This window comes from Methylobacterium haplocladii (assembly GCF_007992175.1).
In the GTDB taxonomy this organism is placed as follows: domain Bacteria; phylum Pseudomonadota; class Alphaproteobacteria; order Rhizobiales; family Beijerinckiaceae; genus Methylobacterium; species Methylobacterium haplocladii.
Genome location: NZ_BJZT01000025.1, coordinates 1 through 55,724, shown reverse-complemented (window position 1 = coordinate 55,724; position 55,724 = coordinate 1). Strand labels below are relative to the sequence as shown.

The 55,724-nt window shown below is 67.9% G+C and carries 55 protein-coding genes, 1 tRNA gene, 2 pseudogenes, 1 riboswitch and 1 other annotated feature; of the genes and pseudogenes, 34 read left to right on the top strand and 24 right to left on the bottom strand.

The genetic code is table 11. The annotated features are described in order from the left end of the window. The first annotated feature begins 110 nt into the window (after positions 1–110). Both MHA02_RS11825 and MHA02_RS11820 read left to right on the top strand, forming a co-directional pair. Positions 111–581 (top strand): OsmC family protein, encoded by a 471-nt coding sequence (locus MHA02_RS11825; RefSeq protein ID WP_238180353.1) that lies wholly within the window; start codon positions 111–113, stop codon positions 579–581. Between the two features lie 17 nt (positions 582–598). Further along, entirely contained in the window at positions 599–967 is a 369-nt protein-coding gene (locus MHA02_RS11820) for a YybH family protein (protein WP_147078840.1), read from the top strand. Between the two features lie 5 nt (positions 968–972). On the opposite strand, the gene MHA02_RS11815 is transcribed toward MHA02_RS11820, so the two are convergent. The 7 genes from MHA02_RS11815 to msuE form a co-directional block, all read right to left on the bottom strand. Continuing rightward, positions 973–1,932 carry an aliphatic sulfonate ABC transporter substrate-binding protein gene (locus MHA02_RS11815; protein ID WP_147078943.1) on the bottom strand — a complete coding sequence of 320 codons (960 nt, stop codon included), beginning with the start codon at positions 1,930–1,932 and terminating at the stop codon, positions 973–975. Positions 1,933–2,168: 236 nt separating this feature from the next. Then, on the bottom strand, positions 2,169–3,146 hold the full coding sequence (locus MHA02_RS11810; RefSeq protein ID WP_147078839.1) for a sulfonate ABC transporter substrate-binding protein: 978 nt from the start codon (positions 3,144–3,146) through the stop codon (positions 2,169–2,171). Between the two features lie 146 nt (positions 3,147–3,292). Further along, a complete protein-coding gene (gene ssuD, locus MHA02_RS11805) occupies positions 3,293–4,468 on the bottom strand; it encodes an FMNH2-dependent alkanesulfonate monooxygenase (RefSeq protein WP_147078838.1) in 1,176 nt (391 codons plus the stop codon). 26 nt (positions 4,469–4,494) lie between these two features. Then, positions 4,495–5,304 (bottom strand): ATP-binding cassette domain-containing protein, encoded by an 810-nt coding sequence (locus MHA02_RS11800; protein WP_147078837.1) that lies wholly within the window; start codon positions 5,302–5,304, stop codon positions 4,495–4,497. Between the two features lie 236 nt (positions 5,305–5,540). Next, a complete protein-coding gene (gene ssuC / locus MHA02_RS11795; RefSeq protein ID WP_147078836.1) occupies positions 5,541–6,383 on the bottom strand; it encodes an aliphatic sulfonate ABC transporter permease SsuC in 843 nt (280 codons plus the stop codon). Between the two features lie 4 nt (positions 6,384–6,387). After that, positions 6,388–7,344, bottom strand: coding sequence for an aliphatic sulfonate ABC transporter substrate-binding protein (locus MHA02_RS11790; protein ID WP_147078835.1), 957 nt, complete (start codon positions 7,342–7,344; stop codon positions 6,388–6,390). Between the two features lie 12 nt (positions 7,345–7,356). Further along, positions 7,357–7,923: an FMN reductase gene (gene msuE / locus MHA02_RS11785; protein ID WP_147078834.1), complete on the bottom strand. Its 567-nt coding sequence runs from the start codon at positions 7,921–7,923 to the stop codon at positions 7,357–7,359. 522 nt (positions 7,924–8,445) lie between these two features. Here msuE and MHA02_RS11780 point away from each other — a divergent pair. From MHA02_RS11780 to MHA02_RS11740, 10 genes are all read left to right on the top strand, one after another. Beyond that, entirely contained in the window at positions 8,446–10,728 is a 2,283-nt protein-coding gene (locus MHA02_RS11780; RefSeq protein WP_147078941.1) for a TonB-dependent siderophore receptor, read from the top strand. Positions 10,729–10,950: 222 nt separating this feature from the next. Continuing rightward, positions 10,951–11,146: riboswitch (cobalamin riboswitch) on the top strand. Between the two features lie 226 nt (positions 11,147–11,372). Beyond that, positions 11,373–13,409, top strand: coding sequence for a TonB-dependent receptor (locus MHA02_RS11775; protein WP_238180522.1), 2,037 nt, complete (start codon positions 11,373–11,375; stop codon positions 13,407–13,409). Between the two features lie 244 nt (positions 13,410–13,653). After that, positions 13,654–13,709, top strand: a sequence feature (sul1 is cis-regulatory element that is thought to sense ions involved in sulfur or methionine metabolism; They are found in Alphaproteobacteria). A gap of 65 nt (positions 13,710–13,774) precedes the next feature. Next, positions 13,775–15,253 carry a SulP family inorganic anion transporter gene (locus MHA02_RS11770; RefSeq protein WP_147078833.1) on the top strand — a complete coding sequence of 493 codons (1,479 nt, stop codon included), beginning with the start codon at positions 13,775–13,777 and terminating at the stop codon, positions 15,251–15,253. Positions 15,254–15,491: 238 nt separating this feature from the next. Further along, positions 15,492–16,754 (top strand): MFS transporter, encoded by a 1,263-nt coding sequence (locus MHA02_RS11765; protein WP_147078832.1) that lies wholly within the window; start codon positions 15,492–15,494, stop codon positions 16,752–16,754. Between the two features lie 54 nt (positions 16,755–16,808). Then, entirely contained in the window at positions 16,809–17,075 is a 267-nt protein-coding gene (locus tag MHA02_RS11760) for a hypothetical protein (protein WP_147078831.1), read from the top strand. Between the two features lie 100 nt (positions 17,076–17,175). Then, complete coding sequence (locus MHA02_RS11755; RefSeq protein WP_147078830.1) at positions 17,176–18,543, top strand: glycosyltransferase; 1,368 nt, start codon at positions 17,176–17,178, stop codon at positions 18,541–18,543. Continuing rightward, positions 18,540–18,704: a hypothetical protein gene (locus tag MHA02_RS22150; protein WP_170249193.1), complete on the top strand. Its 165-nt coding sequence runs from the start codon at positions 18,540–18,542 to the stop codon at positions 18,702–18,704. The genes MHA02_RS11755 and MHA02_RS22150 overlap by 4 nt, the downstream gene beginning before the upstream one ends. A 134-nt stretch (positions 18,705–18,838) precedes the next feature. Then, positions 18,839–19,075 carry a ferredoxin gene (locus MHA02_RS11750; protein ID WP_147078829.1) on the top strand — a complete coding sequence of 79 codons (237 nt, stop codon included), beginning with the start codon at positions 18,839–18,841 and terminating at the stop codon, positions 19,073–19,075. Continuing rightward, complete coding sequence (locus tag MHA02_RS11745) at positions 19,072–20,367, top strand: NAD(P)/FAD-dependent oxidoreductase (protein WP_147078828.1); 1,296 nt, start codon at positions 19,072–19,074, stop codon at positions 20,365–20,367. Before MHA02_RS11750 ends, MHA02_RS11745 begins: the two co-directional genes overlap by 4 nt. Positions 20,368–20,378: 11 nt before the next feature. Further along, positions 20,379–21,617 (top strand): cytochrome P450, encoded by a 1,239-nt coding sequence (locus MHA02_RS11740; protein WP_147078827.1) that lies wholly within the window; start codon positions 20,379–20,381, stop codon positions 21,615–21,617. 236 nt (positions 21,618–21,853) lie between these two features. Here MHA02_RS11740 and MHA02_RS22860 read toward each other — a convergent pair whose 3' ends face one another. The 7 genes from MHA02_RS22860 to MHA02_RS11705 all read right to left on the bottom strand — a co-directional run bounded on the left by MHA02_RS22860 (position 21,854) and on the right by MHA02_RS11705 (position 27,811). Continuing rightward, positions 21,854–22,597 carry a CatB-related O-acetyltransferase gene (locus MHA02_RS22860; RefSeq protein ID WP_147078826.1) on the bottom strand — a complete coding sequence of 248 codons (744 nt, stop codon included), beginning with the start codon at positions 22,595–22,597 and terminating at the stop codon, positions 21,854–21,856. 55 nt (positions 22,598–22,652) lie between these two features. Then, a complete protein-coding gene (locus tag MHA02_RS11730; protein WP_147078825.1) occupies positions 22,653–23,252 on the bottom strand; it encodes an acyltransferase in 600 nt (199 codons plus the stop codon). A gap of 55 nt (positions 23,253–23,307) precedes the next feature. Further along, entirely contained in the window at positions 23,308–25,692 is a 2,385-nt protein-coding gene (locus MHA02_RS11725) for a glycosyltransferase (protein WP_147078824.1), read from the bottom strand. Positions 25,693–25,742: 50 nt separating this feature from the next. After that, on the bottom strand, positions 25,743–26,228 hold the full coding sequence (locus MHA02_RS11720) for a hypothetical protein (RefSeq protein WP_147078823.1): 486 nt from the start codon (positions 26,226–26,228) through the stop codon (positions 25,743–25,745). A 323-nt stretch (positions 26,229–26,551) separates the two neighbouring features. Further along, the gene (locus MHA02_RS22695) at positions 26,552–26,857 is read right to left on the bottom strand and encodes a hypothetical protein (protein ID WP_238180520.1); all 306 of its coding nucleotides are present in this window, start codon (positions 26,855–26,857) and stop codon (positions 26,552–26,554) included. A 38-nt stretch (positions 26,858–26,895) separates the two neighbouring features. Continuing rightward, entirely contained in the window at positions 26,896–27,153 is a 258-nt protein-coding gene (locus tag MHA02_RS11710) for a DUF6894 family protein (protein ID WP_147078822.1), read from the bottom strand. Positions 27,154–27,556: 403 nt separating this feature from the next. Beyond that, the gene (locus MHA02_RS11705; RefSeq protein WP_147078821.1) at positions 27,557–27,811 is read right to left on the bottom strand and encodes a hypothetical protein; all 255 of its coding nucleotides are present in this window, start codon (positions 27,809–27,811) and stop codon (positions 27,557–27,559) included. 819 nt (positions 27,812–28,630) lie between these two features. On the opposite strand from MHA02_RS11705, the gene MHA02_RS11700 reads away from it, so the two are divergent. The 6 genes from MHA02_RS11700 to MHA02_RS11675 all read left to right on the top strand — a co-directional run bounded on the left by MHA02_RS11700 (position 28,631) and on the right by MHA02_RS11675 (position 34,144). Next, complete coding sequence (locus MHA02_RS11700; protein WP_147078820.1) at positions 28,631–28,972, top strand: hypothetical protein; 342 nt, start codon at positions 28,631–28,633, stop codon at positions 28,970–28,972. A gap of 45 nt (positions 28,973–29,017) precedes the next feature. Next, entirely contained in the window at positions 29,018–29,263 is a 246-nt protein-coding gene (locus MHA02_RS11695) for a hypothetical protein (protein WP_147078819.1), read from the top strand. A 415-nt stretch (positions 29,264–29,678) separates the two neighbouring features. Next, positions 29,679–29,963, top strand: a complete 285-nt coding sequence (locus tag MHA02_RS11690; protein ID WP_147078818.1) for a very short patch repair endonuclease — start codon at positions 29,679–29,681, stop codon at positions 29,961–29,963. A gap of 93 nt (positions 29,964–30,056) precedes the next feature. Next, positions 30,057–31,556, top strand: coding sequence for an IS21 family transposase (gene istA, locus MHA02_RS11685; RefSeq protein WP_147078817.1), 1,500 nt, complete (start codon positions 30,057–30,059; stop codon positions 31,554–31,556). Continuing rightward, positions 31,553–32,431 carry an IS21-like element helper ATPase IstB gene (istB, locus tag MHA02_RS11680; protein WP_174804668.1) on the top strand — a complete coding sequence of 293 codons (879 nt, stop codon included), beginning with the start codon at positions 31,553–31,555 and terminating at the stop codon, positions 32,429–32,431. Before istA ends, istB begins: the two co-directional genes overlap by 4 nt. A 480-nt stretch (positions 32,432–32,911) precedes the next feature. Beyond that, complete coding sequence (locus MHA02_RS11675) at positions 32,912–34,144, top strand: hypothetical protein (RefSeq protein ID WP_147078816.1); 1,233 nt, start codon at positions 32,912–32,914, stop codon at positions 34,142–34,144. 189 nt (positions 34,145–34,333) lie between these two features. Here the strand turns inward: MHA02_RS11675 and MHA02_RS11670 are convergent, their stop codons facing one another. After that, entirely contained in the window at positions 34,334–34,534 is a 201-nt protein-coding gene (locus tag MHA02_RS11670) for a hypothetical protein (RefSeq protein WP_147078815.1), read from the bottom strand. Positions 34,535–34,571: 37 nt separating this feature from the next. Further along, the gene (arsH, locus tag MHA02_RS11665) at positions 34,572–35,318 is read right to left on the bottom strand and encodes an arsenical resistance protein ArsH (protein WP_147078814.1); all 747 of its coding nucleotides are present in this window, start codon (positions 35,316–35,318) and stop codon (positions 34,572–34,574) included. 50 nt (positions 35,319–35,368) lie between these two features. Here arsH and MHA02_RS11660 point away from each other — a divergent pair, with 50 nt between their 5' ends. The 4 genes and pseudogenes from MHA02_RS11660 to MHA02_RS11645 all read left to right on the top strand — a co-directional run bounded on the left by MHA02_RS11660 (position 35,369) and on the right by MHA02_RS11645 (position 38,027). Then, positions 35,369–35,728: an ArsR/SmtB family transcription factor gene (locus MHA02_RS11660; protein WP_147078813.1), complete on the top strand. Its 360-nt coding sequence runs from the start codon at positions 35,369–35,371 to the stop codon at positions 35,726–35,728. 4 nt (positions 35,729–35,732) lie between these two features. Next, positions 35,733–36,156, top strand: a pseudogene (gene arsC / locus MHA02_RS11655) (arsenate reductase (glutaredoxin)). A gap of 10 nt (positions 36,157–36,166) precedes the next feature. Further along, positions 36,167–37,231, top strand: coding sequence for an ACR3 family arsenite efflux transporter (arsB, locus tag MHA02_RS11650; protein ID WP_147078812.1), 1,065 nt, complete (start codon positions 36,167–36,169; stop codon positions 37,229–37,231). Next, positions 37,221–38,027 carry a sulfite exporter TauE/SafE family protein gene (locus tag MHA02_RS11645; RefSeq protein WP_147078811.1) on the top strand — a complete coding sequence of 269 codons (807 nt, stop codon included), beginning with the start codon at positions 37,221–37,223 and terminating at the stop codon, positions 38,025–38,027. Before arsB ends, MHA02_RS11645 begins: the two co-directional genes overlap by 11 nt. Positions 38,028–38,052: 25 nt before the next feature. On the opposite strand, the gene MHA02_RS11640 is transcribed toward MHA02_RS11645, so the two are convergent. After that, on the bottom strand, positions 38,053–39,603 hold the full coding sequence (locus tag MHA02_RS11640) for a site-specific integrase (protein WP_210245064.1): 1,551 nt from the start codon (positions 39,601–39,603) through the stop codon (positions 38,053–38,055). A gap of 163 nt (positions 39,604–39,766) precedes the next feature. Then, positions 39,767–39,851, bottom strand: a tRNA-Leu gene (locus MHA02_RS11635). Between the two features lie 279 nt (positions 39,852–40,130). Here MHA02_RS11635 and rpsO point away from each other — a divergent pair. Together rpsO and pnp are read left to right on the top strand one after the other, a co-directional pair. Beyond that, entirely contained in the window at positions 40,131–40,400 is a 270-nt protein-coding gene (gene rpsO, locus MHA02_RS11630; protein WP_147078809.1) for a 30S ribosomal protein S15, read from the top strand. Between the two features lie 313 nt (positions 40,401–40,713). Next, complete coding sequence (gene pnp / locus MHA02_RS11625; RefSeq protein ID WP_147078808.1) at positions 40,714–42,942, top strand: polyribonucleotide nucleotidyltransferase; 2,229 nt, start codon at positions 40,714–40,716, stop codon at positions 42,940–42,942. Positions 42,943–43,009: 67 nt separating this feature from the next. Here the strand turns inward: pnp and MHA02_RS11620 are convergent, their stop codons facing one another. Then, positions 43,010–43,513 (bottom strand): hypothetical protein, encoded by a 504-nt coding sequence (locus tag MHA02_RS11620; RefSeq protein WP_147078807.1) that lies wholly within the window; start codon positions 43,511–43,513, stop codon positions 43,010–43,012. A 167-nt stretch (positions 43,514–43,680) separates the two neighbouring features. Here MHA02_RS11620 and MHA02_RS11615 point away from each other — a divergent pair, with 167 nt between their 5' ends. Next, entirely contained in the window at positions 43,681–45,267 is a 1,587-nt protein-coding gene (locus MHA02_RS11615; protein ID WP_147078806.1) for a winged helix-turn-helix domain-containing protein, read from the top strand. Between the two features lie 130 nt (positions 45,268–45,397). Continuing rightward, positions 45,398–46,048: a glutathione S-transferase family protein gene (locus MHA02_RS11610; protein WP_147078805.1), complete on the top strand. Its 651-nt coding sequence runs from the start codon at positions 45,398–45,400 to the stop codon at positions 46,046–46,048. Between the two features lie 181 nt (positions 46,049–46,229). On the opposite strand, the gene MHA02_RS11605 is transcribed toward MHA02_RS11610, so the two are convergent. After that, a complete protein-coding gene (locus MHA02_RS11605) occupies positions 46,230–47,051 on the bottom strand; it encodes an alpha/beta fold hydrolase (protein WP_147078804.1) in 822 nt (273 codons plus the stop codon). Between the two features lie 111 nt (positions 47,052–47,162). Between MHA02_RS11605 and MHA02_RS11600 the strand changes: the two genes are divergently transcribed. Continuing rightward, complete coding sequence (locus tag MHA02_RS11600; protein WP_147078803.1) at positions 47,163–47,390, top strand: YgaP family membrane protein; 228 nt, start codon at positions 47,163–47,165, stop codon at positions 47,388–47,390. Between the two features lie 338 nt (positions 47,391–47,728). On the opposite strand, the gene MHA02_RS11595 is transcribed toward MHA02_RS11600, so the two are convergent. Beyond that, positions 47,729–47,995 carry a GlsB/YeaQ/YmgE family stress response membrane protein gene (locus tag MHA02_RS11595; protein WP_147078802.1) on the bottom strand — a complete coding sequence of 89 codons (267 nt, stop codon included), beginning with the start codon at positions 47,993–47,995 and terminating at the stop codon, positions 47,729–47,731. A gap of 208 nt (positions 47,996–48,203) precedes the next feature. On the opposite strand from MHA02_RS11595, the gene MHA02_RS22440 reads away from it, so the two are divergent. Next, positions 48,204–48,563: a RidA family protein gene (locus tag MHA02_RS22440; protein WP_147078801.1), complete on the top strand. Its 360-nt coding sequence runs from the start codon at positions 48,204–48,206 to the stop codon at positions 48,561–48,563. Further along, a complete protein-coding gene (locus MHA02_RS11585; protein WP_147078800.1) occupies positions 48,560–49,669 on the top strand; it encodes a polyamine ABC transporter substrate-binding protein in 1,110 nt (369 codons plus the stop codon). Before MHA02_RS22440 ends, MHA02_RS11585 begins: the two co-directional genes overlap by 4 nt. Positions 49,670–49,769: 100 nt before the next feature. On the opposite strand, the gene MHA02_RS11580 is transcribed toward MHA02_RS11585, so the two are convergent. Continuing rightward, a complete protein-coding gene (locus tag MHA02_RS11580) occupies positions 49,770–50,189 on the bottom strand; it encodes a DUF3597 domain-containing protein (protein ID WP_147078799.1) in 420 nt (139 codons plus the stop codon). A gap of 196 nt (positions 50,190–50,385) precedes the next feature. Here MHA02_RS11580 and MHA02_RS11575 point away from each other — a divergent pair, with 196 nt between their 5' ends. The 3 genes from MHA02_RS11575 to MHA02_RS11565 all read left to right on the top strand — a co-directional run bounded on the left by MHA02_RS11575 (position 50,386) and on the right by MHA02_RS11565 (position 53,096). After that, complete coding sequence (locus MHA02_RS11575; protein ID WP_147078798.1) at positions 50,386–51,399, top strand: ABC transporter substrate-binding protein; 1,014 nt, start codon at positions 50,386–50,388, stop codon at positions 51,397–51,399. Positions 51,400–51,576: 177 nt separating this feature from the next. After that, positions 51,577–52,329, top strand: coding sequence for an ABC transporter permease (locus tag MHA02_RS11570; RefSeq protein WP_147078797.1), 753 nt, complete (start codon positions 51,577–51,579; stop codon positions 52,327–52,329). Continuing rightward, positions 52,326–53,096 (top strand): ABC transporter ATP-binding protein, encoded by a 771-nt coding sequence (locus MHA02_RS11565; protein WP_147078796.1) that lies wholly within the window; start codon positions 52,326–52,328, stop codon positions 53,094–53,096. The genes MHA02_RS11570 and MHA02_RS11565 overlap by 4 nt, the downstream gene beginning before the upstream one ends. A gap of 127 nt (positions 53,097–53,223) precedes the next feature. On the opposite strand, the gene MHA02_RS22855 is transcribed toward MHA02_RS11565, so the two are convergent. After that, a complete protein-coding gene (locus MHA02_RS22855) occupies positions 53,224–54,258 on the bottom strand; it encodes a methyl-accepting chemotaxis protein (protein WP_170249187.1) in 1,035 nt (344 codons plus the stop codon). Positions 54,259–54,551: 293 nt separating this feature from the next. On the opposite strand from MHA02_RS22855, the gene MHA02_RS11555 reads away from it, so the two are divergent. Both MHA02_RS11555 and MHA02_RS11550 read left to right on the top strand, forming a co-directional pair. Then, the gene (locus tag MHA02_RS11555; protein ID WP_238180428.1) at positions 54,552–54,794 is read left to right on the top strand and encodes a hypothetical protein; all 243 of its coding nucleotides are present in this window, start codon (positions 54,552–54,554) and stop codon (positions 54,792–54,794) included. A 196-nt stretch (positions 54,795–54,990) separates the two neighbouring features. Next, positions 54,991–55,278, top strand: coding sequence for a hypothetical protein (locus tag MHA02_RS11550; protein ID WP_174804667.1), 288 nt, complete (start codon positions 54,991–54,993; stop codon positions 55,276–55,278). Between the two features lie 80 nt (positions 55,279–55,358). Here the strand turns inward: MHA02_RS11550 and MHA02_RS11545 are convergent. After that, positions 55,359–55,724: pseudogene (locus tag MHA02_RS11545) on the bottom strand (PQQ-dependent dehydrogenase, methanol/ethanol family); the annotation flags it as partial.

The window sequence follows — 55,724 nt, the reverse complement described above, 5'->3', positions numbered from 1 at the left end:
ATCTGGTATACCAAATACGAAATCAGCGTCAAGACCGGGGCGGGACCACTTCGATCGCTTCGCTCGGGAAACCGGCGGGCGGCGTTTGGTTGGATCCGAGGCGGGAGCGCATGACGGCGGGATCAGGCGAGGACAAAGCCGCGATGGCACCGAGCATCACCATCACCCAGGTCGAGGGCTTCAAGTTCCTGATCGATTTCGGCGCGGCCTTCCCGGCGCTGGTCTCGGACGAGCCGGAGCCGATCGGCCGCGGCGAGGGCCCGTCGCCGGAGCAGGTGCTGATCGCGGGCGTGAGCAACTGCCTCTGCGCCAGCCTCGCCTTCGCGCTGGGCAAGTACCGGCAGGACGGCGGCGGCGTGACCGCGCGGGCCTCGGCCCGGATCGAACGCAACGCCGGGCAGCGCCTGCGTATCGGCGGCATCGACGTGGAGATCACGCTCGGCGCGTCGGCGGTGGCGATGCCCCGGATCGCGCAGGTGCTCGCTCAGTTCGAGCAGTTCTGCACCGTCTCGGAGAGCGTGAAGGCCGGCATTCCCGTCACCGTCGCGGTTCGGGACGCCACGGGCGAACGCCTGAAATAGGAAGAGGAGACAATCCGATGTCGAACAACGATCGCAAGGGCGCGCACGAACCCGGGGACTTGGCCGGCCTTTTCAACGCCCGCGCCAATGCCGGCGACGTCGAGGGTCTGGTGGCGCTCTACGAGCCGGATGCGGTGCTCGCCGCGGGCAAGGTGGTGGCGACGGGCCACGCCGAGATCCGACGTTTCTACGCCGACCTTCTCGCGAAGAAGTCCGACTTTCCTGTCCCCGAGACCCTACCGGCCCTCGTCAACGGCGATCTCGCCCTGACCTTCGCCCGCCTGCCGAACGGCAGCCTCTCTGTCGAATCCGCGCGGCGGCAAGCGGACGGCACCTGGCGCTGGGCGATCGACCAGCTGAAGATCAAGCCGGCCGAGCGCGGCTGATCCCGTCAGCGCACCGGCGGCTCCCAGACCGGGGCCGTCGTGGTGTCGACGGCGCGGGGCAGCAGGCCCTCGGCGCGAAACGCGTCGGCGATCTTCTGCTGTTCCGAGAGGCCGTCGCGGGTGACCGGCTCGACCTTGTAGCTGCGGCGGTCGTTGGCCTGCCGGATCACGGCCGGCTCGATCTTCCAGAGGGCGGCGAGACGGGTCGCGGCCTCGTCCGGATGCGTTTTCACCCAGTCGCCGGTCTCGCGGAGTTTTGCGAACAGCACGCCGAGGGCGCCGGGCTGCTTCGTCACGGTGGCGTCGGCGGCGAGGTAGTAGCGCTTGTAGAGCGACAGGCCGGTGCCGTCCTTGAGGATGCGCGCGCCGGACTGTTCCTGCGCCGCCGACAGGAACGGGTCCCAGGCGACCCAGGCGTCGACGCTGCCCCCGGCGAGGGCGCTGCGCCCGTCGGCGGGGGTGAGATAGGCCGGGTTGATGCTCTTGAACGACAGACCCTCGGCGGCCAGCGCAGCCAGCAGCAGGTAGTGGCTGCCGGCGCCCTTGGTCACCGCGACCTTGCGGCCCTTGAGGTCGGCGACGCGCGTCACGGGAGAATCCTTCGCCACCAGGATCGCCTGGGCGGTCGGCGAGGCGGCCTCCTGCGCGACGTAGGTGATCTTCGCGCCCGCCGCCTGCGCGAAGACCGGCACGGTGTCGGCGACGTCCGCCGAGACGTCGATCTGGCCGACGTTCAGCGCCTCCATGATCGGCAGGCCGCTGGTGAATTCGTGCCAGGACACCGTGACCTTCAGGGGCGCCAGCGCCTTCTCCAGTCCTTCGTCCTGGCGCAGCAGCGCGACCAGCGTCGAGGAGCGCTGGTAGCCGATGCGCAGCACCCCGCCCTCCTCCGCGCGCAGCGGCGCGGTCGTGGCGAGGAGCGCGAGGGATAGGACCGCAAGGCGGCCGAGGTGACGGCGGTTCATCATGATGTCAGTACTCTGTGACGGCTGATCTGACGGTTGGAAATCTCTCGCCGTCATCCCGGGGCGCCGAAGGCGAACCCGGGATCCAGAGCCGCCGACGGTTGTCCGCAGAACGCGCCGCTGTGAACTCTTCCGAGCCATCAGCGAATCTGGATTCCGGGTTCTCGCCTTCGGCGAGCCCCGGAATGACAGTGGACTGCTTCGAACCCTTCAGGAACGATTCGGCGAGATATCGATCAGCTTCCCGGCTTGCGCACGGCCTCGGAAATGGTGGGCGCCTTCGGCACGAGGCCGAGGCTATGAAACGTGTCGGCGATGCGCTGCTGCTCGGCGATCACCGGCGCGTCGAGGGGGCGGATGCCGTAGCTCTGGCGCTTGAGGGCCACCGCCAGGATCGGAGCCGGAATGCCGACCGAGGGGGCGAGTTCGCGGGCCACGGCGTCGGTGTTGTCACGTGCCCAGGCGTCGACCTCGCCGATGGCGGCGATCACGGCGTCGAGCACAGGCCCGTTCTTTGCGGAGAAGTCGCGCGAGGCGAGGTAGAACTGGTGGTTCGGCACGAGGCCGGTGCCGTCGCTGAGCGTGCGGGCGCTCGTCGAGACTTCGGCGGCGGCGAGATAGGGGTCCCAGATCGCCCAGGCATCCACCGCGCCGCGCTCGAAGGCGGCCCGCGCGTCGGCCGGGGCGAGGTAGGTCGGCGTGATGTCCTTGAGCGACAACCCGGCCTTCTCCAGGGCGCGCACGAGCAGGTAATGCACGTTCGAGCCCTTGTTCAGCGCGACCTTCTTTCCGCGCAGATCGGCGACCGATTGCAGCGGGCTCCCCTTCGGCACCAGGATCGCCTCGCCGCGCGGGGCCGGCGGTTCGTGGGCGACGTAGGTGAGCACGTCGCTCGCGGCCTGCGCGAAGATCGGCGGCGTCTCGCCGGCCGTGCCGAAATCGATCGCGCCGGCATTGAGCGCTTCGAGCAGCGGCGGGCCGGAGGGGAACTCGGACCACGTCACCGTGTAGCCGAGCGCCTTCAGCCGCGGCTCCAGGCTGGCCCGGCCCTTCAGCAGCACCAGGGTGCCGTATTTCTGGTAGCCGATGCGGATCGTCTTCTCGTCGGCCCGCGCCGGGACGAGCAGGAGGGCCGCGAGGACGAGCGCGGAGAGCACGAGCCACAGGCGGTCGCGCAGGTTTGCGAGCGGCTGAGCCTTGGCGATGGCTGGCATGGGCGGTCTCGTCGTGACGTGAGGGAAGTCTGGCTCGGGCGTCTCGCCGTCATTGCGAGCGCAGCGAAGCAATCCAGGGCCGACACACCGTCGTTGCGTATGCGGCCCTGGATTGCTTCGGCTTCGCCTCGCACTGACGGCGGTGGTCAGTGCGCACTGATCCGGCGGGTCGGGACGATGTCGTTGGCGATGACTTCGCCGAACGGCCCGTTGTTCGGCGCGCCCGAGCGCGGCGCGCCGGTGGTCGCCCGCAAAGGGAGCTTGGGAAACACCAGCTCGGCGAAGCGGTAGGCCTCTTCGAGGTGGGGGTAGCCGGAGAGGATGAAGCGGTCGATGCCGAGGTCGATGTACTCCTTCATCCGGTCGGCGACCTGATCCGCCGAGCCGACCAAAGCCGTGCCGGCCCCTCCCCTGACGAGGCCGACGCCGGCCCAGAGGTTCGGCGAGACGACGAGCTTGCTCTTGTCGCCGCCGTGCAGCGCCATCATCCGGCTCTGGCCGACGGAATCCTGGCGCTTCAGGGTTTCCTGCGCCTTGGCGATGGTGGCGTCGTCGAGCCGCGAGATCAGCTTTTCCGCTTCCGCCCAGGCCTCGCTCTCGGTCTCGCGCACGATGACGTGCAGCCGGATGCCGTAGGAGAATTTTTTGCCACGCTTCTCCGCGGCCTCGCGGGCCTTGGCGATCTTTTCGGCGACGCCGGCCGGGGGTTCGCCCCAGGTCAAATACACCTCGCAATGGTCGGCCGCGACCTCGATGCCGGCGGGCGACGAGCCGCCGAAATACAGCGGCGGATACGGGTCCTGCACCGGCCGGAAGATCACGCGGCCGTTCTCGCATCTGAGGTGCTTGCCCGCGAACGTCACGGTCTCCCCGGCCATCAGCCCGCGCCAGATCGTCAGGAACTCGTCCGTGACCTCGTAGCGCTCGTCATGGGCGAGAAACACGCCGTCGCCCTTGAGCTCGACGGGGTCGCCGCCGGTGACGACGTTGATGAGGAGGCGTCCGTCGGAGATCCGGTCCAGCGTCGCGGCCATGCGCGCGGCGACGGACGGCTCCTGCAGGCCGGGGCGCACGGCCACGAGGAAGCGCAGCCGCTTGGTCAGCGGGGCGAGCGCCGAGGCGATCACCCAGGAATCCTCGCAGGACCGGCCGGTCGGCAGCAGCACGCCGTAATAGCCGAGATCGTCCGAGGCCTGGGCGATCTGGCGGAGGTAGTCGAGGGAGACGTCGCGGGCGCCCTCCGACGCGCCGAGATAGCGGCCGTCGCCGTGGGTCGGCAGGAACCAGAGGACGTCGGTCTTTCCGTCGGTGGATGCGCTCATCGGTGTCTCCGAATGGTTGGGGCGCGTCAGGCGCACGCAAGTAGCTGATCGAGGATGCGGCCTTCGAGCGCCGCGAGGTCGGGGTCGCCGCGCCGTCGCGGACGGGGGGCGTCCACGTCGACGTCGAGGGCGACCGCGCCGTCCTCGATCACCAGGATGCGGTCGGCGAGCGCCACGGCCTCGCCGACGTCGTGGGTCACCAGGATCGCGGTGAACCCCTGTTCGATGCGGATGCGCTCGATCATCGCCTGCATCTCGATGCGCGTGAGGGCGTCGAGCGCGCCGAGGGGCTCGTCGAGGGCCAGCAGGGCCGGCCGGCTGACGAGGGCACGCGCGAGGGCCACTCGCTGGCGCTGGCCGCCGGAGAGGGTGGCGGGCCACTCGTCGGCCTTCGGCGTCAGTCCGACCTCGTCGAGCGCCTCCCGGGCGCGCTCGCGCCGCTCGGCCCGGCTGCCCTCGCGGCCGAGCCCGACCGCGACGTTGTCGACGACCCGCGCCCAGGGCAGCAGCCGCGGCTCCTGGAACATGATGCGTCGCAATGCGCCGGTGTCCCGGCTCTCGCGGCCGTCCAGCGAAATCCGGCCCGCACTCGGCTCCTCGAGGCCGAGGATCAGCCGCAGCAGGGTGCTCTTGCCGCAGCCGGAGCGGCCGACGATGGCGACGAACTGCCCGGCCGGCATGTGCAGGTCGAGCCCGCGGATCACCGGCTCGCCGCCGTCGAACGCCTTGGTCAGGCGCCGCAGCGTGACGGAGAGCGCGCGGCCGGTCGCCGGACGGCTCGGCGTGCGTGCGGTCTCGGTCACTGTCTCGAAGCTCAGGGCGCTGCTCGCGGTCATTGGGATTTCAGGTTGGAGGATCGGGCTAATACGCTGTCGGGGTCAGCATCGGAGGCCGTCATTCCGGGGCCGCGCAGTGGAGCCCGGAATCCAGAACCGCCAGCGCTTCTCGCATTTGCGGTGACGTGAAGTGTCTGATGCTCCTGCGGTTCTGGATTCCGGGTTCTCGCCTTCGGCGAGCCCCGGAATGACGGGAGAGGGGCGACCATCGGATCTCGCATGAAGAAGTGCCAAGTTCAGCCGTTGCGGTAGGCCGGGTTCCAGGCGAGGCAGGTGCGCTCGAGGAGGCGGGTCAGGCTATCGGCGACCTTGCCGAGCAGGGCGTAGATCAGGATCGCCAGCACCACGACGTCGACGAGCATGAACTCGCGCGCCTGCATGGCCATGTAGCCGAGACCGGAATTGGCCGAGATCGTCTCGGCGACGATGAGCGTCAGCCACATGATACCGAGGCCGTAGCGCAGGCCGACGAAGATCGAGGGCAGCGCGCCCGGCAGCACCACGCGCCAGAAGAGTTCGCGGCGGTTCATGCCGTAGACCCGGCCCATCTCGATGAGCTGCGGATCGACCGAGCGGATGCCGTGCAGCGTGTTGGCGTAGATCGGGAAGAACACGCCGAGCGCCACGAGAAACAGCTTCGCGCCCTCGTCGATGCCGAACCACAGGATCACCAGCGGGATCAGCGACAGGTGGGGCACGTTGCGCACCATCTGCAGCGTCGTGTCGGTGAGCTTTTCGGAGAGTTTCGAGAGGCCGTTGGCCAGTCCGAAGGCGAGGCCGATGCCGCCGCCGACCACGAAGCCCGCCAAGGCGCGCAAAAAGCTGACCCAGAGGTTGACCCAGAGCTCGCCGGTCTGCGCCGCGCTCCAGCCGGCCCGCACGACGTCGAGGGGGGCGGGCATGAACCGGGTCGAGACGAGGCCGGTGGAGCCTGCGACCTGCCAGCCCAGGATGATCGCCGCCGGGACGAGCCAGGGGATCAGCCGGCTCGGGTCCAGCCAGCGCGGCATACGCGCTGCCGGGCGCGCGGGCCGGGCTGCGGCGCTGCGGGCGAGGGCGGGAAGGGCGGAATCGGCCATGCGGCTACCCGTTGCTGCGCGGGACGCCCGGCGGCGTCCAGACGATGTCGGCGACGCGGATCGCCCGCGGAATGATCTTGAGGCCGTGGAAGCGGTCGGCGATGCGCTGCTGCTCGGCGGTGACCTGCGCGCTCATCGGCGCGATCACGTAGCGGATGCGGCCGACCGTGCGCTCGGTTGCCGGCAGGGGCACGCCGGTGATCCGCGACAGGCTTTTTGCGACTTCGCCGCGGTTCGCCTCGCACCACGCGGCAACGCCGCCGAGGGCTTCGATCGCTGCGGTCACACGCTCCGGGTTGGCCTCGATCGCCGTGCGGTTCGCCAGGAAGAAATTGTTGGTCGGCGTGATCTCGGAGGCCTGCGCCAGGATCCGCACGCCCTCCCCCGTCTCGGCGATGGCGAAGTACGGGTCCCAAACCGTCCAGGCATCGACGGCGCCGCGGGCGAAGGCGGCCGCGCCGTCGGCCGGGGCCAGCGTCACCGGCTCGATGTCCGCGTAGCCGAGGCCCGCCTTCTCCAGGGCGGCGATGGTGAAGTTGTGCGCGCTCGATCCCTTGGCGAAGGCGACGCGCCGGCCCTTGAGGTCGGCGAGGCTCTGGATGGTCGAGCCCTTCGGCAGAAGGATCGCCGAGCCCGAGCCGCCGTTCGGCTGGGCCGCGGCGTAGACGAGGTTCGCCTTCGCTGCCTGCGCGAAGATCGGCGGAGCATCGCCGGTCTGGCCGAAATCGATGCTGCCGAGGCTCAGCGCCTCCAGGAGCGGCGGCCCGTAGGAGAACTCGACCCAGGTCACGCCGACGCCGAGGGTCTTCAGGCGCGCCTCGATGGCGCCCTGCTCCTTGGCGACGGCGAGGATGCCGTTCTTCTGGTAGCCGACGCGCAGCACCGCGCCGTCCCCCGCTCGGGCCGGGATCGGCAGGGCGGCCGCGAGGGCGCCGGCGACAGCGAGGCGTCGGGTGATCATGCGGCGCGGATCTCAGCGGGCGGCGGCGATCCGGGGATCGCTCTGCCGGAGGTCGAGGTCGAGCAGCACGTCGAGCTCGGCGGCGGCCCGGGCGACGCGTTCCAGCACGATGGCGTCGGAGACCCGGCCGTCCACGATCTCGGTGTCGCCGGCATAGACCGAGGTCGGCACGGTCTGGGCCGAGAAGAATCCGAAGAGCGGACGCAGCGCATGCTCGACGACGAGCGCGTGGCGCGGCCCCCCGCCGGTGGCAGCGAGCACCACGGGTTTGCCGACGAGCGCTTCGGGATGGACGAAGTCGATGAGGTGTTTGAACAATCCGCTATAGGCGCCCTTGTAGACCGGTGAGCCGACGATGAGCGCGTCGGCCCCCTCGATCGCTTCGACGATCCGCGCGGCCGGCAACGGCAGGGCGTCGCGGCTCGCCACCGCGATGCCCGTCCCGGCATCGACCAGATCGAAGATCTTGAGGTCGACGTTGCGGAGCCGGGCGACCTCCGTCGCCACAGCCTCCACCAGGGCGCGGGTGCGCGAGGGCCGGTGCGTGTTGCCGGAGAAGGCGACGATGCGGACCGCCATCAGCGGAGGCCCGCAGGAGATTGGGTGGGGGACGTCATCGGGTGTGATCGGCCTCTTGAATGACGGACGCCTTACCAGCGCGCCGGCCGGGGATGTCGTCACGACAAACCCGCGATCGGCGGTACGGCAGGGCGTTCTAGAAAGAGAAGAAGAGCGTCGTTCGTTCGAAGCGATCGCCCAATCTTCGGGATAATATTGCCGCAAGACTTGTGAGGTCAATAAACTGATCTTGCGTAATGGCGGCCATGGCCGCGAAAACTCTTCCACGCAGTTGCCGCCACAGAGAATTTTCTCACCCGGCCCTCCCGGGTCCGACCGCCCGACGATCTGTTGCAGAACCGTCACGTATGCAGAATTCAATCTGTGCGTGCGTTGCCGAAGCGTTGCCGCAAGATTAAAGCTCAGGTCATCAAAAGCTGAAACAAATCAGCATCTTATCATTATTCTAAACAAGCACCGGGCGCGGCGTGTCGCGCGTCCGAACGCGGGCGTTTGCGCGCGCCGATGGAGGCTGTCATGCGTATGGATCCAGGGACATCGTTCGTCGGCTCGCGCCGTCATCGCAGGACGGCAGGGCTCGCCGTGCTGCTCGCCGGGGTCAGCACCCTGGCGGTCACACAGGTCCACGCGCAGAGCGCCGCCCGGCTCGACGAGATCGCGGTCGAGGGTCAGGCCAACGGCGTCCGGCCCGTCGACAGCAGCGGCGTCGGCCGCACTGCCGGGACCGTGACCCGCCCCGGCGCCGACGGCCGGATCCCGCGCGAGGACCCGAAGGGGCCGATCGACGGCTACGTCGCCACCCGCTCCGCCACCGCGACCAAGACCGACACGCCGCTGATCGAGACCCCGCAATCGATCTCGGTGATCGGCCGCGAGCAGATCCAGGCGCAGGGCGCCACCACCCTGACCCAGGCCACGCAATACACGGCGGGTATCTATTCCGGCACCTTCGGCGCCGACCAGCGCGTCGACTATTTCACGCTGCGCGGCTTCGTCGCCAGCGACTACGGCATCTACAAGGATGGCCTGCAGCTGCTGAACTACGGTTTCGGCACCTTCAAGGTCGAGACCTTCGGGCTGGAGCGCATCGAGGTGCTGCGCGGCCCGTCCGCCGTACTGTTCGGCGCCGGCAATCCCGGCGGCCTGATCAACCAGATCACCAAGCGGCCGACGACGGTGCCGTTCGGCTATGTCGAGGTCGGCGGCGGCTCCTTCGGGCAGGTCTACGGCGCCTTCGATTTCGGCGGCCCGGCCGACGATTCGGGACACTGGTTCTATCGCCTCACCGGTATCGGCCGTCAGGGCGGCACGCAGGTCGACGGTGCCGATGCCGATCGCCTCTATATCGCGCCGGCGATCACCTACCGGCCGGATGCGGGCACCGCCTTCACGATCCTGACGAGCTACCAGCGCGATTCCACGGCCGTCACCGCGAACTTCCTGCCCTATTCCGGCACCGTGCGCCCCAATGCCAGCGGCCTGCGCATCGACCGCTCGCTCAATGTCGGAGACCCGCGGATCAACTCGTTCCAGCGCGAGCAGGCTTTTGCCGGCTACGAGTTCGAGCACGCCTTCGACGAGACTTGGACCATCCGCCAGAACCTCCGCTACTCGTTCAGCGACGGTACCCAGAACTCCTACATCGGTCAGTCCGGCTATGCCGACGCGGCGCAGACGCAACTTGCCCGCTACCAGTTCGCCACGCAGTCGAAGGTCGGCCTGTTCCAGGTCGACAACCAAGCCGAGGCCCGTTTCTCGGACGGCCTGTTCCTGCACGACGTGATCTTCGGCGTCGATTACAAGAACTACACCCTGCACGACAACCAGGGCACGAACTTCCCGAACTTCTATGCCGTCCCGGCCCTGAGCATCATCAATCCGGTCTACGGCCAGATCGCGGGACGGACTTCGCCCTATCTCATCAACGTCGATTCCTTCAGCCAGATCGGCCTCTACGCCCAGGACCAGATCAAGCTGACCAACAATCTGAGCCTGGTCGGCGGCCTGCGTCAGGACTTCGCCCAAAGCGACGTCAACGACCGCCTCACCCCGTCCGCCAGCACCAGGCGAAGCGATCAGGCGCTGACCGGCCGTATCGCGGCGATCTACAATTTCGACTTCGGTCTCGCTCCGTATGTCGCCTATTCGACCTCGTTCCAGCCTCAGATCGGGCCGGACGTGATCACCGGTGGCGCACTCAAGCCGGACAAGGGCGAACAGGTCGAGGTCGGCCTCAAGTTCGAGCCCGTCGGCCAGGGCTACTTCCTGACCGTGGCGGCGTTCGATCTCGTGCGCAACAATCCGCCGATCCCGGTGGTGATCGGCTTCGGCACGACGCAGCTCGGCACAGTCGAGTCGAAGGGCGTCGAGGCCCAGTTCGTGGCCAACCTCTTCGACGGCCTCAACGTGGTCGCAGCGGTCACCCACTACGATCTCGAGTACACGAAGCTGAACGATCCGAACCTCGCGGTGCTGCGCGGCAAGACGCCGACGAACGTGCCGGAGACCTTCGCGTCGATCTTCGCCGACTACACGATCCCGGTGGGCGACTTCCGCGGCTTCGGCTTCGGCGGCGGCGTGCGTTACGTCGGCAGTTCCTTCGCCAATGCGCTCAACACGCTCAAGGTGCCGGAATACGTCCTGTTCGACGCCACCGTGCACTACACTTGGGATGCCCACTGGCGGGCGGCCATCACCGCCGCGAACATCGGCGACCGCCGCTTCGTCTCCTCCTGCCAGTCGGAGAACTCCTGCTACTACGGCGAAGCCCGCCGCGTGATGGCGAGCGTCGCCTACAAGTGGTGAGATGATGGCTCCCCGCCCGGGAACTGGCGGGGCAGATTGGCGATCGAGCAAGGCGCCGCCGTCATCGCGAGCGCAGCGAAGCGATCCAGGGCCCCACCCGCGACGTCGTGTCCGTGGCCCTGGATTGCTTCGCTTAGGCTCGCAATGACAGCCTCCCCTGTGGCCCGGACGCGACGCCCGCTTCTTGTTCGCACCCCGCCGTTGACGGCGCTGCAGCCGGAGCGCTAGCTCGGCCGTGACGGTTCCCCTCGGGGATCAAAAGGGAACGCGGTGAGGGTTCGTCCCGATGCCGCGGCTGCCCCCGCAACTGTAAGCGGCGAGCCTTCCGCCACCGATGTCACTGGGTTCCTCGCCCGGGAAGACGGTTGGAAGGCAGCGACCCGCGAGCCAGGAGACCTGCCGTCAGTCGTGGTCACACGCGAAACGCGTCGGGCGGGGTGCTCCGGCGGGTGTCCGGACACGCGCTCGACTGCGCGTGAAACGACCTCGTTCGCGGTGACGTGCCACTGCCGTCGCCCGAGGTTCCTTTGTCGGTTTTCCGTCCCGTCCCAACGCTGCCCCGCGCGGCGCGTTTCGCCCTGCCCGCACTCGGCCTGCTCGCCTGCGCCGTGCCGGCTGCAGCCGAGGACGCCCGCCTCGACGAGATCGCCGTCGCGGGCGAAGGCGCGCCCGGCCCGGCCCCCACATCGTCCGGCGCGCCGGCGGCGAGCGCCGGCTCTATCAGCGGCGTCTCCGGCATCGGCGGCGCGCTCCGCAATGTCGACTCGGCGAGCGCCGGCACCATCTCCGGCGCGGCGCTGAACAGCCGGCCGGTCTCACGCCCCGGCGAGGTGCTGGAATCGGTTCCCGGCCTCATCGTCACCCAGCATTCCGGCGAGGGCAAAGCCAACCAGTTCTTCCTGCGCGGCTTCAATCTCGATCACGGCACCGACATCGCCATCCACGTCGACGGCATGCCGGTGAACATGCGCACCCACGCCCACGCTCAGGGCTATGCCGACATCAACTTCCTGATCCCAGAACTCGTCGCCGGCGTCGAATTCCACAAGGGACCGTACTTCGCCCGCGACGGCGACTTCGCCTCCGCCGGTTCGGTGCGGATCGACTATCTCGACACCGTCGAAAAGAACCTCGCGCTGACCTCGATCGGCAGCTTCGGCTACAAGCGCGCCCTCACCATCGCCTCGGCGCCCCTGGGCGAAGGCCATCTGCTCGTAGCCGGCGAGGCCCAGGTCTATGACGGCCCCTGGGACGTGCCGGATGCGCTGCGCAAGGTGAACGGCGTCGTCCGCTACAGCCAGGGCACGCAGCTCGACGGTTTTGCCGTCACCGGCATGGCCTATGCCAGCCGCTGGACCGCCACCAATCAGATCCCGGCCCGCGCCGTCTCCGAGGGCCTGATCGGCCGCTTCGGCACGCTGAACCCCACCGACGGCGGCGATTCTTCGCGATTTTCGTTGTCAGGCCGCTGGAGCGGGACGGACGACACCGGCGTGACGCGGGCTTCGGCCTACGTCATCCGTCAGCAGCTAAACCTCTTCAACGACTTCACCTATTTCCTGAACGATCCGGTGAACGGCGACCAGTTCCACCAGCTCGACCAGCGCATCCTCGGCGGCGGTGAGGTGGCGCACATCTTCCAAGGCGACCTGTTCGGGCGGCCGATGGAGAACGAGATCGGCGTGCAGACCCGCACCGACTCGATCCGCGTCGGGCTGTTCAACACCGTCAACCGGCAGTTCCGCTCGGGCGTCCTCGACGACCGGATCTTCGAGTCGAGCGGCGCCTTCTACTTCGACAACCGGGTGAAATGGACCGACTGGCTGCGCACCAGTATCGGCTTCCGGGCCGACGGCTACTACGCCGACGTCGTCTCCGACACGCCCGCCAATTCCGGCAAGGCGCGGGACGGCATCGTCAATCCGAAGCTCGGGCTGGTGCTCGGGCCTTGGTTCGACACCGAACTCTTCGTGAATTACGGCGGCGGCTTCCACTCGAACGACGCCCGCGGCGTCACCGCGACGGTCGATCCGTCGAGCCCCCTGTTCAACCTGCAGCGCTCGCCCTTCCTGGTGCCCTCCACCGGCTCCGAGATCGGCATCCGCAACGCCTCGCTCCCCGGGCTTGTGACGACGGTCACGCTGTTCCAGCTCGATTTCGCCTCGGAAAACCTCTTCCAGGGCGACAGCGGCACCACCGAGCCGAGCCGCCCGACCCGCCGCTATGGCGTCGAGTGGACCAACCGCTACGCCGTGACCCCGTGGCTCTCGCTCGAGGGCGACCTCACCGTGACGCATGCCCGCTTCACGGAATTCGACCCCGCCGGCAGCCGCATCCCGGAGGCGCCCACAACCATCGCTTCGGCCGGCGTTACCTTCGGCGAGCCGCTCGGCTGGTTCGGCTCGATGCGCTTTCGCTATTTCGGACCGCGCCCGCTGATCGAGGACAATTCGGTGCGCTCGAAGCCGACCGCGCTCCTCAACGGCCGCATCGGCTACAACTTCGACAACGGCATGAGCCTCGCCCTCGACGTCCTCAACCTCACCAACGCGAAGGCCGACCAGATCACCTATTTCTACGAGTCCCGCTTGCCGGGCGAGGCCGCGGCGGGTGTCGCCGACCGGCATTTCCATCCGGTCGAGCCGACGGCCGTGCGGCTGACGCTGGCGGGACGTTTTTGACGAGTCCGAACAGGGTGCGGCTCAAGCTGAGCCGTCATTGCGAGGCGAAGCCGAAGCAGTCCAGGGCCACACCCGCCACGCCTGTGCGTTGGCCCTGGATTGCTTCGCTGTGCTCGCAAAGACGAGGAGGGCTTCGAGGCGACTGAATGACCGGAGACATCGTGGCGTTGGCGGGATCGGATCGACCCATCCGGCCGCCCTATGTTGCGCCGCAACACCAAAGCCCCTAAGCCACGGGCATTCGCCTGGACCCGGTGCAAGCCCGGGTGGCTCTTCCGGCCGCCGATCCGCCGGATCACGCATTCGAGACCTTTTCCGGATCCCGCCGACATGGCGCGGCCGCCGGTCTCCTGCGGATATTCCTCATGACATCGTTCCAAGCATATGCCCGTGCGTGGGTCTCGAACCTGCGTGGCGACACCCTGTCCGGCATCGTCGTCGCGCTGGCGCTGATCCCCGAGGCCATCGGCTTCTCGGTGATCGCGGGCGTCGATCCGAAGGTCGGGCTCTACGCGTCCGTCGTCATCGCGATCGTCATCGCCTTCGCCGGAGGGCGCCCCGCCATGATCTCGGCGGCCACCGCGGCCACCGCCGTGGTGATGGTCGACCTCGTGCGCGACCACGGCGTCCAGTACCTCTTCGCCGCCACCATCCTGATGGGCCTCATCCAGATCCTCGCCGGTCTGCTGAAGCTCGGCCGGCTGATGCGCTTCGTCTCGCAATCGGTGATGACGGGCTTCGTCAACGCCTTGGCGATCCTGATTTTTTTGGCGCAGCTCCCTGAGTTGGTGCATGTGCCGGCGGCGACCTACGGCCTGATCGCGCTGGGCCTTGCCATCATCTACGGCGTGCCGTGCCTGACCCGCGCCGTGCCCTCCCCGCTCGTCGCCATCGTGGTGCTGACGCTCGTCACCGCCGTGTTCCACCTCGACGTGCGCACCGTCGCCCATCTCGGCGCCCTGCCCTCGACCCTGCCGAGCTTTGCCCTGCCGGACGTGCCGCTCACCTTCGAGACGCTGCGCATCCTGCTGCCCGTCGCGATGACGCTGGCCGCGGTCGGACTGCTGGAGAGCCTGCTCACCGCGCAGATCGTCGACGACATGACCGATACCGGCAGTTCCAAGAACCGCGAATGCGCCGGCCAGGGCGTCGCCAACATCGCCTCCGCCTGCTTCGGCGGCATGGGCGGCTGCGCCATGATCGGCCAGTCGGTCATCAACGTCTCCTCGGGTGCACGCGGCCGGCTCTCGACGCTGGTGGCCGGCGGTTTTTTGCTGGTTCTCCTCGTCGCCCTGCAGGATCTCCTCGCCGTCGTTCCCGTCGCGGCGCTGACGGCGGTGATGATCATGGTTTCGCTCAACACCTTCTCCTGGCGCTCGCTCGCGGCGCTCCGCACCAACCCCCTGCCCTCCTCCGCCGTGATGCTCGCCACGGTGCTGGTGGTCGTCGCGACGCGCGACCTCGCCATCGGCGTCCTCGTCGGCGTGCTGCTCTCGGGCGTGTTCTTTGCCGGCAAGGTGTCGCGCCTGAACCGGGTGACGTCGGAATTGTCCCTCGACGGCGAGACCCGGACCTATCGCGTCACCGGCCAGGTCTTCTTCGCCTCGGCCCGCACCTTCGCCGACGCAATCGACGTGCTGGAGCCGGTGGAGCGCATCGTCATCGACGTGCACGCGGCCCATTTCTGGGACATCTCGGCGGTGGCCGCCCTCGACCGGGTCGTGGTCAAGGCCCGCGCTCGCGGCCGCGTCGTCGAGGTGGTCGGCCTCAACGCGGCGAGCGCGACGCTCGTCGAGCGGCATGGCACGCACGACAAGGCGGGGGCCGCACTGGCGGGGCATTGAACACCGCATCGCTCTTGCGCCGAGGGCCCGAGGGTTTGCGATGGCCCGCGGCGTCATTCCGGGGCGCCGGAGGCGAGCCCGGAATCCACGTCTGGGCTCGACGCCTCCCACAGCGAAGCATCACGGGTGGATTCCGGGTTCCGCTTCGCGGCCCCGGACTGACGGCGACGGTTCCAATGCGCCGGCTGGCGCCCGATAGAGGGTCGGACCGAAGTTCGCCCGGGCGCCGAAACATCCCATGACAAACGCCCTGTTCCGCAAGGTGTCCCGGCGGCTGCTGCCGTTCCTGATGCTCTGCTACTTCGTCGCCTATCTCGATCGGGTGAATGTCGGCTTCGCAGCGCTGACCATGAACCGCGACCTCGGCCTGTCGCCGGCGGTCTACGGCTTCGGGGCCGGCGTGTTCTTCCTCGGCTACTTCCTGTTCGAGGTGCCGAGCAACGTCATCCTCGAAAAGGTCGGAGCGCGGGCCTGGATCGCGCGAATCATGATCTCGTGGTCGCTGGTCTCGGCCTCCACCGCCTTCGTCGTGGGGGAGCGCTCGTTCTTCCTCGTGCGCTTCCTGCTGGGGTTGGCCGAGGCCGGGTTCTTCCCCGGCATCATCCTCTACCTGACCTACTGGTACCCGTCGGAGCGGCGCGCCGGCATCGTCGGCACCTTCATGATGGCGGTGCCGGTCTCGGCGGCGATCGGCTCGCCGCTCTCGGCCTGGATCATGGCCGCCACCGACGGTGCCCACGGCCTCGCCGGCTGGCAATGGCTCTACCTGCTGGAGGCGGCGCCGAGTCTGCTCCTCGGGATCGCCGTCCTCTTCGTCCTCACCGACCGACCGGAGGTGGCCGCCTGGCTGACGCCAGCCGAGCGTGACGCGCTCGCGACCGAGATCGCGCGCGACCGGCAGGCGACGGCGCGCCCGAAGATCGGATTGATGCAGGCGCTGGTGCATCCGCAGGTGCTCGGCCTGGCCATGGTCTATCTCGGGCTCAGCGCCGGCCTCTACGGCATCGGCCTGTGGCTGCCGCAGATCGTGAAGGGGTTCGGTCTCACCACGCTCCAGACCGGCCTCGTCGCCGGGATCCCCTACGTCGTCGCGGCCGCCGGCATGATCGCCTGGACGCGCCGTTCCGACCGGCGGCAGGAGCGGATCCGGCACGTCGCGATCCCGGCCATCGCCGGAGGGTTGGCGCTGGCGGCGTCCGGACAGACCGGCGCGCCGATTCCGGCCATGGCCCTGCTCAGCATCGCGACGCTCGGCGTCTTCTGCGCGCTGCCGACCTTCTGGACGCTGCCGACCGCGCTCCTCACCGGCAGCGCCGCGGCCGGCGGCATCGCGCTCATCAACGCCATCGGCGGGCTCGGCGGCTTCATCGGCCCCTACCTCGTCGGCTGGATCAAGGATGCGACCGGCCGCTTCGACCTGGCGCTGGCCGCCATCGCCGCGATCATGATCGCGGCCGGCGCTCTGACGCTGATCCTCGGCCGGGCGATGCGGCGGGCGTAACCGGCCCTTCCCCCGGGGCGAACAGCCCATGACGCGGACGGTGGGAGCTTCGCCATGCTCAAAGGTTCGATTTTGCTCGTCGGCCTCCTGGCCGGCACGGGGACGGCGTTCGCCTCCCTTTCGGGGCTCGTCGGCGCCTGGGGCCACGATTTCTCCGTGACGCCCTTCGCGCCGAAGGAACTGATGGTCGCGGTCGCCACCGACAAGAAGACCGGCAAGCAGTTCAACGTCGTGAAGATGCCCGACGGCCACCTCATGGCCGTGGTGCCCTTCGACGCGATGACGGAGCCGCCCGGCGTCCCGCCCAAGGATCTCATGTAATTTCGTGCGGCACCGCACACACGAGCGGCGCACGGGGTAACCCACGGGCCGCACGACACGATCTTCCAGGTATCGCACCGCCCATTCCAAGGAGAGCGCGATGAAGGTCCTGATCGCCGCCACGCCCCTCATGGGGCACATCAACCCACTGCTCGCCATCGGCCGGCTGCTGACCAAGCGCGGCGACGACGTCCTCGTCACCACCTCCGCCGCCTTCGCCATGAAGGTCGAGGGCGCGGGCCTGCGCTTCGCGTCCTATCCCGACGACGGTGCCTCGGAGTTCCGCGAGACGGGCCTGCCCGCCGGCCCCGAGCGCTACCGCCGCGAGTTCGCGCGGCGCTTCATCGACCCGATGCCGGTACAGGCCGAGGCCCTGCGCGCGCTGATCGCCAGCGAACGCCCGGACATCGTCGTCGCGGGCAGCATGTTTTTGGGTGTTCTGCCCCTGCTGCTCGACCGCGAACGTCCGCGTCCGCCCATCGTCACCGTGAATATCAGCTTCCTGTTTCTCGACCGGCCCGACAAGGCGCCCGTCGGCATGGGCCTGCCGCCGGCGAAGACGGAGGCCGAGCGCGCCCATTACGCCATGCTCGGCGCCGGCATGGACGCCGCCTTCGTGAACCCGGTCCGCGCCTATACCGACGCGATGCTGGCCCGGATGGGGCTGCCGCCGTTGCCGGCCTCGCTCCCCCATTCCATCGCCCTGCTGCCGGACGCCTTCCTGCAGCCGACCGTGCCGGCGTTCGAGTACGACTTCCAAACCTTGCCGCCGGGCCTGCGCTTCGTCGGCCTGCTGCCGAGCGCCCCTTCGGCCGCCCAGCCGCGTCCCGACTGGTGGCACGAACTCGATCGTGGCCGGCCGGTGGTCCTGGTGACGCAGGGTACCCTCGCCAACCACGACTTCTCTGAGCTGCTGGAGCCGACGCTCCAGGCGCTCGCCGACCGCGACGATCTGCTCGTGATCGCAACCACCGGCGGCCGGCCGGTCGAGTCGATCGGGGTGCCGATCCCGGCCAACGCCCGGGTCGCGCCCTTCCTGCCCTTCGACGCGCTGCTGCCGAAGGTCGACCTGTTCGTGACCAACGGCGGCTACGGCAGCGTTTCGATGGCCTTGGCTGCCGGCGTGCCGATCGTCTCCGCCGGCCTCACCGAGGACAAGGCCGAGATCAACGCCCGCATCGCCTGGTCCGGCGCCGGCCTCGACCTCGCGACCAACACGCCGAGCGCGGCTGCCCTGCGCGAGGCGACCGGAACCGTGCTCGGCGATTCCCGGTTCAGGGAGCGTGCCGGAATGCTGTCGGACGCCTTCGCGGGCCGCGACGCACGGCGCGAAATCCTGTCCGCACTGGACGATCTCACCCGGGCCGGGACGCACTCCGCAAGGAGCCGTCTCGCCTCATCCGGACCGTTGCGCGCGGCCCATTCCAACGATGCCGGTTCGCCGGCACAGCACAGGAGGGCGTCATGACCCCGATCTCGACCCACACCCTTCCACGTGGGCCCTCGGCCCGGCTGGTCTCCGGCGTCGCGGCGCTCGTGCTGTCGCTCGCCACCGGCACGCCGCTGCGCTCGGTCCCGCACCTCATGCCGCATTCCGGTGAGCAGGGCGGACCTTATCTGGGGCTATGATATCTGGCCTTCGATCGGCGCGGGACCCTCTCTTCCTACGCGTGAGGAGCGGAAGGCCCGCTCGAGATCGAAAGCGTATCCGAAAATCGACCCCAGACCGCTCTCTCGCCTCTCCGCCAGCCACGGCCGACCCGATGACCGAACCTCGCAAAGAACCCGGAGCCGGCCCCCTACGGGTCGTGGTCGACCTCAATCGCTGCCAGGGCTATGCCCAGTGCTGCTACGCGGCGCCCGAGCATTTCGAGCTGCGCGGCCACGAAGTTCTCTTCTACGATCCCACGCCGCCGGCCGGAAAACAGGCCGAGATCGCGCGCGCCGTCCAGGCCTGCCCGGTCCGGGCGATCAGCTTCGATATGGGGTCGGTGTCGTGAGCCCGGACGAGCCCGGCATCGTCGTGGTCGGCGCTTCGCTCGCGGGGCTTCGCGGAGCCGAGGCGCTGCGGCGTGGCGGCTATGCCGGCCCGCTCACCCTCGTCGGCGACGAGCCCCATGCGCCCTATGACCGGCCGCCGCTGTCGAAGCACGTGCTCGCCGGAGAACTGCGCCCCGACGCCACCGCCCTGCCCCATCTTGCCGATCTCGACGCGACCTGGCGGCTCGGCCAGCCGGCGGTCGGTCTCGACCGCAGCGCTCGTGTGCTCCGCCTCGCGGATGGCGTTGAGCTTCGCTACGAAAAACTCCTGATCGCCACGGGTGCCCAGGCGCGGCCCTGGCCCGTCACCGACGGAAGCGGTCCGCTGCCTTCGGGCATCCACACCCTGCGCAGCCGCGACGACGCGGCGGCCCTGCGCATCGCCCTCGCGGCGGGTCCGAAGCGGGTTCTGATCGTCGGCGGCGGCCTGATCGGCTGCGAGGCGGCCTCCTGCTGCCGCGACCTCGGCCTCGCCGTCACCCTCGCCGATCCGAACCCGACGCCGCTCGCCCGCATCCTCGGCAGCCTGATCGGGAGCGTGATCGTATCGTGCATGAATACGGCCGGTGTCGATTTCCGGCCCGGCACGCATGTCGAGGCGTTCGAGGCGGATGCCTCCGGCCGGGTCTGCCGGGCGCGCCTGAAGGACGGCGCGGCGATCGAGACGGATTGCGTGATCGTGGCGCTGGGCGCGACCCGCGACACGAGCTGGCTGGCGGAGGCCGGCCTGAATGCGGACGCGGGCGGCCTCACCTGCGACAGTGCCTGCCGGGCGCTGGATAGCGAGGGCCGGCCGGCACCCGGCCTCTACGCCGCCGGCGACGTGGCGCGCTGTCCGAGCCCCTTCTATGGCGGCCGCCTCGTCGCCTTCGAGCACTGGGGCAACGCCGTCGCGCAGGCAGGGCACGCCGCGCGCAATATGCTGGCGAACGACGACGACCAGCGGGCGTACCGGCACCTGCCGTCGTTCTGGTCGAGCCAGTTCGGCATCAACATCAAGGGCGTGGGCCTCGCCGACGGCGCCGACGCGGTGGCCGTGGTTCAGGGCTCGCGCGCCTCACGCCGCTTCCTCGCCGTCTACGGACGCGAGGGCCGCGCCATCGCCGCGATTTCCTTCGACCAGGCCCGCTGGCTGCCCGCCTATGCCGAGCGCATCGAGGCCGGCGCCGCCTTCCCGCCGATCCTCGGCGCCACCGATCAGTCGATCAAGGATTTCGGGGCTCCCGACTTTCCCGAACCCCGGTCGCGTTGAGAGCCCCCGCCATGCCGCACGACACGCTCTTCGCCGAGGTCACCGATCCCGCCAACCGGGCGAACCCCTACCCGCTCTACGCCCGCCTCCGCGAAAAACCCGTGTCGCGCCAGAGTGACGGCAGCTACGTGGTGAGCACGCACGCGGCGATCCGCAGCCTGATCTTCGATCCGCGCCTGAGCTCCGAAGACCTGCCGCCCTCGCAGCGGCCGCCGACCGGCAACCCGTTCAAGGACTGGATCGTCAACCCGATCAAGAACCGTGTGGTCAACGCCCACCGGCCGCTGATCTTCCGCGATCCGCCCGATCACGACACCCTGCGGGGGATCGTGATCGAACAGTTCACGATCCCCCGGGTGCGCGGTGTCCACCGCGAGGTCGAGGGCATCGTCGGCGACCTGATCGACAAGGTTCGAGGCCGCAGCGAGATCTGTCTCGTCGAGGACTTTTCCTATCCGCTCCCGGTGATGGTGATCTGCCGCCTGCTCGGCGTGCCGGAGGAAGACGAGGAGCAGTTCCAGAAATGGGCGACGGTGCTCGCCACGGCCCTCGAACCGGATTCCCGCGGCGACGAGAAACAGCGCCACGCCACCGCCACCGCCTTCGACGCGATCTCGGACTACATGCGCGGCCTGATCCGCGAGAAGCGCAAGAATCCCGCCGACGACATGCTCAGCGGGCTGGCCAACCCCGAATCCGGCAAGCCCGCCATGGGCGATGTCGACCTGATCGCTTCGGCGATCCTTCTCTTGGTGGCCGGCCACGAGACCACGGTGAACCTGATCACCAACGGCATGCTGACGCTGATCCGGCATCCGCAGGAACTCGAGCGTCTGCGCGAGGACCCGGAGCGTGCGCCGCGCCTCATCGAGGAGCTACTGCGCTACGAGCCGCCCGTGCATTTCCGGACCCGCAAGGCGCTCGGCGACATCGACATCGCCGGCATCACGATTCCGGCTGGTGCCTCGATCGTCCTGCTCTTCGCCGCAGGCAATCGCGATCCGGCCCGCTTCACCGATCCCGACCGGTTCGACCCGGACCGCGAGGACAACCAGCATTTCGGCTTCGGCGGCGGCCTCCATTACTGCCTCGGCGCGCCGCTCGCCCGGATCGAGACCGAGATCGCGCTGAACGCCCTGGTGCGCCGGCTCGTCGCGCCGCGCCTCCTCGAAGACCCGCCGCCCTATCGGCCCGGCGCGTCGCTGCGGGGACCGGAAAAGCTCGGGATCGGGATCGAGCGCATCGCCTGACGCCATTCCTTCGCTCGCCATGACGAAGGTGGAATCGAGCGACCCGGCCGGCCGGTCTGTGGATAACGTGTAAGGACAAGCTTTCGCCCGGTTTCGGGTGCGCCATGCCGCAATGCAGCCAACCACAGGAGGCTGATGTGGTGATCCTGAATCCGCTCACGGGCGAACTCGTCGAGCTTCCCGCTCCGCCGCCGAAACCGTCGTCCAAGCCGGCGGCCTGATTCGGTCGCCTTGCGTCAGGCTGCGCGCAGGGCCTGTTCGCGAAGCCCTGCGATCGAGACGCATTCGGGCGCGTAGGGCGCCAGCCCCGAATCGATCGCCCGTTCCACGGCGTCGCAGAACGCCGTCGGATCGGCGACGGGCGATCCCTTCAGGTCCCAATAGGCGAAACGCCACCAGCGCAGCCGCAGCATCCGCTCGATCACCGGCTCGGGAAAGCGCAGGCGCCGGACCACGGCCGGCGAGCCCGCCACGACGGCATAGGGCGGCACGTCCCTGGTCACGACGGAGCGCGCGCCGATCACCGCCCCGTCCCCGATGGTGACGCCCGGCAGGATGAAGGCGCCGTGGCCGATCCAGACGTCGTTGCCGATCGTCGTCGTCTCGATGTCGTGGATCGGCTCGCCGGACGCGAAATCCGCGGGCGAGACGTCCACGACCGGTGCGGCTGCGTCGAACACCATCGCGTGCGGCTGGTAGAAGACGGGCGAGGTGCTGGCCCAATGCGTCGGATGGCCGTGGCGGCCGACCTGCACCTCCTCGCCGATGGAAACGTAGCGTCCGATCTCGCAGGCGAAATAGAACCCGCTGACCGCGTAGGAAAAGGCACCGAGCTTCAACGAATGGGGAATCTGCATCCACTTGAGGCTGCAGGGCGGCTCGAACAGGCAATCCTCGCCGATGCTGAAGCCGGGCGGATGGTGCGTGGTCACGCCGCGGGCGCGCAGGGCCTCGATCTCGCGTTGCGTCACGGTGTGCATGCAAGCCTCGGAGTGTCGCCGTTCGATTGCCGGATCATGATGCGGACCGGATCTCTCACACCAACGCGGCCGACCACGCGATGCCCTCGCGCAGCAGCCGCGCCGGCTGGCCCGCCACCAGCGTCTGCGGCGCGACGACGCCGGTGACGACCGACTGCGCGCCGACCACCGCCCCGCTGCCGATCTCGCTGCCCTTGCCGACGAAGGCCCGGTAGCCGAGCCAGACCCGGTCGCCGATGGTCACGTCGCGGGCCGGATTCAGCCTCACGCCCGTCTCGGCGTCGAGGATGGAGTGCATGTCGCTGACGGTGACGTCGACGTCGGCGCCGAACAGGCAGTCGCGGCCGATGGTGATCCGCCCCGTCTCGTGTGCGAGCAGGCGGACCAGGCCGTTGAAGGCCGAGCCCTGCCCGATCGCGATCCGTCCGCCCCGTGGCACGTGGATCTCGAGCTGTCCCGCCACGCAATCCGTCCCGACATGCAGCTGGGCACCCTCTCCGAGCGTGGCGAGGAGGCCGTGGGCGATGAAGCCGGCTCCGATTTCCAGGACGTTGCCGGTCCCCAGAAACGTCACCGTGCCGTTCGTGCGCGCCATGACGTCGGCGTCCACACGCACGGCGTTGCCGCAGACATCTCCGATGAGCGTCAGCGGCATGCGGGTTCCGATGCGGTGCGGCGGGTCCGCACCGGCATGTGGTGAGGTGCGGCGGTCATCGGGGCAGGTCGTAATAGGAGCGCAGGGGGTCGGCGTAGTTGACCATCGGCGGCTGGCGGATCTCGACCCTGGGCTCGGCGCCGAGCCTGAGCAGGTGGTCGAGGATCTGTCCGGGATCGAGCAGGCACTCGATCGGCATCAGGTGGCCGCCCGCGGCCCGGATGCGTTCGGCGGGCGCGCCGAAATCGAAGGCGACCGCCGTGGCGCCGGCCCTCAGCGCCGCGCTGAGCGTGTACGAATAGGTCTCGGGCCAGGTCGCCGGAAACCAGATCAGGTCGGGATCCGCCTGCCCGATGAGCCCCGGCAGCGCCTCCTCGGCGTAGCGGCCGAGGATGGCGACGTTGCCGCAGGCTTCGAGATCGTCGTCGCGGTCGGTGTAGCCGATCACCGTGAAGTGGATGTCGAGCGCCCGTTCCTGCGCGAGGCGGGCGCAGCGCAGGAGCAGGGCGGACCCCTTGTGCGGGCCGATCGCGCCGAGGATCGCCACCCGCAGGCTGGCGTCGCGCTCGGGTGGTTCGGGCAACAGGCCGGGGTCCTCGCGCGGCGCGTCGAGGCCGTAGAGGTGAGGCCGCGTGACGAAGCTCAGGCGCGGGAAGTAGCGCCGCATCCGCCGGTTGACGTCGTCGGCCGGCACGAAGCGGCGCCGGGCGCCCGCGAGGAAGCGTTCGTGCCGCTGGCGCCACTCCCAGACCGCCGGCTGCCCGAACGGCGAGCCGTCGCGGTCGATGCAGGCCTGGCACTCGGCGAGGTCGGGCTCGCCGCAATACTGCCCGTCGCCGTCGGTGAAGGTGATCCGCGGGCAGACGCTCATGTAGTCGTGGATCGTCACGTCGTAGTGCAGGCCGGCCGCCACCGTGGCCAGCCGCATGTAGTCGAGCACCACCGGCGCGATGCCGGCGAGGTGCTGCACGTGGACATGCGACACGTCGAGCCGGTGCAGTATCTCGGCGCCGATCTCGGGCGGACCGTAGAGGTCGATGCTCGGGGCGTTCGGCAGGTGCTGCATGTCGAGGGGGCGGATTTCGAGGCGCCGCGGATCGCCGAAGCTCGGGCAGCCGATCAGCACCGGCACGGCCGCATCCTGGAGGAGCTGCGCCATCTCGCGCACGTGGCGGTCGGTGCCGCCGCCCCAGTTGTGCTGGACCAGGAGCACGCCGCCGCTGCCCTGCTGCGAGCAGTGGCGCGCGATCCGCTCGGCATCGACCGCGCGGCGGTAGGGGGCGACCGGATCGGCGGCGACGAACGCGCCGATCTCGGCGAGATAGCCCGGATGCAGCCGCTCCACCGTGCGGACGGCGTGATCGATGCGGGCGAGCTTGCTCGCGCCGAACGACACGCCTCCGTAATGGCGCACGAAGACGTCGGCCGCGAGGATGTTGCGGCGTCCGGCGGCGTGGGCGCGGCGGCAGAGGTCGTTCTCCTCGCCGTAGCCCTGCCCGAAGGTCTCCGCATTGAGCAGGCCGATGGTATCGAGGCAGTCGCGGCGCAGGTAGAGGCAGAAGCCGACGCCCGTCGGCAGGTCGACCTCTCCACCCGCATTGACCGAGGCCATGATCGCGTCGAGCTCCCGGTCGGGAATTTCGAGCGGAAGCCAGTTGTCGCGGACGAAGCGCGGGTAGCTGCAGATCTCGGCGTTGTTGGAGAAGGGCGTGACGGTGGCCGTGCGCGGGTCACGGTAGGCGGCGGCGCGCAGCCGGTCGAGCCAGCCGTCGAACACCTCCGTGTCGGCGTTGAGCAGGACGACGTCGCGCGCGGGGTGCGCCGCCATGCCGAGATTGCAGCTCGTCACGAAGCCGGAGTTTTTCGGCGTGCGCAGCAGGTCGATCAGGCCGCGCCCGGCGAGCCACGCGAGCCGCTCGCGGATTTCCGGCTCGGGGCCGTGATCGTCGACGACCACGAGGCGGAACGCCGTCCGTCCTCGGGCCGTCAGCACGCTGAAGAGGCAGCACAGGGTTTCGGCGATGCCGCGGTAGACCGGAACGACGACGTCGACGTGAGGGCTGCCGTCGTCGGCGGTGTCGGCGCTGTGGAGCGCCAGCGACTCCCAGTCCTGCCGCGTCGGCAGCCGCGGGGCGGGTGTCCGCCGCAGCCGCGTCGGCGTCGCGACGCCGCGTTCGATCGGCCGGCCTTCCGTCCGCCCGTAGGTGACGTAATGCCAGAGCGGGTTCTGCCCCGAGGCGCGCACGTCTGCATTGCGGTCGAGATAGGCCGAGGTGCTGAAGATCGAGGCCGGGTCGGCGAGTTCGAGCCAGCCGCGGTCGAGATAGTCCTGCAGGCCTTCCGCGTACGAGGCGAGAGGCCGCTCGATCTGCCGGGCGTAGTAGGCGAGGTCGAAATAGCCCTCGCGCTTCACCGCTTTCCGAAACTCTTCCGTCTTCATCGAATTCGCGAATCTTTCCTGGCGTCGCCGCGGTGAAGGATCGGCGCCGCTCAATGCCGGCTGCGAAACAGGCGCATCAGCGAGCGGCCGAGCTTGCGGCCTCCGGCCGTCTTCCGCGCCCGGCCCGCATCGGGATCGAGGCGGGCGACGACGGCGCCGCCCGTGGTCGCGACGACCCCGGCTTCCTCGCGGGCACTCTCCAGCGCCATCCGCAGGGCTTCGTTCTGGGCGCGGGCGACGGTGACTTCGCGTTCGAGCGTCTCGACGCGCTTCAGCCGCCGCGCTTCGCGGAACCGCGCCTGCTGGAGTTCTTCGAGGAGCGACGTCGCCATATCCATCGACAGGGCGCCGCGATCCTCCGGCACGGCCGGCAGGTCCCTGTCCGAGGCCGGCGCGCCCCGCTTGAAGACGCTCAGCTCCACGATCTTCGCCGTCGCATCGGCAAGCTGATCCTGGCGATGCAGCTCCGCCGCGTAGGCCTTGTCCGCGCCTGCCGGCAATGCGCGGCCGACTTGATGACTGGCGAGGACCTGCATCGTTAGCCTCCTGGGTCGAACACGAACGATCGTCTTCAACGACACGCGGATCTCGATCCCGGAGCGTCGTCCGAAGTCTTGCCGTTGTTGCTTGCGTTGGCGGTCACCGATCCGGGATGGAGCATCCGGGACCCATTAAGCGTTTTTTGACGGATCGGTTGCCGGGGGCCAATGGTCATTCTGGGGAATGACTGTTTCAAGTTGACCCGAAAAAGCCCAGATCACTGTGCCTTTTTGGCACAGCTGCCAGTATTGTCGGGCCGCAGGGCGCTACGCGGCTTCCCGCGCGCCGAACTTGGCGTCCGTGGGCAGGCCGAGCGGGGTCAGGCGCGGGAGCGGATGGAGACGCGGCCCCAGTTCGAGGCGAGATCACCGGCCAGCGCCCCGAGCGAGGTAGACATCCCGCAGCCCGATGCGGCGCCGAGCGCCGCCAGAAAGCCCGCGAGAACCCGGCCGAAGCTCGCCCCGAGCTTCGGCGAGTGCAGCAGGCTCCAGGCCGCACGGGCTTCGACCGGCGTCGGCACGTTGCGGAAGGTGACGATGCCGAGATCGAGCTTCGAGCTCGCCGGCAGATGCCAGGCCGGCAGGGTCCCGGCTCGCTCGCGCGCCGTTCCGGTTCGCGGCGTCATGCTGCGATCTCACCCGCGAGCGCCGAGGTGGACCGGGCTCACGGAGCGGATGCGCCGAGGGGCAGATCCTGCCCTTCGACGACACACACCAGGCGCACGGTGAGCAGGATGGATTGCGGGCCATCCCGTACGGTCACGACGATCGCGCCAGGCGATCTGAGATTGTTGGCATCGCAGGCGAACTCCGCCGCCCTTTGCAAAGCCTCGTGGTGAGCGTGCTTGCCGTCGTGAAGGACCATACCGCTGTTATCAATCAGAGAATAACCGCGATCAATATCGAAGTAGTAGCGAGGCAACGGGCATATACTCAATCTTAGGTGGCATAGATACGACATGCCACGACGTATGGTTAATCTTTGACATGTTTGGCGGTTGCGCTCACGGCATCCATCGTCGGGCGCCCGACCGATCCAGAGCGATGCTGATGTCTCGCGGTCTGTATCGAGCGCGCTTCACGGAGTGTCGCCGTAGCCGCGGGGGTCGACCTGCGCGAAGGGCTGCAGCCTCTCGAAGGTTCATCCGCGATGTCGAGCAGGCTCGTGCTCGGCTCGGCGAACAACGGCCGATGGATCGAGGTTCGCCCGATGCTCCGCGCCCGGACCGGCAGGGTCGAGAGCCGAACCCGCTGCGGCCGGCGACGGTGCTGGGGATGGGAGCCCGACGGGGCGACGTCGTGGCCCGTGTGGTGGGGCGTGCCTCCTATCCTCCGGCCCAGAGAACCCGCACCTTGCCTCCGGGCCAACCGTGGGCGCTCATGATGATCTCACCATTCTCTTCATAGACCACCACGGTCGATGGAAGGCTTGCGCTGCCGCGTGCGGCTTGCCGCGCGCCGGCCTCGTTGAGAAGCCTGCGAGCATGGTGCTCGATCTGGATGCGCCCTTCGCATTCCAGGTCCTCGTCCTCCCACTCGGAGGAATCGCCCTCATTCAGGTCGTACACGTATTTCGGCATGGAGGATTCCACGGCAGCAGGCGGGAGAGCATCCAGCTCTCAGCCATCGAACTCTGAGTTTCCCATCCGACAATGCCTCATTGTATTGAAAATTCGGTAATCCAACAAATCGGTCAGAATACCGACAGCACAAGTCCGGGGTTCGGACAGGTGCATCATGATCTAAATCAAACTTCCACGGGCCGTTAGACTGATGTATTGTCGGGTAGTCGACACATCATCGTCGACCTTCCGCGCTCGCCGGGGCCTGATCCCCTCAGGGTCGAGGTGAGCGCGGATCGCCATCGGCCGCAGCCAGGACGTGCTTCGTTTCCACGGCACCGGAAGCATGCCCCGGCTCGTTGTTCGCGCATGATGCTTCGGGAAACCGGATTTCACGTTCCCGCACCATGCTCGAGTCTTCGTCCATGACAGTCCCTGCGACCGTCGCTGTCGCCATCGGCACACCGTCAGGACCCCGCCACTTGGCAAGTTCTTCCGGGCGGAAGGCGGCATGGCCCGCGGAGGCGGTCCCGAGGTCGCTGGGAGCCGACGTTCGGTCTGCGACCCTCCGGGGTCCGGTGCGCCGACCCCGAAGCGGCCCGGCGGCTCTCCAGCTGCCTCCGGAGCGTGACGCCCGAGGTGCTGGCGGAGTCGGAGCCGGGTGCAGCCCTCGTGTGCCTGCGCTTGTCGGACTGAGCGCCGATTCTCTATAGCGTCGCCGCTCTTGAGTCTTGGATAAGTAAGCGCGTGAGACTCGATTGCATCATGTGATGGTGTCGCCTCGCGTGAATCTTGATAAAACGGCCTAAGCAGTTCAATTCACCTGCGGAGGCCGTCATGACCCCATATCGAGTCGGCGTCTGGGCGCCGCGCGTCGCCGACGGCGGCGTCGAGGAGATCAGGTTTTTCGGTACGTATGCCGAATGCGACGACGAAGCCTTGCGCCTGGTCGCCGATGGCATGCCGCCCGACTGGCGGGTGGACCAGGTCGCCGGGATGCTGTCGCGCGCCGAGGTGGACAGCCTCTGCTTGTCGCCCGGAGAGGTTCGCGAACTGTCGTCCTTCGCGATCGAGGACATGCTTCGACCGGACCAAGTCGGTCTCGATGCCGAGAGCAGCGACTTTCGCCCGCACTATCCTTCGCCCCATGACGCCGGCTCGTCCGAGCATCCGAAGTAGATGCCCATCGACCGTGCCTTGCGGTGATGGGCGGGAGCCGGCAGCATGTCGCGCGTCCTGCGCTTTCTCCGGATCTGGACCCTTCTGTCCCTCCCGGTCGGCCTCCTGCTCGGCAAACTGCTGAAAGCGAACCACCAGGCTGCGACGCGCCCCGTCGATCGCCGGCAGGATGACCGCACCGAGACGTCCTCAGCCTCCGCGAAGAAGTACTGCTCGAACTATCGAGACGAAAACTCCGGCCGCCTCGGTGGACCGGAGGTCCGGAAAAGCATCCGTGGCGCGCCGCCGTAGTACGGACGGCCTGACGCACTTTACTGTTCCGGCTTGAGTTTCTGAGGGATAGACGCTTCTCAAAATAGTGGTGCCCAGGAAAGGACCGGCCCTCAAAAAGAGCTTTTTATTGATCTAAAAGGGTTTTTCGTTTTCCGACCGAGCCGCTGTTGTACAGAAGGGTTGTACATTAAGGGCCATAGTTGTCACTGAGCGACGGGGTTTTTCGAGCAAAAATTTGAGAGGCTTATTCCCCTTGAGCTGGCTAAAACCTCCCCCCTAGGGGGGGCGTGCGTTTCGGCAGTCCGCGGTTCCGGATCACCAAGGGAACACCTCGGTCGTTTTTGGGCCATCTCTGATCGGAGAGCATGCGTAGGCTGCCAACCTCTGTCGCTTATGCGCCTGCCTCCAGAGATTCAGAGGATACGCTCGAACGGTGACCGATCGCATCTCTAAAGAGCGGCGCTCTCGAAACATGGGCGCGGTGCGCGGCAAGGATACGGGTCCTGAGATCGCGGTCCGACGTGCTCTAAGGTCCTTGGGCGTTGGCTATCGTCTCCACGTCCGCGGCCTTCCTGGGCGACCAGACATTGTGATGGCTGGGCGTCGCACCGTCATCGAGGTAAGGGGGTGTTTCTGGCATCGACACCCAGGCTGCCGATTCGCATACTCGCCGCGATCTCGGATTGAATTCTGGCAGTCAAAGTGTGTAGGGCGGTGACAAAACCATCCACTGGAGCGTCGGCTGTGTGCTGATGCGGGCGGTGTAAAAGCCGGCCAGTTTGAGAGGCTTCTCTTTCGGGAGGGGCCCGGGATGTTTGCCGTGCAGATCTACGCGGCCGTTCGGCGGTTCGTTTTCATCGATGGCAACTCTCGCCGTGAGGCGGCTCGGGTGTTCGGGCTCAGCCGCGAGACGATTGCCAAGATGTGCCGGTTCTCGCTGCCGCCGGGCTACACGCGCTCGAAGCCGGTCGAGAAGCCGAAGCTGGGGCCGCTGCTACCGGTGATCGATGCGATCCTGGAGGCGGACCGGATCGCACCCGTCAAGCAACGGCATACCGCCAAGCGGATCTTCGAGCGTCTGCGAGACGAGCACGGTTATGGTGGCGGTTACACGGTGGTGAAGGACCACGTCCGGATCGCACGGGCACGTGGGCGGGAGACCTTCGTGCCGCTGGCGCACCCGCCGGGTCATGCCCAGGTCGACTTCGGCGAGGCGACTGCCACCATCGGCGGCGTGCGCCGGAAGATCCACTTCTTCTGCATGGACCTGCCGCATTCCGACGCCTGCTTCGTCAAGGCGTATCCGCGGGAGACCACCGAGGCCTTCCTCGACGGGCATGTCGTCGCTGTCGGGTTCTTCGACGGTGTGCCGCTGTCGATCCTCTACGACAACACCAGGATCGCGGTCGCCAAGATCTGCGGCGGCGGCCGGCGCGAGCGCACCCGCGCCTTCACCGAGCTGGTGAGCCACTACCTGTTCCGAGACCGCTTCGGGCGACCGGGCAAGGGCAACGACAAGGGCAAGGTCGAAGGCCTGGTCAAGTATGCCCGATCCAACTTCATGACCCCGGCCCCGGTGGCCGCCTCCTTCGAGGCGCTGAACGCGGATCTGGAACGACGCTGTCGGACCCGGCAGGATGAACGGGCCGGACGGCATGCCGAGAGCATCGGCACACGGCTCGTGGCCGACCGTTCGGTCCTGCGTGCCCTGCCGGCGGTGCCGCTGGAGCCGTGCGAGAAGCGGGCTGGGCGCGTCTCCTCGACCGCGCTGGTCCGCTACCGCTGCAACGACTACTCGGTACCGACCGCCTACGGCTTCCGCGACGTGCTGGTGAAGGGCTTCGTCGAGGAGGTCGTGGTCCTGTGCGCGGGGATCGAGATCGCCCGGCACCCGCGGAGCTACGGCACCGGCGTGTTCGTCTCCGATCCGCTGCATTACCTCGCGCTGATCGAGACCAAACCGAACGCCCTCGACCAGGCGGCCGCGCTCCAGGGTTGGGATCTGCCGGAGGCGTTCCAGCATCTGCGCCATCTCTTGGAAGCGCGCATGGGCAACCGTGGCAAGCGCGAGTTCATCCAGGTTCTGCGCCTGATGGAGGCGATGCCCAAGGACGTCGTCGCCTCAGCCGTCATCGAGGCGATCCGGCTCGGGGCGATCGGCTTCGACGCGGTCAAACTGATTGCGCTGGCCCGGCTCGAACGCCGACCCCCCCAGCTCGACCTGGCGGCCTATCCGCATCTGCCCCGAACCACGGTGAGGACGACCGTGGCCGCCGACTACACGGTGTTGGTGCCGGAGGTGGCGGCATGAGCGCGGCGCGTGACGAGCCGATGCCCGATGGCACCACCAGCGGCACGCCGGGGATCCTGCTCGCCCACCACCTCAAGCAGTTGAAGCTGCCTACGGTGCTGCGCGAGTACGACAAGGTCGCTCGGGAGTGCGCCCAGGGCGGCATCGATCACCCGCGCTACCTGCTCCGGCTGGTCGAGCTGGAGCTGATCGATCGCGAGCGGCGCATGGTCGAACGCCGGATCCGGTCGGCGCGCTTCCCGGCGGTGAAGAGCCTCGACGCCTTCGACTTCACCGCGATCCCGAGCCTGAACAAGATGCTCGTGCTGGAGCTGGCGCGCTGCGGCTACATCCTCAGCCGGGAGAACGTGATCGCACTCGGCAACTCCGGCACCGGCAAGACCCACATCGCCTTGGCTCTCGGATTGGCCGCTTGCCAGAAGGGCTTCTCGGTTGCGTTCACGACCGCGGCTTCGCTGGTCAATCAGTTGTTGGAGGCTCGCGACGAGCGTCGTCTGCTCCGGCTGCAGCGCGAACTGGCCGCGGTGAAGCTCCTGATCGTCGACGAGCTCGGCTACGTACCGCTATCGCCGACGGGGGCTGAGTTGCTGTTCGAGGTCTTCTCCCAGCGCTACGAGCGTGGCTCCACCGTGGTGACCTCGAACCTGCCGTTCGAGGACTGGACCTCGGTACTGGGCTCGGAGCGGCTCACCGGAGCGCTTCTCGACCGGCTGACCCACCACGTCAGCATCCTGAGCCTGAACGGCGACAGCTACCGCCTCAAATCCTCCCGCAGCCGTCGCCGTCGCGGCGACGGCAGGGCGCAGCAAAACCAGGCCACCGCCGATCCCAACGATCCGGGGACCGGCGAGATTCCGCCGGCCCAAGCCTCATGATCGCCAATGAGCGATGAAGGGGCCCGATCGGGCCCCTTCATCGTTCACGCTGCCGGCCGCCACTGGCCTGGTTTTACTCCGCCGCAGTGGCCTGAAATTGGTCCGCCCTTTACACTGGAGGAAGCCCACCGGGCAGCCGATCGCCAATGGTGCCTTCTGGCGCATCCTCAGTGCCACTGCCAATGCCCGTCCGGGTGTCCGGGTAGTGTGGGTCAAGGTTCAGGACGGGGACGCCTGCGGGGTGCTGGGATACCGCTTGGCGCGGGCGGAGGCTGAGAAGGTCCGGGCCGGGTCGGAACCTGTCGGCGGCTCCGGACTGATCCTTGAGGACTGCGCCGACGAAGACGCTGCGGCGAACCTTGCGTGGATGCGAGAGGGGGAAATCCAGGGGGATGCAGCTTGAGGGGGCGGCCGGCTAAACCGATCCGACACCGATGGCTCGATGATTACCGGGGAGCTGCAACGCCCCGGCTACGCGCCTTGGTGGATGAGGTAGCCCGACGGGTTGCCCAGCACGAAGAGGAAGTAGAGCCGAGGAGGCGGAAGCGGAGGCCGGACGATGCTCACCGGCACGCTGTCGCCATCGAGGCCATCGTCGCCAACCTTGCCCATGCGATCCTGTTGCCCCCGGACACCGGGCAACTGGCGGTCCTCACTGGGAACGCACTCAAGGGTCACAGCCGATACGACAACCCCGCACTGGGCAAGACCCTACGGACGCTCCTCAATCGTCTGGAGGAGATTGGCGTTCTCGCCTGGACGATGTCCATCACGAGAGGAGAAGCGTCCAGCATCGCCCCATCCGCCACCTTCACGGAACGCGTGCAGGCCGCTGGCATCAGCCTTGAGGACATCGGCAGGCTGCCGGGTGAGGAGGTGATCCTGCTGTCTCGCAAGTTCGAGCTTCGGGGCAACGTCGAGGACGGCAAGCGGGAGGCTGTGGAGTACACCGACACCCCGGCCACCATGGCGATGCGCGAGGTGATGAGGGACCTAAACACCTTCCTGGCGGGTGCCGACATCACTTTCGTGGACGACGGCGGGGACCCCGTGGACACCCATCAGCGGACGTTGAGGCGGCACTTCACACTCAGGCGAGACGATGCTGGGGAGCGCTTCGACCGCTGCGGGCGGCTCTTCGGTGGGTTCTGGCAGTACCTGAAACGGGACCGGCGGGGTGGCATCAGGATCAATGGGGAGAAGGTCGCAGTGCTCGACTACGCCTCGATGTTCCCTCGGCTTGCCTACGCCAGTGTCGGTGCGGTGCCTCCTGAAGGGGACCTTTACGCGATCCCGGGGCTGGAGGAGTATCGGCGAGGCGTCAAGCTCGCGGTCAACTGCCTCCTCTTCGATGACCACACCAACCGGAAGAGCTGGCCAGCAGACCTCACCCTGGCCTCGGGGACAGCGGAAGGGGCGGCTCTGCCGGAAGGATGGACGGTGGCGAGAACACGTCGGGCCGTGCTGGACCGACACCCCGCCCTTGCACCCTGCTTCGGCACGGGGCTGGGCTACAGCTTGATGCACACGGAAAGCATGATCCTTGTCGAAGTTCTCAACCGTCTCAAGGCTCAAGGCATAGTAGCGCTGGGCCTCCATGATGGCCTGCTCGTGCCCCATGCGAAGGCTGAAGCAGCAAGGACTGCGATGGAGGAAGTGGGTAGGAAGGTAACTTCGATGAGCCTCCCTGTGACGGTGGCTACGCTCGGGTGAACCTTCACTACCCCCTTACTTACCACCTACAAGACCCGTAACTTGCTACACCTTCTCAAGGGGGCAACACACGGCATCCGAGGCAACGATCGGGAGACGGGCAATTGCCTGTCCCCGACTTGGTCCGGCACCAGCGGCAGCAGACAAGACCGGCCTGCCTCCTCGACCTGCTGGTGACAGGCTCCGGCTTCAACCGCGCTTGCTCATGTTGCTGCCCATGCCCTCACAGCAGCAAGCAGCCTTCTTGTCCTTGCCGCTGTGGTTCATCGCCATGCCGCCCTTGCCGCACATCATCGCGCCCTTGCCCTTGCCGCCACAGCAGCTCATGGCGAAGGCAGGGGCCGCGCTGAACAGCAGCAGGGCCGTGGTCGCTACAACGAACTTTTTCATCGGCTGGTCCTCGTGGTGATCACGTCCCAATAGCACCTCACCGCTTCGCGAAGCCAATGTCGGCCGCCACCGCCTTCAAGCGCTCCGGTTCGCGTTCCTTCCGCTCACTATAGCGGTCCACGAGGTAGTCGGACCGTTCGCGAGTGAGGAGCGTGAACTTCACCAGCTCCTCGCACACGTCCACCACTCGGTCGTAAAGCGGCCCTGGCTTCATGCGGCCTCCGTCATCGAACTCCTTGTAGGCCATGGGCACAGACGACTGGTTCGGGATCGTGATCATCCGCATCCATCGTCCCAGCACCCGCAGGGAGTTCACGGCGTTGAAGGATTGAGAACCGCCCGAAACCTGCATGACCGCAAGGGTACGCCCCTGAGTTGGTCGAACCGAACCCTCACTCAGTGGCAACCAGTCGATTTGGCTCTTCATCACGCCGGTAAGATTGCCGTGGCGCTCCGGGCTGACCCAGACGTGCCCTTCGGACCACACGGATAGAGATCGCAACTCCTGCACCTTCGGATGATCTGCGGTGGCATCGTCGGGCAGTGGGAGGCCATGGGCGTGGAAGAAGCGCACCTCGCAGCCCATCGCCTCCAGCAGCCGTCCGGCTTCGTAGGCAAGGAAGCGGCTGAAGGAACGCTCGCGGAGGGAGCCGTATAGGATCAGCAAGCGTGGGGCATGAGTGAACTGCTGCGGCACGCCGAGGTGGTCGCTTGTCGGGGGCTCGAAGGCCACCTCGGCGACGTTCTGTAATCCATCGGCGAAGGGCTGTTCGGGCTTGTTCACGGGTAACTCATCCTCTACATTTCAACGATCGTTGAGATGATGGTCTACCGATGGACGAACGACAAGCCCTCTCCGCGTTCGCGGCCCTCGGCCAGGAGCATCGCCTTCGGATCGTGCGTGCCTTGGTGACGGCTGGTCCAGACGGTCTCGCTGCTGGCGTACTTGCCGCGACTGTCGGCACCGCGAGCAACAACCTGTCCTTCCATCTGAAGGACCTCTCCCACGCAGGGCTGATCCAGTCCCGCCGAGAGGGGAAGTCCGTGATCTACACCGCTGCCTACCCGGCACTGTCCGACCTGATCCAGTTCCTGATGCGCGACTGCTGCCAAGGGCATCCGGAAGTCTGCACACCGGCAGTGGCCGCACTCGCTGCCTGCTGCACGCCCACTGGAGACGTTGCCCGTGCCTGATCCGATCGACCTCGTGATCTACCACAACTCCGCCTGTGGAACCTCGCGGAACGCTCTCGCGATGATCCGCAACGCCGGCATCGAGCCGCATGTGGTGGAGTACCTGAAGACCCCGCCGAACAGAGCGCTGATAAGGCAGCTCCTCAGGCGTGGAGGGCTCTCCGTGCGCGACGTGCTACGCGAGAAGGGGACGCCCTACGCCGAGTTGGGTCTGGCCGATCCGGCCCTGACCGATGACCAACTCCTCGACGCCATCGAGGCGCACCCCATCCTGCTCAATCGGCCGTTGGTGGTCAGTCCGAAGGGCGTGCGCTTGTGCCGGCCATCCGAGGCGGTGCTGGACCTTCTCCACGCAGCAGGGGGAGTTTGTGAAGGAGGATGGCGAGCGTGTCGTTGATGAGCACGGCCGCCGCGTCGCCACCGCCTGAGAACTCAACCATGTCCACGTTCGAACGCTATCTGACCCTCTGGGTCGCCCTCTGCATCCTCGTCGGCATTGCGTTCGGCCACCTCATGCCGGGGTTCTTCCAGACAATAGGCTCGGCCGAAGTCGCTCAGGTCAACCTGCCGGTGGCGGTGCTGATCTGGCTCATGGTGATCCCCATGCTGCTCAAGATCGACTTCACGTCGCTTCGGCATGTCGGGCGGCACTGGCGGGGTATTGGCGTGACCCTGTTCATCAACTGGGCCGTAAAGCCGTTCTCCATGGCGCTGCTCGGGTGGTTGTTCGTGGGCTGGCTGTTCCGGCCCTACCTGCCAGCCGACCAGATCAACAGCTACATCGCCGGGCTCATCATCCTCGCCGCTGCACCTTGCACAGCCATGGTCTTCGTGTGGTCGAACCTGACGAAGGGCGAGCCGCACTTCACACTAAGCCAAGTGGCACTCAACGACGGCATCATGGTGGTGGCCTTCGCCCCCATCGTGGGCCTGCTGCTCGGTCTCTCTTCGATCACGGTCCCGTGGAACACGCTGGTTCTCTCCGTGGTCCTGTACATCGTGATCCCGGTGATCGTGGCGCAGCTCGTGCGCCGCGGCCTCCTGGCATCGGGCGGCCAGCCCGCGCTCGACAGGCTGCTCGGGACAATGAGCCCGATGTCGCTGGTCGCGCTACTCGCCACGTTGGTGCTGCTGTTCGGCTTCCAGGGCGAGCAGATTATCGCGCAACCCTTGGTGATTGGCCTCTTGGCCGTGCCGATCCTCATCCAGGTCTATTTCAACGCGGGTCTCGCCTACCTCCTGAACCGTGCGCTCGGTGAGCGGCATTGCGTAGCTGGGCCCTCGGCCCTGATCGGTGCCTCGAACTTCTTCGAGCTGGCAGTAGCCGCAGCAATCAGCCTGTTCGGGTTCCACTCCGGGGCTGCCCTCGCAACCGTTGTCGGTGTTCTTGTCGAGGTGCCGGTGATGCTCACGGTCGTCTGGATCGTGAACCGTTCACAGGGTTGGTACGAGCGCGGCGGTGCCCGCAGTGTCGCGTTGGTGCCTACTTCCCGTGAAGGCTGATCCGGGTGCCCCCCGCAGTGCCTCCGCAGCGTTCGGAGGTGGCGCGATCATCGGGACGCTGGGCGGCTTGATCGGGCTCGGCGGGGCGGAGTTCCGGCTTCCGCTGCTGATCGGTGCGTTCCGCTTCGCAGCTCTTGAGGCCGTGATCCTCAACAAGGCGATGAGCCTCGTGGTCGTTGCCACAGCGCTGCCCTTCAGAGCACGCACGGTGCCCTTCGGGGAGGTGGCGGCACACTGGCCGATCATCCTCAATCTGCTGGCCGGGAGCCTGCTGGGGGCATGGTTCGGCGCCGGCTGGGCCACACGGCTCCGTTCGGAAACCCTCTACAAGGTCATCGCCGTGATGCTGGTGCTGATCGCAGGTGTCTTGTTGCTGGGCCACGACGCAACGGCCGGGGCGGCGCTTGTGACGGGTGCTGCGCAGATTGTTGCAGGGGTCGTCGCAGGGTTCCTGATCGGCGTCGTGGCGTCTTTGTTAGGGGTCGCCGGGGGGGAGCTGCTGATCCCCACGCTGGTCCTGCTGTTCGGCGCAGACATCAAGCTCGCCGGCAGCCTGTCCCTGGCCGTGAGCCTGCCGACGATGCTCGTGGGGTTCACGCGCTATAGCCGGGACCAGAGCTTTTCGGTGCTCGGCCGCAACCGGGCGTTCCTGTTGACGATGGCGGCGGGCTCCGTCGTTGGGGCCTTCATTGGCGGGCAGCTTCTCGGGATCGTGCCCTCCGTGCTGCTGCTGCCGGCCCTGGCGGCCATCCTTCTCATCTCGGCTGTGAAGGTATGGCGGCACAGCGACCATTAGGCCACGCTGAACGCCGCCTACCTCTTCAGCCAACGCGGTCCGCGAGATACCTCGGCAGCTTGGCGACAGCAGCGTGTAGGCGCTCCATCACGATCCTGCCCACGTAGCGATTGTCCTCGCCGTCCAGCCGGTGGCCGGTGAGACGCTTCCGGGTCGTGTCCGGGACCTCAAGGTTGACCAGCTCAGTCGAGAAGCGGTGCCGCCAGCCATGGTTCGGTGCGACCTCTCCTGCCTGAACGGCCGCAACGCCCACGTCATCGCGAACCCAATCACCGACCCGATTGATCGTCACCGACTTCGGGTCCCGCCGCCCATCAAGGGCACTCCCTGCACGATCCCTGTAGAACAGCCGTTCGTTGGCCTGCCCTTTCGCCCACGTCACGAAGCCCATCTCGATGAGATGAGGATGCAGCGGCACCACCCGCTGTGAAGGCTTATTCTTGAGACGGCCCGCTTCGGGGTTGAAGTCGAGATACCAGACCCCGCTCTCCGGTTCCTGCCGGATGTCCTGTCGACGCAGCTGAACAATCTCTCCAGCCCGAGCGCCCGAGTAGGCCATGAGCCACGGCAGCCATCGCCGGGCGGGGTTGCTCTCCCCAAGGGCTGCTTGAAGGACAGTCTCGGCCTCGGCGAGGGTGTAGCCCCGCTCGTTGCTCTCCTCATCGTTCCGCTTGATCCGGGGCACCTTGGCCACGGGATTGTTGCCGATACGGACTTCGGCCCAGACGAACAGAGCCTTCACGGCTGCGAGGTAGACATCGTTGATGGTCTTCGCCTTCAGCCCTTGGGCGACGAGACTGTCCATCCAAGCCACCACCATCGGTGTAGTGACGGCCGCAGGGTTCGTGGTCTTCGCATGATCGGTGAGGCTTCTGACCGCCCTTGCCCACTCGCTCCGTGTCTTCGGTGCGTGGTTCCGTTCGGCTGCCATCTTGTCGAGAAGGTCGCCGATGGTCAGCCCACTCGGCGCGGGTTTTACCAGCTCGGTTCGAGGCGCACTGAACATCGGGAAGCGGTTGGATGCGGGATCGGGCGTGTAGTCGCCATCAGCTCGCGCGAAGTTCGCCTCGCCGGCCTCCAGCATGGCCCTGCCGATCTGGTCGATGACGCGCTCTCGACTGTCGGTGTCCACGATGAGCCCGTGCCGAGCGAGCACGGCGTCGGCCTCACGCCCGAACCGCTCGTTCATGCTCTTTGCTCGACGCTGCTCATCCGGTCCGATGAAGAAGGCCGCTCGGCCGAACGTTCCGGCATCCGCTTGGACGTTGTGGGCGGTCACCTGTGCCCACATCTCGGGACTGCCGGGATCGTCCTCGAAGGCGTCGGTCCATGCACGGTACGCCTCGCCGGCAAGGCCCACAGTCTCCTTGTGGGTCAACCTTCTGGGACCCTCACGGACCGCCCGCCAGACGCCCTGAAGGTAGCCGGTGACGATCGCTTGGCGCTGCTTCGCCTCGTTGCCGTCGCGAGTGCCGAGTGAGACGCGAACGTCGGGCGTTGTCGAAGAGACCTGCCGAACCACTACGGTTTCACCGACCGGGATGGTGAGGGTCATCCCTCGGACCTTGTCGATCACGTCAGCAGGGATGCGCTGCACGAACTGATGGACAGTGGAACCGGGACGCTTCATCGGCCGTGGCATCGCAAGGGGCATGTTGTGCAGGTCCGTTGTACAGTCGGACCGCGATAAGCCGTTTGCGGATCAAAGCTTTTTGCGGATCAGCGGGTTAACCAGCTGATGGTGCCCAGGAAAGGACTCGAACCTTCACCTCTTGCAAGACTGGTACCTGAAACCAGCGCGTCTACCAATTCCGCCACCTGGGCGTGCGGGCCGGGCCGTGGGCCGGGGCTCGAACGTGGGGGATCGTTTAGGGGGCCGCACGGGCGGCGTCAATCGGGTGTTTCGGCGACGGCGTGGGTGGCACTGGCGTTGCGCGGGCTTTCGTGTATGGTCCGCGCCGCCTCGGCCCGGCGACGGGCGGGGCTTGAACCGCTTGCGCGCGACCCTGCTGGACGACATCCCGGCAGCGGCCGAGCCGCTGGCTGCAGCCGCCTCCCGAGGGAGGCCGCTCGTCCGATACACCCCACACCGAAAGGCCTGCGATGTCGATCTCGGCAGAGCGCAAGACCGCGCTCATCAAGGAATACGCTCAGGGCGGCAAGGACACCGGTTCGCCGGAAGTCCAGGTCGCCATCCTCACCGAGCGGATCACCAACCTGACCCAGCACTTCAAGACCCACGGCAAGGACAACCATTCCCGCCGCGGCCTCCTGAAGATGGTCTCGCAGCGCCGCTCGCTGCTCGACTACGTCAAGCGCAAGGACGAGCCGCGCTACCGCTCGCTGATCGAGCGCCTCGGCATCCGCCGCTAACGACGACCCACGCGGCTCCTCTCGGGGCCGCGTTTTGCCAGAGGGCGTCCGGACATGGGTCCGGCCGCTCACCCCGAGAGCAGGCTGCGAAAAAGTGGTGACGGTTTTTCGCGCCAAGCCTGCTCTTACTTTGGAGTCGATCACGTTCTCTGCGTTTTGACCGCAGCGATCAAAACGCAGCGTGATCTTGGGCCGCTTCGAGGCGCGACGGTCAGGGCAGGATCGCAAGCTTCTTCGCAACGAAGAAGCTCGCCGTCTTGCCGCTGGCGGCGCCGGGCTCAGCCCGACCGTATGCATGAAGGCAGGAAAAAGAATGTTCGACGTCCAACGTGAAGAACTGATCTGGGGCGACCGCAAGCTCGTCCTCGAAACCGGCAAGGTCGCCCGCCAGGCCGACGGCGCCGTGCTCGCCACCTACGGCGAGACCACCGTGCTCGCCACCGTCGTCGCGGCGAAGGAGCCGAAGGTCGGCATCGACTTCATGCCGCTCACCGTGAACTACCAGGAGCGCGCCTACGCCGCCGGCCGCATCCCCGGCGGCTACTTCAAGCGCGAAGGCCGCCCCTCCGAGAAGGAGACGCTGGTCTCCCGGCTGATCGACCGCCCGATCCGTCCGCTCTTCATCGAGGGCTGGCGCAACGACACCCAGGTCACCGTGACCGTGCTGAGCCACGATCTCGAGAACGACCCGGACATCGTCGCGATGGTCGCCACTTCTGCTGCCCTGACGCTGTCGGGCATCCCGTTCATGGGTCCGATCGGCGCGGCCCGCGTCGGCTGGGTCAACGGCGCCTACAAGCTGAACCCGGCCGTCAACGAGACCAAGGAAGAGTCGACCCTCGACCTCATCGTCGCCGGCACCCAGGACGCCGTGCTGATGGTGGAGTCGGAGGCCAAGGAGCTCTCCGAGGACGTGATGCTCGGCGCCGTGATGTTCGGCCACAAGCATTTCCAGCCGGTGATCGAGGCGATCATCCGTCTCGCCGAGAAGGCCGCCAAGGAGCCGCGCGATTTCTCCCCGCCGGAGAATGCCGAGGCCGAGAAGGCCGTGCTCGAGATCGGCGAGGCCGAGCTGCGCGAGGCCTACAAGAAGACGGTCAAGCAGGAGCGCTACGCCGCCGTCGACGCCGTGAAGGCGAAGGTGGTCGCCGCGCTTTGCCCGTCGGACGGCGAGCAGAAGTTCAGCCCTGAGAAGGTCAAGGCCGCCTTCAAGGAGGCGCAGTCCAAGGTCGTGCGCTGGAACGTGCTCGACACCGGCTCGCGCATCGACGGCCGCGACCTCAAGACGGTCCGCCCGATCGTCTCCGACGTCGGCGTGCTGCCGCGCGCCCACGGCTCGGCGGTGTTCACCCGCGGCGAGACCCAGGCCTTCGTGGTCGCCACCCTCGGCACCGGCGAGGACGAGCAGTTCATCGACGCGCTGGAAGGCACCTACAAGGAGCGCTTCCTGCTCCACTACAACTTCCCTCCCTATTCCGTCGGCGAGACGGGCCGGATGGGTTCGCCGGGACGCCGCGAGATCGGCCACGGCAAGCTCGCCTGGCGCGCGATCCGGCCGGTGCTGCCGCCGGCCCACGAGTTCCCGTACACGATCCGCGTGGTCTCCGAGATCACCGAGTCGAACGGCTCGTCCTCGATGGCTTCGGTCTGCGGCGGCTCGCTGTCGCTGATGGATGCGGGCGTGCCGCTGCGCCGTCCGGTCGCCGGCATCGCCATGGGCCTCATCCTCGAAGGTGAGCGCTTCGCGGTGCTCTCCGACATCCTCGGCGACGAGGATCACCTCGGCGACATGGACTTCAAGGTGGCCGGCACGGACGAGGGCATCACCTCGCTCCAGATGGACATCAAGATCGCCGGCATCACCGAGGAGATCATGAAGGTCGCCCTCGCCCAGGCGAAGGACGGACGCGCGCACATCCTGGTCGAGATGGCCAAGGCCCTGACCGCGGCCCGCCCGGAGCTCGGGGAATACGCCCCGCGCATCGAGACGATGCAGATCCCCACCGACAAAATCCGCGACGTGATCGGCACCGGCGGCAAGATCATCCGCGAGATCGTCGAGAAGACGGGCGCGAAGATCAACATCGAGGACACCGGCATCGTGAAGATCGCCTCGTCCGACGGCAACGCGATCAAGGCGGCCTATAACTGGATCCGCTCCATCGTCGCCGAGCCGGAGGCCGGCACGATCTATGACGGCACCATCGTCAAGATCATGGAGTTCGGTGCCTTCGTGAACTTCTTCGGCGCCAAGGACGGCCTCGTCCACATCTCCGAGCTCGCGCCGCAGCGGGTCGCCAAGGTCGGCGACGTCGTGGCGGAGGGCCAGAAGGTCAAGGTCAAGTTCCTCGGCGCCGACGACCGCGGCAAGATCCGCCTCTCGATGAAGGTCGTCGACCAGGAGACCGGCGAGGACCTCACCGAGAAGCTCAAGGCCGAGCGCGCCGCCCGCGGCGAGCCCGAGCCGGAGGAGCGTGAGCGCGAGCCCCGCGGCGACCGTGACCGCGGCCCCCGCCGTGAGCGTGGCCCCCGTCGCGACTGAGCCTTTCGCTCAGGCGCAGATGGTATGAAGCGCGGTCCCTCGGGGCCGCGCTTTTTTCGTGGGATCCTCACCGCCGCGAGGTCTTCTGGGCCGGGACCTGGAACTCGCCCTGCCATGTGCCGGTAAAGTCCGTCGGCGAGCTGTGGGCCACCGAGAAGCGCCCGCGGCCCTTCAAGCCGGCGAACTCGCCCTTGCCCTTCACCTCGCGGAACTCGCCTTCGGCGGTCACGCGTCCGGCAGCGTCGGTCGCCACGGTCCCGGTATAGGGGCTGCTGGTGGAGCCGGTGGGCGTGGCGAAGACGATGGTGCCCTTCAGCCGGCCCTGTCCGTTCCTGAGGACGGCCATGTCGTTGATGCGGACGGCGGCGCCGTCGAGCGGAGTGCCGGGCCCCGCATTGGTGCCGGAGGCGGTCTTCGTGATCCGGACCTGGCCCGCCGCGCCCATCGGCTGCGCGGACTGGGTGTCGACATGGCCGTTGAAGGTGCCCCCCATCGGCATCGCGAGGGCGGCGGGGGGCAGGGCGACGAGGGCGGCGAGCGCCGTGGCGGGAACGAGGGCGGTGCGGGGCATCGGAGAGTCTCCACGGAGGCTGGGGCGGCGGGACGCGCCCTTCGGGACCGACGCTAGCGGCAGGTCGGGCGCGAAGTCCCGAAGGTCTCGTGAGGGCCTCTGAGAAATCCTGAATTTTTCTGATACCGTTCGCGTCCTCGAAGACTGTCGTTTCGGCAGACAGGCGCATGGCGGACAGAATCACGCTGGTCGACGTCGTCGTGGATTTCAGTCGGGGCCAAGTGTTCGCCCGGAACGGCGACCGCCTCGATTTGCGGCCGCGGGCCTTCGATGTCCTGTCCAGGCTCGCGGCGCGGCGCGGCGAAGTCGTCGGCAAGGACGAACTCCTGTCCGCCTGCTGGCCGGACGTCGTCGTGACCGAGGATTCGCTGACGCAATGCATCTGCGAGATCCGGCGGGTGCTCGGCGATACGGGACGCGACCTGATCCGCACGATCCCGCGCCGCGGCTACCTGCTGGTGCCGGCCGAGACCCCGCCGCCGACGGCCCCCGGCCGCCTTCCGGCGCCGGGACGCTTCTGGCAGCCGATCGCGGTCGTGCCCTTCGATACGTTCGACGGCGCGCATCCGGATCTTGCCGGGCTCGGGGCCGGGTTCGCGGAAGATCTCACGACGGAGCTCGCCCGCAACCGGCACCTTTCGGTGATCGCACGGCACAGTGCCTTCGCGGCGGTGGCCCGGAGCGGCACGGGCACGGCCGCCGAGATCGCGGGCCTGCTCGGGGCCCGCTACGTCCTGGAGGGCAGCCTGCGCCGGGCCGGCGAGAGCCTCATCGTCAACGCGCAGCTCATCGACGGCCACGACAGCCGCCACGTCTGGGCCGAGCGCTACACGATCGCCGCGGACAGCTTCTTCGCCGTGCAGGACACCCTGGTCGCGCGCATCGTGAGCGCCCTGTTCTCGGAGCTTCGCGACGCCGAGCAGGTGGCGAGCCTCGCCGGGCCGGCCGACGCCCTCGGCGCGCACGACCTGACCATGCGGGCGATCGCCCATCTCAACCGGTTCAGCGCCCGGGACATGCTGCTCGCCCACGCGGCAGTGGAGCGGGCGCTGGTCCTCGACCCGGCCTTTGCCACGGCTCACGGCGTCAAGGGGCTGGCCACGGCGACCGATGCGGCACTGGCGATCTCCGGCACCCTGGGGCCGGACGCCATCGCCGCAGCCGAAGCCGCGATCCGGACGGGCCTGGAGCTGAACCCGGCGAGCCCGATCGGCCATCGCGCCCTCGGCTACGTCCTCGCCCTGCGGGGGCAGTACGAGGACGGACTCGACGCCGCCCTGCGCAGCCTCGCCCTCGCGCCGCACGACGCGGGCAGCCTGGTGTTCCTGTCGATGGCCCAGACTGCGGCGGGCCGGTACGCGATGGCGGCGGCCAATGCGGAGAAGGCGTTGGACTTCAGCTCCGTCGCCGCCGCGACGCTGCCGGCCGCCGCGGCCGCCGCCTACTATGCCCTCGGCCGGCACGGCGAGGCCGCCCGCTGCGCCACGGCGGCGACGGAGCGCAGCCCCGGCTACACCATCGCCTATGCCCTCGGCGCCGCCTCCGACGCCGCCCTCGGCCGGATCGAGCAGGCCCGCGCGCGGATCGCGATCCTGCGCCGGGCGGCCCCGCATTTCGGCCTGGGAGCACCGCGGGTGACGACGATCTTCGGCAGCGATGCCGCGCTCGGCCAACGCTTCGTCGAGACGCTCGAACGGTGCGGGCTGCCGGCGGTCCGCCGGTCGGATGACGAGCCGTCGGGATCGGCCGGGTGAGCGGGAACGTCATCGGCATCGCGGCACGGTGCGGGGTCGGGCGTGGCCGGCGCATGCCGGGAGCCGTATGCTGCGCGTGTTTCGCGCGTGCGCAAATCCGACCCGGCGAGAACCGACAGGAAGGCCATCCATGACCGACGAACTCGTCTTCTACACCCACCCGATGTCGCGCGGCCGGATCGTGCGCTGGATGCTGGAGGAGGTCGGCGCGCCGTACCGGACGGAGATCCTGGATTTCGGCGGTTCGGCCAAGTCGCCCGACTATCTCGCCATCAACCCGATGGGGAAGGTGCCGACGGTCACGCATGGCGGCAGCGTGGTGACGGAATGTCCGGCGATCCTCGCCTATCTCGCCGACGCCTTTCCGGATGCGGGCCTCGCGCCGCCTCCGGGAGACCGGGCGCGCGGACCCTATTACCGCTGGCTGTTCTTCGGCGCCGGCCCGGTCGAGGCGGCGGTGGTGAACAGCGTGCTCAAGGTGCAGGTGCCGGACGATCCCCGCATGCGCGGCATGGTCGGCTACGGCAGCCTCGAGACGGTGCTCGACACCCTCGAAGACGCGGTGTCGCGGACCGAATACCTCGCGGGCGACCGCTTCAGCGCGGCCGATCTCTACATCGGCGCGCATCTCGGCTGGGGTATGCAGTTCGGCACGATCCCGAAGCGCCCCGCGTTCGAGGCCTATGCCGGGAAGCTTTATGGGCGCCCCGCGGCGGTCAGGGCGCGCGAGATCGACGACGGCTTGCTGGCCGCGCAGAACGCAGGTGCACCATCGTCGTAGGGTCTACGGCCCGAGCCGCTCCCCCCACCCGCGCCCTCACCTGAGGCGCCGGAGCGAAGCGGAGCCCTCGAAGGGTCGTCCAGGGATCGCATGCGATCTGGAGGACTCGTCGAGGGCCGCTCACGCGGCCACCTCAGGGTGGTGAGGACGGTGGGTGGGACATGGGCGATTCGTAGGCAGCCTACCCTCGCGCGAACGCGATCAGGTCTTCGCTGAGCCGGTCCTTGTGCGTCGCGTAGAGCCCGTGCGGCGCGCCCGCATAGACCTTCAGCTCCGCGCCGGGGATAGCCCCCGCCGCGCGCCTGCCGCTGACCTCGAACGGCACGACCTGATCGTCGTCGCCGTGGATGACGAGCGTGGGTGTGTCGAAGGCCTCGAGGTCCCGGCGGAAATCGGTGGTGCCGAAGGCGTCGACGCAGGCGAGCGTGCCGCGCAGGCCTGCCTGCAGCGCCAGTTGCAGCGTCCATTGCTGCAGGCCGTTCGAGACATCGACGCCGGGGCGGCCGACGCCCAGAAACGTCTTGCCGAAATCGACGAAGAACTGCGCGCGGTCGGCCGCGATGCCCTCCTTCATGCCGGTGAAGACCGATCCGTCGACGCCGTCGGGGTTGTCCGGTCCCTTGAGCAGGTACGGCGGCACGGCGCCGACGAGCGCGGTCCGGCCGATACGGGCGGTACCGTGGCGGCCGATGTAGCGGGCGACCTCGCCGCCGCCCATGGAGAAGCCGACGAGGACGGCATCCGAGAGGTCGCCGTGCTCGATGATGGCGGCGAGGTCGTCGGCGAAGGTGTCGTAATCGTAGCCGCCGCTCGGCTGGCTCGACCGCCCGAAGCCGCGCCGGTCGTAGGCAATCACGCGAAACCCCGCCTCGGCGAGCGCCTGGGACTGGTAGTCCCACATGTCGGCGTTGAGCGGCCAGCCGTGGATCAGCACCACCGGTCGGCCCGATCCCCATGCCTTGACGTAGAGTTCCGTCCCGTCCTGCATCGTGATCGTCGGCATGGTTTCTCCTGCGGTGTCATGGCCGGGCTTCTGTCCCGAGGGGAACGCACGTGCCCGGCCCGCGTTCGCCCGGCGTCGTATGAGTTGGGTCACAAGCGGAGAGCACGCCCGATGGCGAACGAGTTGATCGAGGACATTTTCAGCGGCGAGCCGAATATCGGCTTCACGGAGCGGGCCGTGTCCGTGGCCCTCGGCCTCGGTATCGCGGCGGCTGCCGCGCAACCGCGCCCGAACCAGTGGCTCAGCCTCGCCGCCCTCGTCGTCGGCGTCGGTCTGGCCGTGCGTGGGGCGACGGGGCATTGCCCGGTGAAGGCGGTGCGGGGCGGTTCGGAGATCTGAGCGGCCTTGCCGGCTATGGCGCCCGATCCGCGCCGCGCCCGGCCTCTCCCCGCACGCGGGGAGAGGCCTTCAAGGGCCTTGTCGTCCATGAAGGAAGTGGAGGCGAAGCCGAAGCGGGGGTGAGGGGGCGGTTCCGATAGAGGCCCATTCGGTGCGGCCCCCTCACCTTCGGCTGACGCCTCGCTTCGACGACGCCAAGGTCGTCGAAGCCCTCTCCCCGCAAGCGGGGCGACGCGATGTGCACGAACGGCTCGACCTGCAGAAGGCCATGACCGCCAAAGGAAAGGGCGCCGGATCCGATCCGACGCCCTTCTTCGTGTCGTGCTTTTCGATGTGCGTCAGAGCGAGGTCGAGCGCGTCCGGCCGGCGATGAAGCCGTAGATCGCGAGGACGACGATCGCGCCGACGATGGCGCCGACGAAGCCCGCGCCCTGGTTCGGCCCGTACCAGCCGAGCGCCTGGCCCAGGAAGGTCGCGACGAAGGCGCCGACGATGCCGAGGATCGTGGTCAGGATGAAGCCCGAGGGTTCGTTGTTGCCCGGCATGATGAACTTGGCGATGACACCGGCGAGGAAGCCGATGATGATGGTCCAGAGAATGCCCATGGCTGCTATGTCCTAGAACGTCGATGTACGCGGCGTCGCCTCTATCGGCTTGGCCGTACTGTGACACCAGAACGCGGCGCCTGCCGTTCGAGTTGCGCCGCGCTGCGAATTTGTGTCGCGATGCGGCAGGCGATGGCGGGCCCTTTACGCGGGACGGCCGGAGGGGTCAGAGAGCAGCGTTCTTCCACGAAAAGGTCCGTACCCTGCGATGACGATCGAGCGTTTCGAAAAAGGCCCCCGCATGAGCCAAGCCGCCGCGACCGGCGACATGGTCTATCTCGCAGGCCAGGTGGCCGCCGACACGGTCGGCACCGGCGTCACCGCGCAGACACAGCAGGTGCTGGAACAGATCGACCGCCTGCTCGCGGCGGCCGGCAGCGACAAGAGCCGCATCCTCTCGGCCACGATCTACCTCGCCGACATGGCCGGTTTTTCGGAGATGAACGCCGCCTGGGATGCCTGGGTCGACCGCGACGAGCCGCCGGCCCGCGCCACCGTCGAGGCCAAGCTCGCCGGTCCGGCCTATCTCGTGGAGATCGTCGTCGTCGCCACGCGGGCGCCCCGGTGAGGCGCCCCGCCCTCGGCCGGGCCTGTCTCGCCGTCCTTGCGCTGATCGCGCTGGCGCTCGGCGGCTCGGCCCGCGCCGGGGAGCGGGTCGTCAACATCTACAACTGGTCGGACTATATCGACCCGAAGGTGCTGGACGCCTTCACCCGGGAGACCGGCATCACGGTCGTCTACGACACCTACGACAGCAACGAGGTGCTCGAGACCCGGCTGCTCGCGGGAAAATCCGGCTACGACGTCGTCGCGCCCTCCGGGCCGTTCCTGCAGCGTCTGATCCGGGCCGGGGTGTTCCAGCCCCTCGACAAGGCGAAGCTGCCGAACCTCGTCAACGTCTGGCCGGAGATTGCCGGGCGGCTGCAGGCCTACGATCCTGGCAACGTTTACGCCGTCGACTACATGTGGGGCACCACCGGCATCGGCCTGAACGTCGAGATGGTGCGCGAAAAACTCGGCCCCGACGCCGCGCTGAACTCCTGGAGCCTCGTCCTCAACCCGAGCACGATGAACAAGCTCAAGGAATGCGGGGTGATGATGATCGACAGCCCCGAGGACCTGATCCCGTCGATCCTGCCGTTCTATGGGCCGAAGATGGACCCCAAGCGCTGGGACGACATCAGCAAGGTGACGGACGCGCTCTACAAGGTGCGCGGGTCGATCCGGAAATTCCATTCTTCGGAGTACATCAACGCGCTCGCGAACGGCGATATCTGCGTCGCGGTCGGCTATTCCGGCGACGTGCTGCAGGCGAAGAAGCGGGCCGACGAGGCCAAGAACGACGTCAAGATCGCCTACCAGATCCCCCGCGAGGGCGCGGAGATGTGGTTCGACACCTTCGCGATCCCGAAGGACGCACCCCACGCCGCCGACGCGCATGTCTTCCTGAACTACATGCTCCGGCCCGAGGTGGCGGCGGCGAACACCGACTTCGTCTCCTACGCCAGCGGCAACCTGGCCGCGAAGAAGCTGGTGAAGCCGGAGATCCTGGCCAATCCCGGCATCTACCCGGACGACGCCACCATGCAGCGCCTCGTCGTCAACACTGCCTGGGTCGACCAGACGCAGCGGTTCGTGACGCGATTGTGGACCCGGATCCGGACCGGGCGGTGAGGGCACCGCCGTCATTGCTTCGCTGCGCTCGCAATGACGGAGCAGGACCACGAAAAAGCCCGGCGCTCGCGCACCGGGCTCACTTCTTGAACCGACAAAATCAGTCCTTGAGATCGGCCGGGACCTTGCCGCCGTTCTCCTCGAGCTTCTTGATGACCTGCTTGTGCAGCCAGACGTTCATCGTGGCGGAGTCGTTCTTGTCGCCGGTGTAGTGGAGTTCGTCGGCGAGCTTCTGGCGTGCGCTCAAGCTCGAATCGAGGTCGATCAGCTTCAGGAGGTCGACGATCGAGGTCTTCCAGTTGAGCTTCTGCGGATTGTCCGCGGCGAGCTTGGCGAGGTTCGCTTCGATGTCGATCGAGCCGGGCGCCGCGGTGGTGCCGCCGCCGGTCGAGGCGGGAGACTCGGCTGCACCGCCACCAGCGGGCGCGGAGGCCGGGGCGTCGGCGGGTTTCGCCTGGGCGTCGGAGCTGCCTCCGAACGGGTGGAGGATCTTGCTGACGATGCTGCCGAGAAAGCTCATGGCGAAGTCCCTTGGTTTGTGCCGCGCGATTGCAGTTTGCGAGCCGCGGTTAACGAAACCGTGAGGCCGGGTGTTCCCCGCAAATGCCCGTGCCGGCGCGCCCGCGGGCTTTCCATCGCGCGCCTCGCACATTCCGGCTTGACGTTTCGGAGTGCCGTGCGATGGGGGCACTGCGTTTCTCCGAACCGGTGAGCCCATGCGTCTCGTCCTCAGCGCCCTGGCGGTCCTCGCCGGACTTCTCGCCCCCCTGCCCGCTTCGGCCGAGCCGGTGCCGGTGCGCATCGGCGTGATCCCGGTCATCGGCGCCGCGCCGATCTTCGTGGCGCGCGGCGAGGGCTGGCTGAAGGAGGCGGGCCTGGAGCCGACCTTCACCACGTTCGAATCCGGTCCGAACATGATCCAGGCGCTCGCGTCAGGCACCATCGACGTCTACGTCGCCGGCGTCGCGCCGCTGGCCGTCGCCCGCACCAAGGGCATCGACGTGCGTGTGGTCGCGGCCACCGCGGTCGAGGAGATGGTGTTCGTGGCGGGGCCGAAGCTCGCGCCGTACTTCGCCTCCACCTCGAGCAAGGCCGAGGCCTTCAAGGCTTTCAAGGCCAAGGAGGGCCGCGCCGCCCGCCTCGCCACGCAGCCGCCGGGCTCGGTGCCGAACACCACCCTGCAGCACTGGCTCTGGCAGGTGGCGAAGGCCGACAAGGCCGATGCCGAGGTGGTGCCGATGGGCATCGACGCGACGCAGCAGGCGGTGCTCGCCGGCGCCATGGACGGCGCCTCGATCCGCGAGCCGGCGCTGACCATCGTCCAGATGCGCAACCCCGCGATCAAGCTGATCGCCACCGGGGCCGAGATGTTTCCCGACCAGCCCGGCACCGTGGTCGCCGTCTACGGAAAGTTCGCCGACAAGAACCCCGCCGCCGTCGAGGGGCTGGTGAAGGCGCTTGTGCGCGCCACCGACCTCCTGAAGGCCGACCCGGCCAAGGCTGCGCCGCATGTCGAGGCGGCGCTCGGCAAGGGCATCACCGACGTCGCCACCATCCAGAAGGCGATCTCCTCGCCCGCCGCCAAGTTCATCACCGACCCGCGCCAGATCATCGCCGCGACCAAGGCGATGCAGGCCTATCAGGTCTCGATCGGCACGCTGGACAAGGAGGCGCCGACGGACGGGCTGTTCGATGCGAAGCCGTACGAGAAGGCCGTGACGCCGCAGTGATCCGGTGTTTCTCGCGTCCCGCCGACACCGATCCAGGCGTGTCATTCCGGGGCTCGCCGCAGGCGAGAACCGGGAACCCACGACCGGCCTCGACGCCCCGTCGCAGCGTCGCATCTCGGGTGGGTTCCCGGTGCCGCTGCGCGGCCCCGGAATGACGGCCGGGTACCGAACAAGCGCATGATCCGCCTCCGCGCGACCGGACTCGCCCTCGTCGGCCTCGTCGCCTTCCTGATCGTCTGGGAGGCGGCGCCGCGGCTCGATCTCGTCAACCCGGCCTTCCTGCCGCCGCCCTCGACGATTCCCGCCGCCCTGCTCAAGGAGATCGCGAGCGGGGCCTGGCTCGTGGCGGTGATCGAGAGCCTGAGCCACTACGTGATCGGCCTCTGCGTCGGCGCGGGCGCGGGCATGGCGCTCGGCATCGTCGCCGGCATGTTCCGGTCCTTCGAGAACCTGACCGCCTGGGTCGTGCGGCTGCTGCGGCCGATCCCCGGCCTCGCCTGGGTGCCGTTCGCGATCATCTGGTTCGGCGTCGAACCGCGGGCGGCGGTGTTCATCATCGCCATCGGCGTCTTCTGGATCGTTTTCTTCGCGACGCAGGGGGCGGTGCGCAGCGTCGACCGGGATCTGATCGAGGTGGCCCAGGCCTTCGGCTTCCGTTCGCCCTTGGCGCGGCTCGCCAAGATCGTGCTGCCGGCGGCGACCCCCGGCATCCTGGTCGGGCTGCGCACGGCGCTCGGCCAGGCCTGGATGGCGGTGGTCGCCGCGGAGATCTTCGGGGTGCCCGGCATCGGCTCGCGGATGATGCAGGCGTCGTCGCTGCTCTCCACCGACATCGTGGTGGTCTACATGCTGACCATGGCCGCCCTCTACGGTCTGTTCGACACCGCCTTCGTCGCCCTGCAGGGCTGGCTGCTGCGGTGGCGGCCATGAGTCCAACGACGAGCGCCCCGATCATCGACATCGAGGGCCTGAGCCTCGCCTACGCCCGCGACGGGCGCACCAACGTCATCCTGGACAAGCTCGACCTCGCGATCCCGCGGGGGCAGTTCCTGGTCATCGTCGGCGAGTCCGGGGTGGGAAAGTCGACGCTGCTGCGCGTGCTGATCGACCTCGCCAAGCCCAGCGGCGGCACGGTGACCGTGAACGTCGACCCGGCGATCAGGACGCCGATGGCGCTGGTGTTTCAGGACGCGCGGCTACTGCCGTGGCGCCGCGTGCTCGCCAACGTCGCCTTCGGGCTGGAGCGGCTCGGCATGCCCAAGGCCGAGCGCTGCGCGCGGGCGGAACAGATGCTGTCGCTCGTCGGCCTCGGTGACCTCGGAGGGCGCTGGCCCCATCAGCTCTCCGGCGGCCAGCGCCAGCGCGTGGCGCTCGCCCGGGCGCTCGCCGTCGAGCCCGAGGTGCTCTTGATGGACGAGCCGTTCTCGGCGCTCGACAGCTTCACCCGCGAGGGCCTGCAGGACGAAGTCCAGCGCATCCAGCAGAAGACCGCCAAGACCGTGCTGTTCGTGACCCACGATATCGACGAGGCGGTCTATCTCGCCGACCGCGTCGTGGTGCTGGCCGGCGCGCCCGGCCGGATCGCGGCGGACGTCACCATCGACCAGCCCCGCCCCCGGGCGCGGCGCGATGCAGCGCTGGTCGAGGCCGCGCGGCAGTTGCGCGGGGAGCTGTCGCGGCGGTCTGCGGATCTGTGAGGCGCGCTTCGGCCGATGCCGCAGCTGCCGTCATCGCAAGCGCAGCGAATCGACCCGGGGCAAGACCTGCGACGCTGAGTTCGCGGCCCTGGGTTGCTTCGCCTTCGGCTCGCAAGGACGGGGCGTCCTACCCCGCCGCCTGTTCGATCACCCCGCGCCAGCCCAAACCCCGATAGGTCTCGTAGCCGGGCGTGTCGTGAAACGCGACGAGGCGGCCCTGCGGGTCGGTGTAGTGGCCGTGAGCCCGGCCGTCCGTGCGCAGGGGATAGCGCTCGCCGAGAATCCCCTGCCCCCTCGAACAGGCCAGCACGCGGTTGGCGGCATCGAGCAGCATGACGCGGCTGCGCTCGCGCTCGCTCGGCATCAGCCGGACGCCCTCGACGATGGCGCGGGCTTGGGGCTCCCAGTCGAAATGGATGGCGAGGGTGCCGAGGGGCCGCCCCTGCGCCTCCCCGCCCTCGCGAACCGATGCGAAGTAGGTCGCGACCTGGGCGCCATCGAGCGCAGGCAGGCGCATCACCTCGGCCGCCTCGAAATCCTCGCCCGAGCGCAGGCGGCGAGCCAGCGCGATCCACGGCTCCTGCGCGACGCTGCTCCCGGCAACGGCGAAACGGTCCGGCCGGCCGTTGGCGATGACCCGGCCGTCGAGGTCGATCAGCCAGAGGTCGAGATAGACGGTGTAGGAGGACAGGATGACGCCGAGCCGCCGGCTGGCATGCGCGCGCGCCGCCTCGGTGGGTGCCGCCGCGCAATCGACCACCGCCGCGTCGGTGGCCCACCAGCGCACGTCGCAGGTGCGCTCGTAGAGGTTGCGGTCGATAATCTCGACGGCGTTGAGCGCGAGATCGACGCAGCGCGTCGCCCGCGCCTCCCCGGCCAAGCCCTCGACGGCGCGGGCGAGATCGTCGATGCGGCTGCCGAGGCTGAGGCCGAGTTCGCCCGCGATCCGCTCGACCTCGGTGGAGATGGTGCGGACCTCCTGCGCCACGACCGAGAACCCGGCTCCCTTCTCGCCGGCATGGGCGGCTTCGATCAGGGCGTTCAGTGCCAGCAGCTTCATCCGCCCGGTGATCGACTGGATCGCGGCAAGGTTCGAGGTGGCCGTCGTCTTGAGACTCTTCGTAGAGGTCCCGACCAGTTCGGCGAGCGAAGACGAACTCATGTGAATGTCCCGACCTGAAGCTGCTCCGATTGCGGCAGCGTTACGGGAGCTCATCTGATACTGTGCTTGCTAAAATTGTATGAACCAAGGTAAATGCTTATTTCGTGATCATATCTGCAGAATAATACAGGCCGATGCGCGGTCGGCAGACAGCCGGCGTTCCTAAATCCCTGCGTAGCGGCGGGACTGCCATGCGCAATCCTGCATTGTCCCGACGCGACTTTGCTCGCACCTGCCTGCGAGAGGGGCAGCTGCATATGATCTGGGCAACGCGGCGGGTGCAGGATGATGAGGTGCAATCGATCGCGGATCTGTTCCGGGATCAGGTCGAGGCCTTCGATCCGGCCGGACAGATGCTTCTCCTCAGTCTGAACGAGGCGTGGCCGATGGTCCGCCTTTGGGTCGCCCTGCCGGACGAGGAGCTCCTCGGCCCCTATTACGGTTTTGCGGTCTGCCCGCGTGCGGAGCTTCCCCTCGCCCCGACCCTGATCGCGGGGAACGTCGCCCGCTTCCAGCGCCTGTTCCAAGACGCATAAGCATCGCGAGCCGCCCGCATCCGGCGATCGATCTCAGAATAATCCCAAAATAAATCTAGAATATTTTGGATTAAAACTGATCTAGTCTTGGTGCCGATTCGCACATATGAGCTGTTGTTTGAATGTTATCCGGGCAAATGCCTCGCAATTGGGCGGCGGATGACACTCAAAGGAGCAGGAATTGCTTGGATCTTGTGTGCGTGCACTCATCGTTGCTGCGGCGACCGGTCTTTTCGCGACATCGGCCCTCGCGAAACCGCAGACGTTGATGGATCTGTTTTCGGGGCGGGATTCCGCGCCCTGCCCGCGCTACCAGCAGAGCCCCCAGCACTTCTGCAACATCGTCGTCCGGCAGCCCGGCGGTAATCCGACCCAGGACATGACCGGTTCGATCGGCCACATGAAGTCGTACCAGAGCAACGGCGGTCCGCGCTGCAAGGTGATCTGCCGCTATACGGGCAGCAACTACGACGGCATTCGATGACCTCGATCCGCGTCGATCGCCCAAAGAAAATGCCGGCGTGGAGATCCGCGCCGGCATTCTATTTCTTCAAGCCGTGAGGCTTAGCGGTTCGGCAGGGCGAACACGGTGAGCTGGCCGCCGAGGTTGGTGTAGCTCGACAGGGCCGCGTAGCCGCCGACGGCGCCGAGGCCGGCATTCGGGTCGGTCAGGCCGGCCGCGAGGCCGATGCCGGCCCAGCCGCCGACGCCCGACAGGATGCCGATGAACTGCTTGCCCTTGAACTCGTAGGTCATCACGTTGCCGATGATGCCCGACGGGGTCTTGAACTTGTAGAGTTCCTTACCCGTCTTAGCGTCGACGGCCTTCAGGTAACCTTCGAGCGTGCCGTAGAAGACCACGTCGCCGGCCGTCGCGAGTGCGCCGCCCCAGGCGGAGAACTGCTCGGGGTTCGACCACTTGATCTTCCC

Coding starts and splice junctions, on each gene's coding strand:
- MHA02_RS11565 (WP_147078796.1), top strand. CDS start 52,326: ATGAGTCCAACGACGAGCGCCCCGATCATCGACATCGAGGGCCTGAGC.
- MHA02_RS11825 (WP_238180353.1), top strand. CDS start 111: ATGACGGCGGGATCAGGCGAGGACAAAGCCGCGATGGCACCGAGCATC.
- istB (WP_174804668.1), top strand. CDS start 31,553: ATGAGCGCGGCGCGTGACGAGCCGATGCCCGATGGCACCACCAGCGGC.
- ssuD (WP_147078838.1), bottom strand. CDS start 4,468: ATGAGCGCATCCACCGACGGAAAGACCGACGTCCTCTGGTTCCTGCCG.
- MHA02_RS11660 (WP_147078813.1), top strand. CDS start 35,369: ATGGACGAACGACAAGCCCTCTCCGCGTTCGCGGCCCTCGGCCAGGAG.
- MHA02_RS11725 (WP_147078824.1), bottom strand. CDS start 25,692: ATGAAGACGGAAGAGTTTCGGAAAGCGGTGAAGCGCGAGGGCTATTTC.
- MHA02_RS11770 (WP_147078833.1), top strand. CDS start 13,775: ATGACATCGTTCCAAGCATATGCCCGTGCGTGGGTCTCGAACCTGCGT.
- MHA02_RS11730 (WP_147078825.1), bottom strand. CDS start 23,252: ATGCCGCTGACGCTCATCGGAGATGTCTGCGGCAACGCCGTGCGTGTG.
- MHA02_RS22440 (WP_147078801.1), top strand. CDS start 48,204: ATGACGATCGAGCGTTTCGAAAAAGGCCCCCGCATGAGCCAAGCCGCC.
- MHA02_RS11720 (WP_147078823.1), bottom strand. CDS start 26,228: ATGCAGGTCCTCGCCAGTCATCAAGTCGGCCGCGCATTGCCGGCAGGC.
- arsB (WP_147078812.1), top strand. CDS start 36,167: ATGTCCACGTTCGAACGCTATCTGACCCTCTGGGTCGCCCTCTGCATC.
- MHA02_RS11700 (WP_147078820.1), top strand. CDS start 28,631: ATGACCCCATATCGAGTCGGCGTCTGGGCGCCGCGCGTCGCCGACGGC.
- MHA02_RS11610 (WP_147078805.1), top strand. CDS start 45,398: ATGACCGACGAACTCGTCTTCTACACCCACCCGATGTCGCGCGGCCGG.
- MHA02_RS11760 (WP_147078831.1), top strand. CDS start 16,809: ATGCTCAAAGGTTCGATTTTGCTCGTCGGCCTCCTGGCCGGCACGGGG.
- ssuC (WP_147078836.1), bottom strand. CDS start 6,383: ATGGCCGATTCCGCCCTTCCCGCCCTCGCCCGCAGCGCCGCAGCCCGG.
- MHA02_RS11780 (WP_147078941.1), top strand. CDS start 8,446: ATGGATCCAGGGACATCGTTCGTCGGCTCGCGCCGTCATCGCAGGACG.
- MHA02_RS22855 (WP_170249187.1), bottom strand. CDS start 54,258: ATGAGTTCGTCTTCGCTCGCCGAACTGGTCGGGACCTCTACGAAGAGT.
- MHA02_RS11815 (WP_147078943.1), bottom strand. CDS start 1,932: ATGAACCGCCGTCACCTCGGCCGCCTTGCGGTCCTATCCCTCGCGCTC.
- rpsO (WP_147078809.1), top strand. CDS start 40,131: ATGTCGATCTCGGCAGAGCGCAAGACCGCGCTCATCAAGGAATACGCT.
- MHA02_RS11750 (WP_147078829.1), top strand. CDS start 18,839: ATGACCGAACCTCGCAAAGAACCCGGAGCCGGCCCCCTACGGGTCGTG.
- MHA02_RS11695 (WP_147078819.1), top strand. CDS start 29,018: ATGTCGCGCGTCCTGCGCTTTCTCCGGATCTGGACCCTTCTGTCCCTC.
- MHA02_RS11615 (WP_147078806.1), top strand. CDS start 43,681: ATGGCGGACAGAATCACGCTGGTCGACGTCGTCGTGGATTTCAGTCGG.
- istA (WP_147078817.1), top strand. CDS start 30,057: ATGTTTGCCGTGCAGATCTACGCGGCCGTTCGGCGGTTCGTTTTCATC.
- MHA02_RS11570 (WP_147078797.1), top strand. CDS start 51,577: ATGATCCGCCTCCGCGCGACCGGACTCGCCCTCGTCGGCCTCGTCGCC.
- MHA02_RS11765 (WP_147078832.1), top strand. CDS start 15,492: ATGACAAACGCCCTGTTCCGCAAGGTGTCCCGGCGGCTGCTGCCGTTC.
- MHA02_RS22695 (WP_238180520.1), bottom strand. CDS start 26,857: ATGACGCCGCGAACCGGAACGGCGCGCGAGCGAGCCGGGACCCTGCCG.
- MHA02_RS11740 (WP_147078827.1), top strand. CDS start 20,379: ATGCCGCACGACACGCTCTTCGCCGAGGTCACCGATCCCGCCAACCGG.
- MHA02_RS22860 (WP_147078826.1), bottom strand. CDS start 22,597: ATGCACACCGTGACGCAACGCGAGATCGAGGCCCTGCGCGCCCGCGGC.
- MHA02_RS11600 (WP_147078803.1), top strand. CDS start 47,163: ATGGCGAACGAGTTGATCGAGGACATTTTCAGCGGCGAGCCGAATATC.
- MHA02_RS11605 (WP_147078804.1), bottom strand. CDS start 47,051: ATGCCGACGATCACGATGCAGGACGGGACGGAACTCTACGTCAAGGCA.
- MHA02_RS11800 (WP_147078837.1), bottom strand. CDS start 5,304: ATGACCGCGAGCAGCGCCCTGAGCTTCGAGACAGTGACCGAGACCGCA.
- msuE (WP_147078834.1), bottom strand. CDS start 7,923: ATGGCGGTCCGCATCGTCGCCTTCTCCGGCAACACGCACCGGCCCTCG.
- MHA02_RS11575 (WP_147078798.1), top strand. CDS start 50,386: ATGCGTCTCGTCCTCAGCGCCCTGGCGGTCCTCGCCGGACTTCTCGCC.
- MHA02_RS11580 (WP_147078799.1), bottom strand. CDS start 50,189: ATGAGCTTTCTCGGCAGCATCGTCAGCAAGATCCTCCACCCGTTCGGA.
- MHA02_RS11755 (WP_147078830.1), top strand. CDS start 17,176: ATGAAGGTCCTGATCGCCGCCACGCCCCTCATGGGGCACATCAACCCA.
- pnp (WP_147078808.1), top strand. CDS start 40,714: ATGTTCGACGTCCAACGTGAAGAACTGATCTGGGGCGACCGCAAGCTC.
- MHA02_RS11595 (WP_147078802.1), bottom strand. CDS start 47,995: ATGGGCATTCTCTGGACCATCATCATCGGCTTCCTCGCCGGTGTCATC.
- MHA02_RS11790 (WP_147078835.1), bottom strand. CDS start 7,344: ATGATCACCCGACGCCTCGCTGTCGCCGGCGCCCTCGCGGCCGCCCTG.
- MHA02_RS11705 (WP_147078821.1), bottom strand. CDS start 27,811: ATGCCGAAATACGTGTACGACCTGAATGAGGGCGATTCCTCCGAGTGG.
- MHA02_RS11810 (WP_147078839.1), bottom strand. CDS start 3,146: ATGCCAGCCATCGCCAAGGCTCAGCCGCTCGCAAACCTGCGCGACCGC.
- MHA02_RS11820 (WP_147078840.1), top strand. CDS start 599: ATGTCGAACAACGATCGCAAGGGCGCGCACGAACCCGGGGACTTGGCC.
- MHA02_RS11620 (WP_147078807.1), bottom strand. CDS start 43,513: ATGCCCCGCACCGCCCTCGTTCCCGCCACGGCGCTCGCCGCCCTCGTC.
- MHA02_RS11670 (WP_147078815.1), bottom strand. CDS start 34,534: ATGAAAAAGTTCGTTGTAGCGACCACGGCCCTGCTGCTGTTCAGCGCG.
- MHA02_RS22150 (WP_170249193.1), top strand. CDS start 18,540: ATGACCCCGATCTCGACCCACACCCTTCCACGTGGGCCCTCGGCCCGG.